The organism is Paenibacillus sp. MMO-58, from assembly GCF_037146255.1.
Classification (GTDB): domain Bacteria; phylum Bacillota; class Bacilli; order Paenibacillales; family Paenibacillaceae; genus Pristimantibacillus.
On sequence record NZ_JBBCVY010000011.1, the window covers coordinates 172,890 to 230,560 of the forward strand.

At 46.4% G+C, this 57,671-nt stretch carries 53 protein-coding genes (2 of these 53 cut by a window edge); 43 read left to right on the plus strand and 10 right to left on the minus strand.

The genetic code is table 11. From position 1 onward, the window contains the following. From WFJ73_RS26765 to WFJ73_RS26785, 5 genes are all read left to right on the plus strand, one after another. On the plus strand, positions 1-503 hold the 3' portion of the coding sequence (locus WFJ73_RS26765; protein WP_336775996.1) for a basic amino acid ABC transporter substrate-binding protein. Its footprint begins 337 nt before the window's first position; 503 of the gene's 840 nt are visible here — the last part of the coding sequence; its start codon lies beyond the left edge, outside the window; the stop codon is at positions 501-503. A gap of 69 nt (positions 504-572) precedes the next feature. Then, entirely contained in the window at positions 573-1,229 is a 657-nt protein-coding gene (locus tag WFJ73_RS26770; RefSeq protein WP_127499152.1) for an amino acid ABC transporter permease, read from the plus strand. Positions 1,230-1,240: 11 nt separating this feature from the next. Beyond that, positions 1,241-1,963, plus strand: coding sequence for an amino acid ABC transporter ATP-binding protein (locus WFJ73_RS26775; protein WP_336776055.1), 723 nt, complete (start codon positions 1,241-1,243; stop codon positions 1,961-1,963). Positions 1,964-2,037: 74 nt separating this feature from the next. Beyond that, a complete protein-coding gene (locus tag WFJ73_RS26780; protein ID WP_336775997.1) occupies positions 2,038-2,169 on the plus strand; it encodes a DUF4023 domain-containing protein in 132 nt (43 codons plus the stop codon). 158 nt (positions 2,170-2,327) lie between these two features. Then, entirely contained in the window at positions 2,328-3,371 is a 1,044-nt protein-coding gene (locus WFJ73_RS26785) for a cation diffusion facilitator family transporter (protein WP_336775998.1), read from the plus strand. Between the two features lie 488 nt (positions 3,372-3,859). On the opposite strand, the gene WFJ73_RS26790 is transcribed toward WFJ73_RS26785, so the two are convergent. From WFJ73_RS26790 to WFJ73_RS26815, 6 genes are all read right to left on the minus strand, one after another. Then, the gene (locus WFJ73_RS26790; protein WP_336775999.1) at positions 3,860-4,474 is read right to left on the minus strand and encodes a PH domain-containing protein; all 615 of its coding nucleotides are present in this window, start codon (positions 4,472-4,474) and stop codon (positions 3,860-3,862) included. Between the two features lie 89 nt (positions 4,475-4,563). Beyond that, entirely contained in the window at positions 4,564-5,784 is a 1,221-nt protein-coding gene (locus WFJ73_RS26795) for an MFS transporter (RefSeq protein WP_336776000.1), read from the minus strand. A gap of 202 nt (positions 5,785-5,986) precedes the next feature. Then, positions 5,987-6,793: an alpha/beta fold hydrolase gene (locus WFJ73_RS26800; RefSeq protein WP_336776001.1), complete on the minus strand. Its 807-nt coding sequence runs from the start codon at positions 6,791-6,793 to the stop codon at positions 5,987-5,989. 142 nt (positions 6,794-6,935) lie between these two features. Further along, complete coding sequence (locus WFJ73_RS26805) at positions 6,936-8,537, minus strand: sensor domain-containing diguanylate cyclase (protein ID WP_336776002.1); 1,602 nt, start codon at positions 8,535-8,537, stop codon at positions 6,936-6,938. Positions 8,538-8,729: 192 nt separating this feature from the next. Beyond that, positions 8,730-9,563: a carbohydrate ABC transporter permease gene (locus tag WFJ73_RS26810; RefSeq protein WP_336776003.1), complete on the minus strand. Its 834-nt coding sequence runs from the start codon at positions 9,561-9,563 to the stop codon at positions 8,730-8,732. Continuing rightward, positions 9,563-10,453, minus strand: coding sequence for a carbohydrate ABC transporter permease (locus WFJ73_RS26815; protein ID WP_336776004.1), 891 nt, complete (start codon positions 10,451-10,453; stop codon positions 9,563-9,565). Before WFJ73_RS26815 ends, WFJ73_RS26810 begins: the two co-directional genes overlap by 1 nt. A 193-nt stretch (positions 10,454-10,646) precedes the next feature. Between WFJ73_RS26815 and WFJ73_RS26820 the strand changes: the two genes are divergently transcribed. From WFJ73_RS26820 to WFJ73_RS26835, 4 genes are all read left to right on the plus strand, one after another. Next, a complete protein-coding gene (locus tag WFJ73_RS26820; RefSeq protein WP_442955995.1) occupies positions 10,647-12,497 on the plus strand; it encodes a histidine kinase in 1,851 nt (616 codons plus the stop codon). Next, positions 12,490-14,124: a response regulator gene (locus WFJ73_RS26825; protein ID WP_336776006.1), complete on the plus strand. Its 1,635-nt coding sequence runs from the start codon at positions 12,490-12,492 to the stop codon at positions 14,122-14,124. The genes WFJ73_RS26820 and WFJ73_RS26825 overlap by 8 nt, the downstream gene beginning before the upstream one ends. A gap of 176 nt (positions 14,125-14,300) precedes the next feature. After that, positions 14,301-15,617, plus strand: a complete 1,317-nt coding sequence (locus tag WFJ73_RS26830) for an ABC transporter substrate-binding protein (protein WP_336776007.1) — start codon at positions 14,301-14,303, stop codon at positions 15,615-15,617. 322 nt (positions 15,618-15,939) lie between these two features. Further along, the gene (locus WFJ73_RS26835) at positions 15,940-18,057 is read left to right on the plus strand and encodes a glycoside hydrolase family 36 protein (protein WP_336776008.1); all 2,118 of its coding nucleotides are present in this window, start codon (positions 15,940-15,942) and stop codon (positions 18,055-18,057) included. Positions 18,058-19,307: 1,250 nt separating this feature from the next. On the opposite strand, the gene WFJ73_RS26840 is transcribed toward WFJ73_RS26835, so the two are convergent. Both WFJ73_RS26840 and ytxJ read right to left on the minus strand, forming a co-directional pair. Beyond that, positions 19,308-19,991, minus strand: coding sequence for an HTH domain-containing protein (locus WFJ73_RS26840; RefSeq protein WP_336776009.1), 684 nt, complete (start codon positions 19,989-19,991; stop codon positions 19,308-19,310). 630 nt (positions 19,992-20,621) lie between these two features. Continuing rightward, positions 20,622-20,963, minus strand: a complete 342-nt coding sequence (ytxJ, locus tag WFJ73_RS26845) for a bacillithiol system redox-active protein YtxJ (RefSeq protein WP_336776010.1) — start codon at positions 20,961-20,963, stop codon at positions 20,622-20,624. A gap of 189 nt (positions 20,964-21,152) precedes the next feature. Here ytxJ and WFJ73_RS26850 point away from each other — a divergent pair, with 189 nt between their 5' ends. From WFJ73_RS26850 to WFJ73_RS26990, 29 genes are all read left to right on the plus strand, one after another. Beyond that, on the plus strand, positions 21,153-22,259 hold the full coding sequence (locus WFJ73_RS26850) for an ABC transporter ATP-binding protein (RefSeq protein ID WP_336776011.1): 1,107 nt from the start codon (positions 21,153-21,155) through the stop codon (positions 22,257-22,259). Then, positions 22,249-23,073, plus strand: a complete 825-nt coding sequence (locus WFJ73_RS26855; protein ID WP_336776012.1) for an ABC transporter permease — start codon at positions 22,249-22,251, stop codon at positions 23,071-23,073. Before WFJ73_RS26850 ends, WFJ73_RS26855 begins: the two co-directional genes overlap by 11 nt. Next, the gene (locus WFJ73_RS26860; protein WP_201007479.1) at positions 23,051-23,854 is read left to right on the plus strand and encodes an ABC transporter permease; all 804 of its coding nucleotides are present in this window, start codon (positions 23,051-23,053) and stop codon (positions 23,852-23,854) included. Before WFJ73_RS26855 ends, WFJ73_RS26860 begins: the two co-directional genes overlap by 23 nt. Continuing rightward, entirely contained in the window at positions 23,851-24,921 is a 1,071-nt protein-coding gene (locus tag WFJ73_RS26865) for an ABC transporter substrate-binding protein (RefSeq protein WP_336776013.1), read from the plus strand. Before WFJ73_RS26860 ends, WFJ73_RS26865 begins: the two co-directional genes overlap by 4 nt. A 516-nt stretch (positions 24,922-25,437) precedes the next feature. After that, the gene (locus WFJ73_RS26870; protein ID WP_336776014.1) at positions 25,438-27,576 is read left to right on the plus strand and encodes an S-layer homology domain-containing protein; all 2,139 of its coding nucleotides are present in this window, start codon (positions 25,438-25,440) and stop codon (positions 27,574-27,576) included. A 165-nt stretch (positions 27,577-27,741) separates the two neighbouring features. Next, the gene (locus WFJ73_RS26875; RefSeq protein ID WP_336776015.1) at positions 27,742-28,506 is read left to right on the plus strand and encodes a YveK family protein; all 765 of its coding nucleotides are present in this window, start codon (positions 27,742-27,744) and stop codon (positions 28,504-28,506) included. Continuing rightward, positions 28,487-29,179, plus strand: coding sequence for a CpsD/CapB family tyrosine-protein kinase (locus tag WFJ73_RS26880; RefSeq protein WP_336776016.1), 693 nt, complete (start codon positions 28,487-28,489; stop codon positions 29,177-29,179). Before WFJ73_RS26875 ends, WFJ73_RS26880 begins: the two co-directional genes overlap by 20 nt. Positions 29,180-29,463: 284 nt before the next feature. Further along, on the plus strand, positions 29,464-30,351 hold the full coding sequence (galU, locus tag WFJ73_RS26885; protein WP_336776017.1) for a UTP--glucose-1-phosphate uridylyltransferase GalU: 888 nt from the start codon (positions 29,464-29,466) through the stop codon (positions 30,349-30,351). Between the two features lie 18 nt (positions 30,352-30,369). Beyond that, positions 30,370-31,071: a sugar transferase gene (locus WFJ73_RS26890; RefSeq protein WP_336776018.1), complete on the plus strand. Its 702-nt coding sequence runs from the start codon at positions 30,370-30,372 to the stop codon at positions 31,069-31,071. A 19-nt stretch (positions 31,072-31,090) separates the two neighbouring features. Further along, a complete protein-coding gene (gene fcl / locus WFJ73_RS26895) occupies positions 31,091-32,029 on the plus strand; it encodes a GDP-L-fucose synthase (RefSeq protein WP_336776019.1) in 939 nt (312 codons plus the stop codon). A 33-nt stretch (positions 32,030-32,062) separates the two neighbouring features. Then, positions 32,063-33,148 carry a GDP-mannose 4,6-dehydratase gene (gene gmd / locus WFJ73_RS26900; protein ID WP_336776020.1) on the plus strand — a complete coding sequence of 362 codons (1,086 nt, stop codon included), beginning with the start codon at positions 32,063-32,065 and terminating at the stop codon, positions 33,146-33,148. A gap of 3 nt (positions 33,149-33,151) precedes the next feature. Continuing rightward, positions 33,152-34,411, plus strand: a complete 1,260-nt coding sequence (locus tag WFJ73_RS26905; RefSeq protein ID WP_336776021.1) for a glycosyltransferase family 4 protein — start codon at positions 33,152-33,154, stop codon at positions 34,409-34,411. Continuing rightward, on the plus strand, positions 34,371-35,009 hold the full coding sequence (locus tag WFJ73_RS26910) for an acyltransferase (RefSeq protein ID WP_336776022.1): 639 nt from the start codon (positions 34,371-34,373) through the stop codon (positions 35,007-35,009). The genes WFJ73_RS26905 and WFJ73_RS26910 overlap by 41 nt, the downstream gene beginning before the upstream one ends. Then, positions 35,006-36,094: a glycosyltransferase family 4 protein gene (locus tag WFJ73_RS26915; RefSeq protein WP_336776023.1), complete on the plus strand. Its 1,089-nt coding sequence runs from the start codon at positions 35,006-35,008 to the stop codon at positions 36,092-36,094. Before WFJ73_RS26910 ends, WFJ73_RS26915 begins: the two co-directional genes overlap by 4 nt. Positions 36,095-36,109: 15 nt before the next feature. After that, entirely contained in the window at positions 36,110-36,643 is a 534-nt protein-coding gene (locus tag WFJ73_RS26920) for an acyltransferase (protein ID WP_336776024.1), read from the plus strand. A gap of 30 nt (positions 36,644-36,673) precedes the next feature. After that, a complete protein-coding gene (locus WFJ73_RS26925; RefSeq protein ID WP_336776025.1) occupies positions 36,674-37,744 on the plus strand; it encodes a glycosyltransferase family 4 protein in 1,071 nt (356 codons plus the stop codon). Positions 37,745-37,768: 24 nt separating this feature from the next. Then, on the plus strand, positions 37,769-39,199 hold the full coding sequence (gene wzy, locus WFJ73_RS26930; protein ID WP_336776026.1) for an O-antigen polysaccharide polymerase Wzy: 1,431 nt from the start codon (positions 37,769-37,771) through the stop codon (positions 39,197-39,199). A gap of 25 nt (positions 39,200-39,224) precedes the next feature. Then, the gene (locus WFJ73_RS26935) at positions 39,225-40,280 is read left to right on the plus strand and encodes a glycosyltransferase family 2 protein (RefSeq protein WP_336776027.1); all 1,056 of its coding nucleotides are present in this window, start codon (positions 39,225-39,227) and stop codon (positions 40,278-40,280) included. Between the two features lie 13 nt (positions 40,281-40,293). Next, on the plus strand, positions 40,294-40,854 hold the full coding sequence (locus WFJ73_RS26940) for a serine O-acetyltransferase (RefSeq protein WP_336776028.1): 561 nt from the start codon (positions 40,294-40,296) through the stop codon (positions 40,852-40,854). Positions 40,855-40,866: 12 nt separating this feature from the next. Further along, a complete protein-coding gene (locus WFJ73_RS26945; protein ID WP_336776029.1) occupies positions 40,867-41,919 on the plus strand; it encodes a GDP-mannose 4,6-dehydratase in 1,053 nt (350 codons plus the stop codon). 34 nt (positions 41,920-41,953) lie between these two features. Next, on the plus strand, positions 41,954-43,036 hold the full coding sequence (locus WFJ73_RS26950) for a glycosyltransferase family A protein (RefSeq protein WP_336776030.1): 1,083 nt from the start codon (positions 41,954-41,956) through the stop codon (positions 43,034-43,036). Further along, positions 43,033-43,938: an alpha-1,2-fucosyltransferase gene (locus tag WFJ73_RS26955; protein ID WP_336776031.1), complete on the plus strand. Its 906-nt coding sequence runs from the start codon at positions 43,033-43,035 to the stop codon at positions 43,936-43,938. Before WFJ73_RS26950 ends, WFJ73_RS26955 begins: the two co-directional genes overlap by 4 nt. 20 nt (positions 43,939-43,958) lie before the next feature. Continuing rightward, complete coding sequence (locus tag WFJ73_RS26960) at positions 43,959-45,407, plus strand: oligosaccharide flippase family protein (RefSeq protein WP_336776032.1); 1,449 nt, start codon at positions 43,959-43,961, stop codon at positions 45,405-45,407. 35 nt (positions 45,408-45,442) lie between these two features. Then, the gene (locus WFJ73_RS26965) at positions 45,443-45,958 is read left to right on the plus strand and encodes an acyltransferase (protein WP_336776033.1); all 516 of its coding nucleotides are present in this window, start codon (positions 45,443-45,445) and stop codon (positions 45,956-45,958) included. Positions 45,959-45,998: 40 nt separating this feature from the next. Further along, the gene (locus WFJ73_RS26970) at positions 45,999-47,375 is read left to right on the plus strand and encodes a sugar phosphate nucleotidyltransferase (RefSeq protein WP_336776034.1); all 1,377 of its coding nucleotides are present in this window, start codon (positions 45,999-46,001) and stop codon (positions 47,373-47,375) included. Beyond that, positions 47,375-48,469: a hypothetical protein gene (locus WFJ73_RS26975; protein ID WP_336776035.1), complete on the plus strand. Its 1,095-nt coding sequence runs from the start codon at positions 47,375-47,377 to the stop codon at positions 48,467-48,469. Before WFJ73_RS26970 ends, WFJ73_RS26975 begins: the two co-directional genes overlap by 1 nt. A gap of 2 nt (positions 48,470-48,471) precedes the next feature. Further along, positions 48,472-49,809: a UDP-glucose dehydrogenase family protein gene (locus WFJ73_RS26980; RefSeq protein ID WP_336776036.1), complete on the plus strand. Its 1,338-nt coding sequence runs from the start codon at positions 48,472-48,474 to the stop codon at positions 49,807-49,809. 28 nt (positions 49,810-49,837) lie between these two features. Continuing rightward, positions 49,838-50,875 carry a hypothetical protein gene (locus tag WFJ73_RS26985; protein ID WP_336776037.1) on the plus strand — a complete coding sequence of 346 codons (1,038 nt, stop codon included), beginning with the start codon at positions 49,838-49,840 and terminating at the stop codon, positions 50,873-50,875. 20 nt (positions 50,876-50,895) lie between these two features. Beyond that, positions 50,896-51,837 (plus strand): stalk domain-containing protein, encoded by a 942-nt coding sequence (locus WFJ73_RS26990; protein ID WP_336776038.1) that lies wholly within the window; start codon positions 50,896-50,898, stop codon positions 51,835-51,837. 61 nt (positions 51,838-51,898) lie between these two features. Here the strand turns inward: WFJ73_RS26990 and WFJ73_RS26995 are convergent, their stop codons facing one another. After that, on the minus strand, positions 51,899-52,030 hold the full coding sequence (locus tag WFJ73_RS26995; protein ID WP_012772419.1) for a hypothetical protein: 132 nt from the start codon (positions 52,028-52,030) through the stop codon (positions 51,899-51,901). Positions 52,031-52,333: 303 nt separating this feature from the next. On the opposite strand from WFJ73_RS26995, the gene WFJ73_RS27000 reads away from it, so the two are divergent. Both WFJ73_RS27000 and WFJ73_RS27005 read left to right on the plus strand, forming a co-directional pair. Next, complete coding sequence (locus WFJ73_RS27000; RefSeq protein ID WP_336776039.1) at positions 52,334-52,873, plus strand: VanZ family protein; 540 nt, start codon at positions 52,334-52,336, stop codon at positions 52,871-52,873. A gap of 110 nt (positions 52,874-52,983) precedes the next feature. Continuing rightward, the gene (locus WFJ73_RS27005) at positions 52,984-54,429 is read left to right on the plus strand and encodes a nicotinate phosphoribosyltransferase (protein WP_336776040.1); all 1,446 of its coding nucleotides are present in this window, start codon (positions 52,984-52,986) and stop codon (positions 54,427-54,429) included. A gap of 44 nt (positions 54,430-54,473) precedes the next feature. On the opposite strand, the gene WFJ73_RS27010 is transcribed toward WFJ73_RS27005, so the two are convergent. Next, positions 54,474-55,355, minus strand: a complete 882-nt coding sequence (locus WFJ73_RS27010; RefSeq protein WP_336776041.1) for an AraC family transcriptional regulator — start codon at positions 55,353-55,355, stop codon at positions 54,474-54,476. Positions 55,356-55,538: 183 nt separating this feature from the next. Between WFJ73_RS27010 and WFJ73_RS27015 the strand changes: the two genes are divergently transcribed. The 3 genes from WFJ73_RS27015 to WFJ73_RS27025 all read left to right on the plus strand — a co-directional run. Further along, positions 55,539-56,933, plus strand: a complete 1,395-nt coding sequence (locus WFJ73_RS27015) for an MATE family efflux transporter (protein WP_336776042.1) — start codon at positions 55,539-55,541, stop codon at positions 56,931-56,933. Between the two features lie 28 nt (positions 56,934-56,961). Continuing rightward, on the plus strand, positions 56,962-57,450 hold the full coding sequence (gene infC / locus WFJ73_RS27020) for a translation initiation factor IF-3 (protein ID WP_336776043.1): 489 nt from the start codon (positions 56,962-56,964) through the stop codon (positions 57,448-57,450). A 163-nt stretch (positions 57,451-57,613) separates the two neighbouring features. Continuing rightward, positions 57,614-57,671: the start of an ABC transporter ATP-binding protein gene (locus WFJ73_RS27025; RefSeq protein WP_336776044.1), read on the plus strand. It continues 1,661 nt past the right edge of the window; only the first 58 of its 1,719 coding nucleotides appear in the window; the start codon lies at positions 57,614-57,616; its stop codon lies beyond the right edge, outside the window.

Genomic DNA, 57,671 nt, shown 5'->3' on the forward strand with positions numbered 1-57,671 from the left:
CCATAACGCCGGAGAGGGAAGAGTCGTATGACTACTCCATTCCTTACTTTGAATCTACCAATATGATTATGGTGAAGGAAGACAGCACGGTCGCAAGTGCGGCCGACCTGAAAGACAAGAAGGTGGCGGTTCAGGGCTCCACGACGGCGGATACGTTGATGTCAGGCATTATGGGCAACGACAATTCCGATCTGAAGCGGTTCGACAGCAATGCGGTAGCGATGCTCGAGCTTGATTCGGGCGGGGTGGATGCCGTTGTGGCCGATATCGCGATTGTCCGAGAATATATGAAGAACAATCCGGAGCGCAAGCTGAAGGCGATTATGGATACGGCGAGCTTTGGTTCGGAGTTTTACGGCATTTTGCTTCCGACAGGCAGCGAGCTGAAGGCGAAGCTGGATCCGGCGATCAAGGCGGTGCTCGAGAACGGCAAGTATACGGAGATTTATAAGAAATGGTTCGGGGAAGAGCCGAACGTCGACAATGTGCTAAACGCGAAGTAAGCAGCATAAGGCATGCGTAATGGGATCAAGTTGCGCATGCTTTTTTCTTACCTGGGGGAGGACGAGCGCATGCATTTTCGATTCGATATTATCGTCGACTATATTCCGTTATTGCTCAAAGGGGCAGCGCTGACGATTGGGATCTCCGCGCTGGCGATTGTGCTGGGCTCCATTCTGGGGCTGGCCGTCAGCTTCGGCAAAATGTCGTCCAGGTGGTATCTCAGCTGGCCGACGAGCGGTTATATTCATTTTTTTCGAGGTACGCCGTTATATGTGCAGATCCTGATCGTGCATTTTGGGCTTGTGCCCGCTTGTATTGGACATACCGATGCCATTGTTGCCGCGATTACCGCGCTTGCCTTGAACTCGGCCGCCTATACGGCGGAGATTTACCGGGCGGGCATCCAGTCGATTGATAAAGGCCAGACCGAAGCGGCGCAATCGCTAGGGATGACAAGCGGGCAGACGATGCGATTTATTATTCTGCCGCAGGCGGTGAGGCGGATGATTCCGGCCTTTGGCAATGAATTTGTCGTCCTGATCAAGGATTCCTCGCTGGTTGCCCTGATTGCCGCACCGGAATTAATGTACTGGAGCAATGTGATGCGCGGTCAATATTTGCGCGTGTGGGAGCCTTATCTGGCGGCCGCCTTTATTTATCTGATTCTGACCTACTCGCTCAGCAAACTGCTGGGCTGGATGGAGAAGAAAGGGGTGGCGGGATGACGGCGGGACCGATTATTGAAGTAACGGGAGTCCATAAGTCTTTTGGAGCGAATGCCGTCCTGAAGGATGTGTCCGTGCGGGTAGCGCCAGGAGAGGTTGTTGTTGTTATCGGTCCTTCCGGCTCGGGGAAGTCCACGCTGCTCCGCTGCCTGAATGGACTGGAGAGGCCGGAGGGCGGCGAGATCCGGATTGAGAACCGTTCCTTGCTTGATGCCGGATCAGCCATTACGGAGATCCGCTCGCGTATGGGGATGGTGTTCCAGCAGTTTAATCTGTTCCCTCATCTGAACGTGCTGCGCAATATTACGCTCGCTCCCGTGCAGGTGCGCAAGCAGGAGCCGGCTCATGCAGAGAAGCTTGCGCTGTCGCTGCTTGGCAAGGTGGGTCTTAGCGAGAAAGCGGGACAGTTCCCCGCCTCGTTGTCCGGCGGCCAGGCACAACGGGTTGCGATTGCAAGGGCGCTGGCGATGGAACCGCGCATTATGCTGTTCGACGAGCCTACTTCGGCGCTTGATCCGGAGATGGTCGGCGAGGTGCTCGCCGTTATGAAGGAGCTAGCGGCGGAAGGGATGACGATGGTCATCGTTACGCATGAGATGGGCTTTGCACGTGAGGTCGGGCATCGGGTGCTGTTCATGGAACAGGGCATGATTGTGGAAGAAGGGACGCCGCAGCAGCTGTTTGACGAGCCGCGGCAGGAGCGGACGAAAGCTTTTTTATCCAAGGTGCTGTAACAGTCGAACCACGGAGCGCATAAGGTGAATTCTCCGCGGATACCCTACTTAATGGCAAAGGAGGGGATTCGAACATGGAATCGACTAGCGAATTTGTGGCAAAGGTTCATGCCACGCAAGCCAAGCAGAAGAAAAACAAGGTTCATTATGGCAAAGGCAAGGCGTCCCAAAAGCTGCAAAATGTGCAGCATACGAACAATCCTTAGTCCAACGAACGATTCCGCCCGCATCGGTCACTCCGAGACCGGGCGGTTTGTGCGAAACGAAGCTGAAATGCTTATCCATGGATTGACAAAAGAATGCGGTTACGGCATCATAAACATATGAATAGTTGTTCATATATATAAAGTGAGGTGCCAGTCTTATGAGTCATGAACTTAACCATAACGATCAAGAAGGGGAGCATAAGCATTCGTATTCCGGTAAGGAGCACGCGGATAGCTGCAGCGGGGGACATGACCATGGCCATAGCCATGGTCATAGTCACGGGCATCATGGTCATGACCATGGGCATCACGGGCATCATCATCATTTTGATATGTCGGGCAACAAGACCGGATTATTTATTGCGTTAATTATTACCGCAGGCATTATGGTATTGGAGTTTGTCGGGGGACTGGTGACCAACAGCCTTGCGCTGTTGTCCGATTCGGGGCATATGCTGAGCGACGTGAGCGCCTTGGTGCTCAGCCTCGTGGCCGTATGGTTCGCGGCGCGTCCGGCTTCGGCGGTTCGTACGTTTGGTTTTCACCGATTTGAAATTTTGGCGGCTTTATTTAACGGCATTACGCTTGTCGTTATCTCCGTCTTTATTATTTGGGAAGCGATCGGCCGATTATTCGATCCGCCGACTGTAGCCAGCGGCTCGATGATGCTGATTGCGGCGATTGGCCTACTTGCCAACCTCGCCAGCGCCTGGGCTCTGCTTCGCAAAGGGGATGTCCATAACAACCTGAACGTCCGAAGCGCTTACCTTCATGTGCTGGGCGATGCGCTTGGCTCGGTGGGGGCGGTGCTCGCGGGGCTTCTGATCTACCTGTTCGATTGGAATATTGCCGATCCGATTATTTCGATGGTTGTTGCCCTGCTGATTGTAAAAAGCGCCTGGAGCGTGCTGAAGCATACCGTTCACATTCTGATGGAGGGCACTCCGGTGAATGTGGACGAGAAGGAGGTTCGCGCGGCGCTTGGGGAGATCGAAGGCGTCGTTGATGTGCATGACCTTCATATTTGGACGATTACTTCCGGCCTGGACTCCTTGAGCTGCCACTTGCAGGTGGCGGACGGAACGGACTGCCAGGGCGTGCTGCAAGCGGCGATTGGGCTGATCGAGGAGCGGTATGGCATCCAGCACTCCACGATTCAAGTGGAGAGCTCGCGCATCCGGCATTTGGAGCTGCGGGTTTAGCGGCAGCTCCAAGGTGCAGCGGTTAGCGATGCGAGCCATGTGCGGCGGCTAGGAGCAGTTGTTGCTTGAACTTTCAAGCTGCACTATGAAGAATGGAAGCACCGCCGTTCGCCCACGTTGCATGAAATGCAGGATAAAGATGAACATTGGCCCAGTAACCTGAACTATACTGCACGGAATGCATCATATTAATGATTTATAGCCCCAATCGGCTCGAATTGACGCAATATCCTGCATTCTGTGCAGCGTAACTCCTCTATCGGCCTGCAAATGTGCATATATACTGCAGATTGTGCAATGTATTTTCAGCAAGCCGGTAACGGCTGGAGAGGAATAGCGATTTATATACGGTGAGCTTCCTTTCCTAGCAGCATAGCCGTTTGACCTGACCAACGCTCTGTTCTGCCGGAGAGTAACATTCAAGCAAGAACACGCCCCGCCAAACGCAAGAACGCCGCCCTTCATGGGGCGGCGTTTTATTTTTAGCATTATAAATTGATATAACGATCGAAGATGGCGCCGAAGTCTTTGACTTTGTACTGCTTTTGCGCGCCCTCGAGCCAGTTGAATGCGGATTTGTTCAGCTTGTCGAACGTTTCCGCTACATCGTAGTCGCCTTTATGCGCATGGCTTAACGTCGAGGACGCCAGCTCGAGGCTTTGGCGGGCAAAGCTGAGGCTGATTTCGTTCTCGTGGTGGATCTCGGATATTTTGAACAGCGATTTATACAAGTCCTTCACTTGCTCGATATGTTTCTTATTCACGTCGATGGAGAACGGTACGGAGCCAATCGCGAATTTGATCTCAACGTCCAGATCGACGGTGCCGGCTGTCTCCAGCGCTACGTTGCTGATCTTATTCGTGGCGTACGGGTAACGGTGCAGCATCCGTTTCTTGCTGACCGCGCTGGTGCCGTCCAGATGAATAAGGGCAAAGTTCGTGAAGCAATACTCATCGGTTTTCGATTTGATCAGAAAATAAATCTTTTCGCCGTCTTCGTGCATGACGTAATCATCAGAATCCACCTTATCATAATTCTCCGGCCGGATTACCGACCCGATATCGCTGAGGCCGAGTATGTCGGCAGCTACTTTTCCGAACAATCTTACCATTCCTCTCCATAGGCAGATTCAATCACTCTACCATTATATATGCGGGATGGGTGAATATTTTAGATTATCCTTAACGTAGCTTAGGACTGCTCGGCGGCTGCTTTGGAAGCGGCCATTTTTTCCTCCATATGCTGTCTCTTTACCAGAATGGCGGCAATCATCAGCATAACGCCGTTAATAATAAACACCCATTTAATCGCGATAATGCCGCCTAGCACGCCCCCGATAACAGGTCCAAGCATGGTGGCGAACTGGGTAGCCGACTGGTTCAAGCTGAAGGCCCGTCCGCGGAAGCTTGTCTCCGTCGACTTCACGATCATCGCGTTAATAGCCGGGGTCACCCCGGCGAAGAACAGGCCGTATACGAAGCGCAGAATTCCGAACTCGGCAATATGCCCGACGAAGAACTGCAGGCAGTTGCCGATCCCTCCGCCAAGCAGGCCGATAAAGAGCACCTTGGAGAAGCCGATTTTTGAACCGAATTTCCCCCACTGCGGGGCGGCGATTAAGGTCGCAATCCCGACTGCCGAGAACACAATCCCGGATTGGAGCGAAGCATCCTGTTCATTCGTGCCTAACTGCAGTACATAGACGGTAAGCAGCGGCTCTAGAATCATAACCGAGAACATCGCAAGTCCGGACATGCCAAGGAGCGTCAGAAAAGCTTTATTATGCGAGGCATGCTTCAGGTCGTCCAAGACGGAGGAGCGCACGCCGGAGCGGTTGAATTTATGTTCCGTGGCGAAGAAGGTTGCGATAAGCGCAGCCACAAGCACGATACAGCCGGAGAAAACAAAAGATTCCCGGTTCCCGATATAATGGCTGACCGTACCGCCAATAAGCGGTCCCATAATGCCGCCCGTTGCGCCGGAGGTAGCCATGATGCCAAGGGCATATCCGGATTTTTCCTCGGGCGTATTCGTTGCGACAAGGGCGATAGCGGCTGGCACATAGCCGGCAAGCAGGCCTTGGAACACCCGCAGCACCAGGAACACATAAGGATCATGGATAAAGAAAGTAATGAAATAAAGTGCCGCTAAGCTGAAGCCCGAACGAATGAGCATCGGCTTGCGGCCATATTTGTCAGCTAGAGATCCCCAATAAGGCGCGATAAGCGCACTGGCCAGAAACGTAATGCCGAACGCGAATCCCGACCACATTTCCAGATGGCTATTCACTCCGAGATCATTGTGCAGGAACAGAGGAATGAACGGAATAGATACCGAATAGGCCGTGCTGCAAAAGAAAACACCAATCCATAAAACGATCAAATTGCGTTTCCACGAGTAAGGCTGGGTCATGTCAGTCACATCCTAAAGAGTACGTCAGAGTACGTTTTTTTCTTTTATTGTAAACCTATTTTTACAGAATCTCCATGTTCGGAGGGAAAAACAATACTTTTGTCCTTGCGGCAGCTTCGTTAACCTCATTAAATATGGCGCTTGTTCCAAAGGAAAAAGCCTCCGGATTAAAACAGGCGGAAGCTTAATTAACGATATAAAATTAATACCGCAAAGCCTCCAGCAGGCAGGCATTGAACAGGTCCAGCTCCTCGTAAAAAATCGCGTGCCCGCTGTTATCGAAACGGAGCAGGATGGAGTTCGGGATGGTTTCCTTCATTATAATGGCCAGCTCGAACGGACAAATCCGGTCATACACCCCGTGGAAAATGTACGTCGGCACCTTGATCCGTGCCAGATCGGCCTTCACATTCTCATCCCTTAACGTATATCCGCAGGCGATAATAGCCCGAGGCGACTGGTCTAGCTGCACGGAGTCTAACCATTGCCGGAAAGCCGGCGACGGTTCGTTATGGAAGAACAGCTTGCCGAATTCCTGCAGCATAAGCGGGCGGTCGCGGTACGCGAGACCGATGAGAGCATCCAGTCCTTCGGGCGGCATGCCCTGCGGGAAGCCGGGCTGCTTCGTAATATAAGGGGCGGCTGCGGCGAACAGGAGCAGCTTGCTGACTCCATGCCCGGCATGCCGCCCCATGTAGCGGACGGCTACCGCACCGCCCATCGAGAACGCGGCAAGGGTAAGCTCTTTGAAGCCAAGCGTATCGATAATGCAGCGCACGTCATCGGCCATTCGGTCCAGGCTGTAGCTTTCCCACGGGGAATCCGATTTGCCAAAGCCCCTGAGATCCATCCGGATGCAGCGGTAGCCGTACTTGGGCAGCTCGTTGATCTGGTACTCATACATACGGTGATCCAGCGGATAGCCGTGCACGAACAGGATCGGCTGCCCCACGCCAGTGTCCTCCACGTACAGACTAACGCCCGGCTCAACATCAATATAATAATTCAAGGCTTCCGTCTCCTTCTCTTAAAGTTAGTTGTAGTTAAGGTATGAGGAAGGGTGCAACGTTAGAAGAATGCGGGCCAATGCAGCGAAGGTTACCGGGCAAGCGAACAAAAAAGCTGCCCACCTGAAGGTGGACAGCCTGAGCTTAGATTCGCGCCATAATCATCAGGCTGCTGTGGGCAACCGTGCGGTTGCGGCCGTCGCGCTTGGCCTGATAGAGCGCCTGGTCGGCGTATTTGAACAGCTCGACGACCTCCTCCGCTGCATCGGGGAAGGTCGCAACCCCAAGCGACATCGTCACCGATTCGCCAATTGGCGTAACGGACTGCTCGATCCGCAGCCGGATGCGTTCCGCCACCTGAACGGCCTCAGCCTCGGTGGCATGAGGCAGCAGCATCGTAAACTCCTCGCCGCCGAACCGGCAGCAGTAATCGTCCGGCCCTTTCTCGCTTACCATAATGCTTGCCACAAACTTCAGTACCTCATCGCCCATCTGATGGCCATGCCGGTCATTGACGTTCTTGAAATGGTCGAGGTCCATAATAATGACCGAGAAGGGCGTGCCCTGCTGCTTCCATAGGGTTGTGATCGCGCCCATGGTCCGGCGGTTCGTCAGGCCGGTGAGCGCATCGGTATTCGCTTCGGCATGCAATTCTTCCTTCTGCGCGCGCAGCTTGTTGAAAGCCACGGCTACCGTATCGACAAGCTGGTTCGCCTCATAATTCCAGCTGACATCCGCCTGCAACGGCTTCAGCTTCTCGTCTCCGCCGGAGAGGCGGGAGGCGTACGTAGCCAGCCGGTTAAGCGGATGGGCCAGCTTGCGGGAGAGCCAGAAGGAGAGGATGACGAGCAGCAGCACGAACGGCGCCGAGAATTTCATCATCTCCTGGATGACATTTTCCGAGATATTCGTAATATGATCCTGCGGGGTTTGCGAGACGATCCCCCAGCCCGCGGCCGGAACCGGCGCAAAGCCCGCGAGGAAATTCTGGCCCTGCGAGTTAATGACGCGCTGTGCGCCGGTCATTCCCTTCATCAGCTTCTGAACAACCGGATTGCTGCTCACATTGTCCGAGATGCGGTCTTTGTCCGGATGATAAATCAGGTAGCCGGAGGAGTCTACCACATAGAAGTAGGAGCCGCTAGTGGTGCTCGCTTGAACGCCAAGAATATCGCGGAAAATATTCGCCTGCTGCAGGTAGATCGACCCGCCGACAAAACCTTTGTAATTGCCGTTACGGTCGAAGATCGGCGAGCTTACCATAACGATCAAGCGGTTTGTTATGGCATGGAACGGCTTCGAAATATACGGCTTCTTCAGCCGGAGCGATTCCGTCGTCGCTTCCGAGGTTGGCTTGCTGCCTATCAGATTCAGGTTATTGGGCGAGGTAGAGACAATAACGCCGTTCTTGTTCACAATCGTCAGCGAGTTGAAGTAAGGGCTTGTCCCCATGAAGAAATCCAGTTGGGACAAGACATTCTCATCGTTCAGCTCGGTATCAGAGAAGTAATTCGCGGTTACCTCGAGACTTTTCTGCATGGAGATAACAAGCGACTGCGTTGTTTTGCTTAAGTTCAGCGCAGCAATGCTGTTCAGCTCGATTGTATTATTGAAGAGCGATTTCCGCTCGGTATTATAGCCAATAATGGTGCTGATGAAGATTGTAATCAGAACAGACAGAATAACGACAAATGAAATGATAGAGGACAGCTTAAAACCTTTGCGCGGCCGGATCTTGTAGATCATAAATGGTAGGCAATGCTCCTTCCCAATTCTTACTAATCGATAGTGTATCACTTTTTGTCGAAAGTTACGATAATCGTTCTAAAAAAGAGCGATTCTGTCGAATCGCCAACTTTAACTGGCGATAGACGTAAAAAATGCCCACCCGGCCCGCCGCATGCAGGGATGCGAAGGATCAGATGGGCATTAACATCATTAACCTTTAACGGCGCCGGCTACAACGCCTTTAACGATATATTTTTGCAGGAAGATAAATACGACGATCGAAGGCAGAACGGCCATCACCATAGCGGTCATTGCGTATTGCCAGTCCGACGTATATTGGCCAACGAAGGTGTAAGCCGCAAGCGTCAGGGTCTTCGTATCCGGCGAGCCGTTAACCATAAGGAGCGGCAGCAGGAAGTCGTTCCACATCCACATTACGTCGATGATAATGATAGTTGTCGTTACCGATTTCAGCAGCGGGAAAATGACGCTGAAGAAGAGTCGGAAGCCGGAAGCGCCGTCGATCGTTGCGCTTTCGTCGATTTCTTTCGGGATCCCTTTTACGAAACCATGGTAGATGAACACGGCCAGCGGTGCGCCGAAGCCCCAGTACAGAAGGCCAAGTCCCCAAGTGCTCTCGGTAATATGAAGATCCTTCGACAGTTGAAGAACGGTAAGCATGATCGATTGGAACGGGATAAGCATAGGCATAATGCACAGCAGATACAATAATCCGCTCCATCTCGATTTGGTACGCGCCAGCTTATAGGCTGCAATCGAGGAGACGAATACGATCCCGATCAGACCTACGCCGGTAATGACGAAGTTGTTCAAGAACAGCTTCGGATAGTTGATAAAGGACCATACATGCGAGTAGTTGCCGAACGCCAGCTTGTGCGGCAGGGCAATAACGTCGGTCATTACCTCGCCAAAGCTCTTGAAGGAGTTGTTAATGGCAAGGAACAGCGGATATAGGAACAACAGAGAGAACAGCACCATAACAATTTCAAGAATGATGCGTCCGGCTTTGGATTGACGGTTCATTATGCCTCAACCTCCCTGCGTTTGAAGATCGTCAATTGAACAATAGTTACGATAAGAACGGCAACGAACAGGATCAGCGCTTTGGCCGTACCATAGCCGTACAGGTTGTTCTGGAACGTATCGCGGTAGATGTCATAAGCGATACTGTAAGTCGTGCCGCCAGGACCGCCGCCGGTCAGCGACAGAATAACGTCGAATACTTTGATCGAGTTCGTCAGCGCCATAAAGACCGAGATCGTAATGGAAGGCGCAAGCAGCGGCAATGTAATGTTGAAGAAGCGGCGGATTGGGCCGGCTCCGTCTACGGTAGCTGCTTCCTTCAGATCATCCGGAACGGATTGCAAACCTGCGATATAGATAACGAGGTAGAAGCCGACCGACTGCCAGATGGATACGAGCAGGATAGAGATAAACGCAAGCCCCGGTTCACCCAGCCAACTGAGCTTGAAGATGCCCCAGCCTGTGCTTGCGCCAAGCGATTCGAAGCCTTGCATGAAGATGAATTTCCAGATGAAGCCTACGATTACAAGGCTCAGGATGTACGGGATGAAGAACGCCGCACGCAGCCAAGTTGTCGATTTAAGCTTCATATCGAGTACCAGCGCGAGCAAGATAGCAAGCACGTTCACCAGTACGATATACAGAACCGCGTATTTAATCGTGAACCATGCCGATTGGGTAAAGTTCGTGTCATGCAGGAAAATTTGCTTGAAGTTATCAAGTCCGATAAATTTAGGATGCTTGGAGATCCCGTTCCATTTGGTCAGGGAATAGCGAATCGTCATCGCGAACGGAATGTAGAAGGCGATCGCGATACAGATGAGAACCGGCAGCGTGAACAGCCCGAACTCGATCTTATCGCTCACTTTTCTCCCCATTTTCTTAAACATATTTGCACCTCTTCTCGATGTCGTCAGTTGTCGCCTCGTCTGTCTTGTTGTCGTTAGCCGACTATACATCAGTACCTTATTCGATATACTGTGTATTATAATTGCGCCTTAAGGCAGCCAAAATGGATATATGAAATCTGTTAGGGGTAAAAAGGTGAACTGTACGTCAGACGCCTTGGGCATGGGGGAGTGGATGGTTATCGCAAATCGGATCGCAAAAAGCTGGAACGCCTTGACCGAGCGTGTGTCCAGCCGATTGGTGAACAAGCTTATTTTGCTTTTTACGACGATCATTATTCTGGTTGTAGGGTCATTGACCTTCATCTCGTACAAGATGCTGCAGCGGGAAGCGCTAAATAATAGCATTGCCAGCACATCGAACAATCTGCTCCTCGTTAACAAGAACCTGGAGGATTACCTCGCGGGGATGGAGCAGCTGTCGCTGCCGCAAATTAACTATGACGAGCTGGCTTTTGCCATAACGCACGCGTCTTCGGATTATGCATCCAAAATGTACGTGGAGGATTACCTCCGCAACATGTACTTCTCCCGCAGCAATGAGGATCTAGAAGCGATCTATTTGTATTTCGTCAGGAGCGGCACGTACTACACGATTGCCAAGGAGAACTTCGATATCAAGATTCGGTCGGGCCAGGCGAATAACATTCCGACGATGTCCTGGTACAAGCAGGCGATGGACAGCGGAACGAATCAGGCGTATCAATCCTTCCTTCTGTCGAATGAAGAACGGGGCTACGATATGGACACGAGCCGCAGCTTTATGGCGTATCACAGGGTTCTCCGCTCGATCTCGACCAGGGCGCCGCAGGCGGTGGTTTCCTTCTATTACAACAAAAGCACGATCAACAAAATCATGAAGGACATTCCCGAGGACAAAGGCCAGCATCTGTTCTTCCTAAGCCCGGACAATGTGCCGTTCGCGCTGGATAACCGAACATTCTATCAATCGATGGAGGGGAGCGGCCTGATGAAGCAGATGATGACGGACGGAACGGGAGCCAACGGTCTTACCTGGAAATCGCCGGAGAATAACAAGTACCTGGTGGTTTATAACGTAGGTGCGCAGGAAGGCTGGAAATTAGTGAAGCCGATGCCTTATAAAGAGCTGTATGCGGCCGCTAAGACAACCCGTAACTTGAATTTTATGATCGGTCTATTATTCCTGCTGCTTGCGGTTGTGCTGATCACGTATTTCTCCAATGCGGTCACGAAGCCGCTCAAGCTGCTGTCACAGCAGATGAAGCGCTTTAGTACGGGGGATTTCGAGGCTTCCACCGAGGTGGTCGGCCGGGATGAGCTGGCGTATCTTTCCCGTCAATTCAATCAGATGGTCAGCCAGACGAATGAGCTCATTAACGAGCGTTACAAGATGAAGCTGGTGGAGAAAAATGCGATCTTGAAAGCATTGGAAGCGGAGATTAATCCGCATTTCCTCTATAACGCGCTGCAAGCCATCTCGACTAAGGCTCTGAAGGCGGAACGCTTCGATATTGCGGATATGGTGGACGCGCTGGCGCTTACGCTCAGGTATTGCATCAGCGGCAAGGATATGGTCCGCGCGAGCGAGGAGCTGCTGCATATCGAACGGTACATGTCGCTGCAGAAGGCGCGGTTCGGAGGCAGGCTGCAGCTGGTTATCGACTGGGATCCGGATCTGAAGGAGCTGGAGCTTCCGAAGCTGTCGCTTCAAACCTTAGTGGAAAATGCGATTAAGCATGGTGTCGAGATGGTCTCCGCCCCCGTCACCATTCGGATTAACGCAAGAGCTGCTGGCGGACATGCCTTTATTATCGTGAGCGACAACGGGCCGGGCTTTACCCCGGGCCGGCTGAAAGAGGTGCTTCAATCCTTCGAGGCCGATTGGAATGAACCAACGGAAGAAGAGAGAAGCGTAGGGCTGGTTAACCTGAATACGCGGCTGAAGCTGCTGTACGGAACAAGCTCGCAGCTGGTGATCCGGACGAGTCCGTCCGGCACGGAAATGGAAATGCTAATACCGCGGGGAGGCGGGCAACATGTATAAAGTTCTTATTATTGATGACGAAGAACCGCTTCGCGAGGCCATTCGGATTCTTGGCGATTGGAAAGGGCTTGGAGTAAGCGAGGTGCTGGAGGCCACGGACGGTAAGATGGGCCTTGAGATGATAGCCAATCATTCGGTTGATCTGGTCATGGTGGATATGAAGATGCCGGGGATGAGCGGCGCGGAGCTGCTGCAGGCGCTGGAGCAGGATTACCCGGATCTGCCGGCCATCGTCATTAGCGGCTATAACGATTTTGAATATACCCGGCAAGCCATTCGCTCCAAGGTTGTCGATTATTTGCTTAAGCCGATTAACCGGCTGGACCTGAATGCCGCGCTGCGCAAGGCAGTTGATCTGCTGGAAGCGCGCCGCGTACGGGAGAGCGAGTTCATCAATCGCAATATCACCCTCAATATGTCCCTGCCCAAGCTGAAGGAAAAAATGTATCTGTCCATTATCGACCGCAGCTTCCGCAGCCAGACGAACGAGGCTTTCCTTCCGCTGATCGGCGCGGATGATCCGGACAACCGGTTTGCCGTCGTTGTGCTCAGAATGCTGAACATGGAGAAGGTGCGCAAGGCCCGGTTCCACTCGGACGTGGACCTGCTTCATTTTGCCGTGGGGAATATGCTGAACGAGATTGCGGGCGAGTACTTTCAGGCGTTCAGCTTCGCCAGCCCCAAGATGGACCGCGAGCTTATCGTTATCTTGACGATGAAGGGTGCGTACCAGGAGGATATCGCGTACCGTTCGCTGCACCAAATGAACAAAGCGCTGGCGGCGCTTCAAGATTTGCTTGGCATCGTGGCTGTAGCCGGGATCGGCACGCCATGCGAGAGCATTATGGAGATTGCCTCCTCTTACGAGACGGCCAAAGCGGCGATTAACGGGATTGACCTGCTGAAGCTCAAAGGTTATCTCGTTGCCAATACCGTAACCAAATCCAAGAATGAAGGCTATCCCGTTACGGGCCGGATGCAGATGTTCCGGGCTGCGCTGGAGTCGGGCAATACGGCCGGCGCGAAATCGGTCCTCTCCGAGGAGCTCCGCAAATGGGGCGGCGCGGATTTGTTTACCCTCGGAGATGCCGATCAATCGCTGGCCCGGTTTATTATTATGATGAACGATCTCTCGCTTGATCTCGGCGTGCCTAGAGAGAAGCTGCCTTTAATGGAGGAGCATCCGGTTCGCTTCATGGGCTTGTCCGATGATTTCTCGAGCTATGAGCAGTTCAGCCGGCTGCTTGAGGATTCGCTTCACTTTTATTTGGAGCAGCTGCGCCTGACCCAGTCCGCGAACCGTCCCTTCGAGATTGGAGATATTAAAGCCTACATCGACAATCGGTATTATGAGGACATTAAAATATCGATGTTCGCTGATAAATATTTTCTGAGCAGGGAATACATAATGAAGCTGTTCAAGCAGCAGTTCGGATGCGGGATCCATGAGTACGTGCAGCGTATTCGAATGGACAAGGCGAAGGAGCTTCTTGATGATCCAAGCCTGAAGATACAGGATATTTCCGAGATGCTTGGCTACAAGGACAAGAACTATTTCAGTAAAGCATTCCGGAATTATTTCTCCATTTCACCGACGGAGTATCGAACCGCTCGCAAGGAAGGATAAAAAGTGAACTAGCGCAATACTCCGCTTTTTTACCCTTAACTAGTCACTTATGTGCATTTTTATCCCGATCCGTATTCATTATGATAAACGTGTGCATAAGGTCAGCGATAGAGCAGCCCGACAATCTTGGGCGGGAAGTCAGAATGCTGGCAACTATGAGAAATGGGGGCGTTACAATGTTCAAAAGAATTGCTTCGGTGTCGCTCAGCCTTGCGCTGGTCGGCGGCATGCTCGCTGCATGCGGCGGCAACAATGGCAACGATACAGCTAATAACGGTGGCACGGCCAATAATGGCGCGGCGGCTTCCGACAAACCGGTAACGATTAACATGTTCACAGCTTCTCCGGAGTACACGGATGCGTTCAACGCGTACATCGCCGAGTACAAAAAAGTGAAGCCAAACGTAACGATTAACCTTGAAATTATGCAAGCCGATTACAATACAGTTTTGAAATCCAAAATCGCTTCGGGCAGCACGCCTGACGTATTCCAGACGACGGCTGGCGGCGACATCGATACCTTCGCTGAGTACAGTGCGGATCTGACTAACGAGCCTCTTGCGGCTGCGATGACAGACGGCGTTAGAGCGAACATGACTTCTTCGGACGGCAAAGTATTGGGTCTTCCGGTTAAAGGCAACCTGATGACGCTGATCTACAATAAGAAGCTTCTGACGGATGCCGGCATCGCCGAGCCTCCTAAGACAATCGCAGAGCTGAACGACGATATCGCGAAGCTTGAAGCGAAGAAAATCACACCATTCGCTAACGCTTATAAAGAGTGGTGGGTATGGAAGCACATCTTCCAACACTATGTAAACGCAGCTGCTGAAGATGCGGGTATCGCACCAAAAGAACTGGTACAGCAATTCATCGACGGCAAAACAACGTTCAACGATCATCCGGTTCTGAAGGACAACTTCTTCAACTTCATCGACTTGACTGTTAAGCATGGCACAGACAAGCCGCTTGAGCGCGACAGCAACGCGGAAGTAAGCGACTTTGCGCAAGGCAAAGCGGCGTTCATGACGGGTAAAGGCGCATGGGATGAGGAAGCGATCAAGAAAATCAGCCCGGACATCCAAATCGGCATCGCTGGCTACCCTGTAAGCGACAAGCCTGAGCAAGCGCAAATCGTAACAGGCGCGGACCAAGCGCTTCGCATCAACAAAGATTCCAAAGTAGCCCGTGAAGCAATCGACTTCTTCAACTGGCTGTACACTTCGGATTACGGCAAACAATGGTTCTCTAACGTAGCGAAGGTAATTCCGCCAATCAAGGACGCTCCGCTTCCTGACCTGGATATGCCTAAGCAAATGGAAGAGATCCTGAAAACGCAAAAATCCGGCGACCTGTCAGTTAACTACTCGCTCGATACGTTCCATCAGAAATTCGGCGAAATCATGCAGGCTTACATCGGCGGCAGCAAGAAGAAAGATCAAGCCATCAACGAAATCCAGACTGCATGGCAGCAATTCGGGTCGGCCGAATAAGCTACTTTAACGAGGGGCTGTCCCAGAAGCCAATGGCTGATGGGACAGTCTTTTTTTCATGGTTGGTGCCGATCAAGTAAGGGCTATCTGCGGGAGGTAACGGGAGTAACGGGGCGTAACGAAACGAGGTAACGTTATTTGGGCCTTTTGAGCGAATCCGTAAGTTTAACGAAACTAGGTAACGTTATTTGGCCTATTTTTGCAGAATAAGCATGGTTTGATGGTAAATAGCGTGTCTGAGTTTCGTTAGATTTGAATAAGCAGCAAATTTAGCGAAACAAGAATATGAGGTTTCGTTAGAAACGGAAAGGCGGTAATGGAGATGGAGAAGCTGGCTACGGCGGCGGGGATCAACAAGGTAGAAGAGAATGGCCTGCATTTGGTGTATGAGGTGCGGGAGAACGGGGATGTGCTGCTGCTTCATTTTGGCGCGCAGCCTTGGGCGGAAGAGTCGATTGCGGCTAAGCAAAAAGACGGCTTCCGCCTGATGGAGCTCCAACTAACCGGCGAGGACCGGGCGGAATATCACGGCCGTACGCACCGCGCTTCGCAGCCGGGACTGCGGATGGTGTATGACGGGTTATCCGATGGCCGGAATGAGTTCGGACGGAAGCTGGTGCTAGGGCTGAAGGATCCGGTTACCGGCGTATCCGCTCTATGGAATGTACAGTTCTATGACGGCGTAGCGGTTGCACGCTGCTGGACGGAGCTTGTGAACGGCGGCAGTGAGGAAGTTGGCGTAGAGTACGTATCTTCCTTCGCTCTAACCGGCTTTGATAAAGACGGCGAAGGCGACCGCGATGACAAGGTAACGTTGACCCTTGCGCATAACGCATGGCAAAGCGAGCTGCAATGGCGGACGTATACGCTGCCGGAGCTAGGCATGTCGCATCTGATCGACCGCGGCTCGAAGCGTCTGGGGTTCAGCAACACCGGCTCTTGGTCGGCGGCTGAGCTTATTCCGATGGCGATTATGTCGAACACGGCTTCGGGCGAAAGCCTGTTCTGGCAGATCGAGCATAACGGCTCTTGGCATTGGGAGCTGACCGACCAGGTGGATCGTCTTACGCTCCTGATCAGCGGACCAACCGAGCATGACAATCACTGGTGGCTGAAGCTGGCCCCAGGCGAGACATTCGTATCGGTGCCGGTTGCAATTGGCGCCGTAGAGGGCGGAGTCGAGGAAGCGGCTGAACAGTTGACCGTGTACCGCCGCCGGATTCGCCGCGAGAATGACGATAACAAGCTGCTGCGCGTTATCTTTAATGATTACATGAACTGCCTGTGGGGTTCGCCGACCACCGAAAAGCTGCTTCCGCTTATTGATGCGGCAGCCGATGTAGGCTGCGAATACTTCTGTATCGATGCGGGCTGGTACGCGCCGGGCGAATGGTGGGATGGCGTAGGGCAGTGGCTGCCGTCGGAAGAGCGCTTCCCGGAAGGGATCAAATACGTGCTGGATTATATCCGCAGCAAAGGCATGATTCCTGGCTTGTGGCTTGAGCTTGAGGTTATGGGCATCAACTCGCCGAAGCTGGCGGATACCGATGACAGCTGGTTCTTCATGCGTCACGGGAAGCGGGTGAAGGACCGCAGCCGCTACCAGTTGGATTACCGTAGTCCCGCAGTTATCGCCCATGCGGATGAGGTCATCCGCCGCTTGGTCGAGGACTACGGCGTAGGCTACATTAAGATGGACTACAACATTAATGCGGGCGTAGGTACGGAGACGGACGCGGATAGCGTAGGCGATGGTCTGCTCCAGCATAACCGTGCTTATCTGGCCTGGCTGGACGGCGTGTTTGCGCGTTATCCGGAGCTTGTGATCGAGAACTGCTCCAGCGGCGGCATGCGGATGGACTATTCGATGCTGAGCCGGTACAGCATTCAATCGACCAGCGACCAGGAAGATTACGTCAAATACGCGTCGATCGCGGCGGGTGCGCCTGCCGTACTGACACCGGAGCAGGCGGCCGTATGGTCGTATCCGCTTCGCGAAGGCGACGATGAGGAAGTTATCTTTAACATGGTTAACGCGCTGCTGCTTCGCGTACACCAGTCCGGCCATTTGGCCGAGCTAAGCCCGCGCCGCCGCGAGTTGGTGAAGGAAGCGCTGGATTATTACAAAACGATCCGCGGAGATATCCGCGAAGCGCTGCCGGTATGGCCGCTTGGCCTGCCGGCGCATGGCGACGACTGGCTGTCGCTGGGCTTGCGCCGCGGCGACAAGCTTTACCTCGCCGTATGGCACATTGGCGGCGAGTCGAGCGAGCTTGCTTTGCCGCTGCCGGAGCTTGGCGGCAAGCCGCTTGCTGCGCGCTGCGCGTACCCGGCAGCCGCAGGCGACACCGGCTGCAGCTGGGACGCCGCAGCAGCTGAGCTGCGCGTGACGCTGCCAAGCCCGCGCACCGCGCGCTTGTTCGAGCTGACGCTGGGCTAAGCCCTGCCAGCTGGGTTTAAAGATTAGGCCACGGGCTATTCCCGTGGCCTTTTGCACGTTCAATAGCTAGTTAGTTGAAGTGCCGCCTTGCGCCTACGTTGCACGGAAGGCAGCATAATGGCGTGTAGCTGCCAAGTAACCAGTTACTTATAGAGCCGCCTTGCGCTTACGTTGCACGGAATGCAGCATAATGGCGTGTAGCTGCCAAGTAACCAGTTACTTATAGAGCCGCCTTGCGCCTACATTGCACGAAATGCAGCATAATGGCGCTCTTAAGCACAGTGGTCCCTAATATCCTGTACAGAGTGCAGGATATTAGCGAAATTTAGACCAAATAGGCTCAAATCAACGTAATATCCTGTATTCCGTGCAACATAATGTGCCCAACCTACTCGTAATGGTCGAATATGCTGCATTTCATGCAACGTATCCCAACCGCCCCGCGCCTACGTTGCACGAAATGCAGCATAATGGGGCATCCGCGCCAAGCAGCTAATTAGTTGAAGCACCACCGTTCGCCTACGTTGCACGAAATGCAGCATAATGGCGCTCTTAAGCACAGTGGTCGCTAATATCCTGTACAGAGTGCAGGATATTAGCGAAATTTGGACCAAATAAGCTCAAATCAACGCAATATCCTGCATTCCGTGCAACATAATGTGCCCAACCTACTCGTAATGGTCGAATATGCTGCATTTCATGCAACGTATCCCAACCACCCCGCACCTACATTGCACGAGATGCAGCATAATGGGGCATCCGCGCCAAGTAGCCAGTTAGTTGAAGCACCACCGTTCACCTACGTTGCACGAAATGCAGCATAATGGCACTCTTAAGCACAGTGGTCGCTAATATCGATGTACAGAGTGCAGGATATTAGCGAAATTTGGACCAAATAAGCTCAAATCAACGCAATATCCTGCATTCCGTGCAACAAAATGTGCCTAACCTACTCGTAATGGTCGAATATGCTGCATTTCATGCAACGTATCCCAACCACCCCGCACCTACATTGCACGAAATGCAGCATACAGGCGCAACGCAGCCGAGTAACCCGAGATATCCTGCATTCTATGCAGGATATCTCGCTCAGCTACCCTGCATTGGGGCTCGGGCAGCATATCCCAATAGGCCAGCCATTGGGGAGAGGAGGAGGGAATGCCGCAATAGGGTGCGTCCCCGCCCAGTAGTAAGTTAGTTTGAAGTACCCTCAATCCATACCTGCTTTAGGTGACGAGGAATCGGTGCGGTTACAGATGCTCAATAGCACGGTCGTTCAGCTCGTAATATCGAATCTGGACTCCACGCTCGATCGGATTCAGCATTCCTTTTGCAGATAGCGACTGCAGTCTTTTGCGTGCGGTGCGGAAGCTGATTCGGAAATGATCGGACAAATCCTTGGGACTAACACGTCCTCCCGCGTGAAAAGCAAACCGAAGAATGTCTCTCTCAGCCGATAGGATGAATAGGCTCCCGACGTTGTGCCGGCCTCGAATCATATGCGTACCGAGAACATGCTTCAGCAGCATGATGCATATCTCCGGACGGTTCTGCACATCGTCGAAGGAGAAGTGAATCATCTTCCACCCCATCCCTGTGAGGAATGTATCTCGATTCAAGGAGTAACTGAATTTCTCACGGTCCATATCTTTCACATGGCTTTGGAAGCCGTCGCACTCGATAGCAAACATGCCTTGTGGGGGTAAATAAGCGAAGTCTATGAATTGCGATTTGCGATTCCAATCATAAACCTCATATTCGGGATGCAAATGCTCGAAGCTGCCGAATAGCGGCCACCACACGTTCTGCAGGAACAGCTTCTCGGCGAAGTTATGCCCTCTGGCCAACCTCCCCCTACGCTCTCCCGATCTTCCTTCCATATGAGTCTCAATAAACCGCCGATGCGCTTCCTCATACTCCTCGTTAACCGTCATACTCCTAACCTCCCCGAAAAATAAAAAAAGAACGCCCCCATACTGCCAATAATGGCTTGGGACGTTCTTCGTCTGAGGTTTAGTGTAGCATAGCTTTTTTGGTAAAAAAAGTCTCATCCTGTGGCTTACAGGATATACTGCCCAAAATGCAGGATATAAGCCCATTTTAGGCATGCTGGGTGAGTTATCCTGCACAGAATGCAGCATATAGCCTCAATTTGCACTTTTCGGGGCTGTATTTCTCCGATATCCTGCATTCCGTGCAGGATATATCGAGCTACTGGGCTGCGTTGCGCCATTATGATGCATTTCGTGCAACGTAGGCGGAGGCATTCAACTAACACTAGCTACTTGGAGGTTACCCGCTGTATGATGCATTTCGTGCAACGTATGCGTATAGTGGCACTCAACTAACACTAGCTACTTGGAGGTTACCCGCTCTATGATGCATCTCGTGCTACGGAGGCAGATGGCGGTATGGCCGCCCCGAAGGGTGACCGAAGCCGTTTTCCCGCCTCATGAAGCGGGTATTGACTAGAACCAGGCAATTATAGCCAACCTAATAAAAAACAGCAGTGCAATCCCCCGAAGGGAATCGACACTGCTGCAGGCTAACGCTCACAACGAATCCTAGTCCAATACCGCTGTAATATGCTCTTTCGTGATGGACCAGTGGGACGCGGACCATACTTTCGCTTTTTTCTCGAGGAAGATGATTTGCGGCGATTCGTGCTTCACCGATGTGTCTTCCGCGATTTGCAGCGATACAGGGCGGGACTCGATCACTTTAACAAGTACATAATCAGCATCTTCGCGCGGGTTGCCCTTCAAATATTCATTGAACTCGCGGTACGCATTCGCGCTTACCGGGCAAGTTGTGCTGTGTTTGAAAATAACGGTTGGACGGTCGCTCGAAGCCTCGAACGTTTCGTTCCAGCCTTCCATAGAATCAATCTCACGGTACTGTGCCATAGGATTATACACTCCTTTTTATTGTAAATAGGTTTTTGATAGATACTTATTTCTGTATTATACCCCCGGATAAGCAAAAAGTCATGCGCGCACAAGCAAGCTTCATGTATAATCAAATGCTGAAAGCAATCGTTAGGAACCTAAACCATTAACTATGTTTACCTCCGGGTATGAAGGAGTGCAGCCATCATGTCGGATCAAACGATCATCCGATTCGAGCAAGTGACGAAGCAATACGACGATCAGACGACCGTCTTAAGCGAAGTCAGCTTCGAGATTGAAAGAGGCAAGTTCTATACGCTGCTTGGCCCGTCGGGCTGCGGCAAAACCACGATCCTTCGGCTGATCGCCGGGTTCATCGAACCGTCCAAGGGTCAGATTTATTTCAACGGCAAGGTTATTAACCGGATTCCGCCGAACGAACGCCAAGTGAACACCGTCTTCCAGGACTACGCGCTGTTCCCTCATCTTAATGTGTTCGAAAATGTCGCTTTTGGCCTTCGCATCAAGAAGCTGAAGAATGCGGCCATCACGGCCAAGGTAAAAGAAGCGCTCCGCTTCGTCAACCTGGAAGGCTACGAGACGCGCAATATCAGCGAGATGTCCGGCGGCCAGCGCCAACGCGTTGCGATTGCTCGCGCTATCGTGAACGAGCCGGAGGTTATCCTGCTGGACGAGCCTCTGTCCGCGCTGGACCTGAAGCTCCGCACCGAGATGCAATACGAGCTGCGCGAGCTGCAGCGCCGTCTTGGCATTACGTTTATCTTCGTCACGCATGACCAGGAAGAGGCTCTTGCGATGTCCGACGAGATCTTTGTCCTGAACCAGGGCAAGATCGAGCAGAGCGGCACGCCTAACGATATTTACGATGAGCCGATTAACCGGTTCGTGGCCGATTTTATCGGGGAATCCAACATTGTGGCCGGCCGCATGAAGCAGGACTTCGAAGTCGAGTTCGCGGGCCGTACGTTCGAATGCGTCGACCAAGGTCTGAATCCGAACGAGCCGGTGGAGATCGTGATTCGTCCGGAGGACCTCGAAATTACGACAACCGAGCTAGGCAAGCTGCAGGTGCGCGTCGATTCCCAGCTGTTCCGCGGCGTTCACTACGAGATCTCCTGCTACGATGAAGCGGGCAACGAATGGCTTGTCCACTCCACGAAAAAAGCAGCCGTAGGCGAACAGATCGGCCTGTACTTTGATCCGGAAGCGATTCACGTCATGCGCTTCGGCGAGACGGAGGAAGAATTCGATAAGCGTCTGGACGCGTACAGCGAGGGTCAAGATGAGAACTAATACGCGTAATTTCTATCTCATTCCGTATCTCCTGTGGATCGCGCTATTCGTTATCACGCCAATCGTGCTTGTCGTGTACTATTCCTTTTTCGACGTAGAAGGGAACTTCACGTTCGGCAATTACGAGAAGTTTTTCACGCCGGTCTATATGAAGATGACGCTCAGCTCGTTCTGGTACGCTTTTCTGATCACCGCGTTCTCGCTTCTAGTTGCTTATCCGGCAGCCTACTTGCTGACGCGAACCAAGCATAAGCAGCTATGGCTGCTGCTGATTATCCTTCCAAGCTGGATTAACCTGCTGCTCAAGGCGTATGCGTTCCTTGGCCTCTTCGGCACCTACGGCGCGGTTAACGGCATGCTGAAGTTCATCGGCATCGGTACGCAGCAAATTTTGTTCACCGACTTCAGCTTTATCTTTGTCTCGGTCTATATTTTTATCCCGTTTATGATCCTGCCGATCTTTAACTCCCTGGAGGAGATGAATCCTTCGCTGGTGTTCGCGGCACGGGATCTTGGGGCATCGCCTTGGACGGCGTTCCGCCGGGTTATCTTCCCGCTGACGCTGAGTGGCGTGAAGTCCGGCTGTCAGGCCGTCTTTATCCCTGCGCTGTCGCTCTTTATGATTACGCGGCTTATCGCGGGCAACCGGGTGATTACGCTCGGTACGGCGATTGAGCAGCATTTTCTCGTGACCCAGGACTGGGGCATGGGCGCTACGATCGCGGTGTTCCTCATTATCGCGATGGCGATTATTATGCTGTTAACGGGCAGCAGAAAGAGAGGGCTGCAGAATGAAAACCGCAAAGCTGTCTAATGTGTATCTGATCGCCGTATTTATCATCCTGTACGCGCCGATCTTCTATCTGATCTTCTATTCGTTCAACAGCGGCGGAGCGATGCGCAACTTCGAAGGCTTTACGCTAGAGTGGTACCAGGAGGTCTTCGCGGATACGCGGCTCCTTATTATCGTGCTGAACACGTTTGTGATCGCGCTGCTGTCGTCGGCCATCTCGGTTATTTTCGGCATTGCGGGCGCGCTTGCCATTCACTATGTAAGAAGACGCCAGCCGAAGAACGCGCTGCTGTCGCTCAACAACGTGCTGATCGTCAGCCCGGATGTCATTATCGGCGCTTCGTTCTTAATCATGTTTACCATTATCGGCATTAAGCTTGGCTTCGTGTCCGTTCTGCTGTCGCATATCGCCTTTAGCGTTCCAATCGTCGTTATTATGATCCTGCCTAGGCTGCAGGAGATGAGCTCCACGCTGATCGACGCGGCCCGCGACCTTGGGGCAAGCAGCTGGCATGTGCTGACGCGCGTTATTATTCCGTTTATCAAGCCGGGCATCTTTGCCGGATTCTTTATGGCGTTAACGTACTCGCTGGACGACTTCGCGGTGACCTTCTTCGTAACGGGCAACGGCTTCTCCACCTTGTCGGTCGAGATCTACTCGCGGGCCCGCCAAGGGATTGCGCTCTCCATCAATGCGCTGTCGACCCTGATCTTCCTGTTCACCATTCTGCTGGTTATCGGCTACTACTTCATCAATCAGCGGAATAGCCGGACTTCGGCACGATCGGAGGGACGGGGATGAAATCTTTAGTTCAGACATTTATCGCCGTACTGATCGTTTCCTTCGGCCTGATGTACCTGACCTCCTACCTCAATTCGAGCGCGGGCTACACGGGCAAGGATACGCTGACGATCTACAACTGGGGCGATTACATCGATCCGGAGCTGCTGGATGAATTCCAGAAGGAGACCGGCATCAAGGTGATTTACCAGACTTTTGATTCGAACGAAGCCATGATGACCAAGATCGAGCAGGGGGGCACGACGTTCGACGTCAGTATCCCTTCGGAATATGCGATTGACAAGATGAAGGAGGAAAATCTTCTCATCCCGCTCGACAAGAGCAAGCTGCCGAATCTGAAATACATCGATCCCAGCTTCCTTAACCTGAGCTTTGATCCGGATAACCAATACTCGATTCCTTACTTCTGGGGAACGGTTGGCATTGTCTATAATCCCGATCTGACCGACCTCAAGTTCCATAGCTGGAATGACCTGTGGGATCCAAGCTTGAAAAATCAGATCCTGCTGCTCGACGGTGCACGCGAGGTTATCGGGATGGGGCTGAATAGCCTTCATTACTCGCTGAACGATACGAATGAAGAGCATCTGCAGGCGGCGAAGGCGAAGCTTAGCACGCTCACTCCGAACGTGAAGGCGATTGTGGGCGACGAGATTAAGCTGCTGCTCGCGAACGAAGAGGCGGCGGTGGGGCTTGTATGGTCCGGCGACGCATCGGAGATCATGAGCGAGAACGAGAAGCTCGACTACGTTGTGCCGGAGGAAGGCTCAAACCTGTGGTTCGATAACATGGTTATTCCGAAGACGGCGAAGAACATCGATGGAGCGCACAAGTTCATCAACTTCATGCTCGATCCGGAGCATGCGGCGCAGAATGCCGAGTATGTCGGCTACTCCACGCCTAACGCCAAGGCGCTTGAATATTTGCCGGAGGAAATCTCGGGCGACAAGCGCTTCTACCCAGGCAAAGAGCTGACGGAAAAGCTTGAAGTCTATAAGAATCTCGGTAAAAAAATGCTCGTACACTATAACGAGTTATTTCTAGAATTCAAGATGCATCGAAAGTAAAGTTTTACATTTATTGTCATAACCGTGTTATCGACCGATGAGAGTCTCTTGGAATAGGACCTCTGCGGGCAGATGGCACGGTTTTTATTTTGTCGAATGGGAGGAGGAAATTCAATTTCCAGCGTTAAATATCGACTGAAAACGCTACCATAATGGGAAAATATCCCGTGAAACTAGGTCGATAAGATCATTTTTTGTCGAAAACTAGGAAATATTGCGAAAGTGCTGATTCCCCAGTTCTATTCTGCTATAATGGGCATCAAGTATTTTCCTAGGTACATTTTAACAATAGGCAACAGATAGGCACAGATTTCCCGAGGATCCCTATGGCGGAATGGACCATTACTGGAATCCAATTAACAGAAATGGATAACGAATTGGCAATCAACTAGAGGTAGAGCGCTCGATCTAGTCGGTGTGTCACGTTATTACGTGTCTATAAATACCAATTTATGGTATAGGAAGTAGAGAAGTTACATACTGTCACACTATTAAACTACGAGGTGAATGTAAGAAATGACGATTAAAAAGAAGCTTATCGTATCCACAATCGCAGCAAGCATGGCGGCAACAGCATTCGCGGGAATTCCGCTGAGCAACAAAGGACTGGCAGAAAAACTAGGATTTAATAATACGGCTTACGCGGCTGCGGCATTCCCAAGCACGGGTATCGTCGATTATGCGAACAAACTTCGCGCGGCGCTTGTGGCAACAAGTGGTCTGAAGGCTGTACAAGATTTGCGTACAGCGATCCAAGCTCTGAGCAAGGATGATCTGAAATCTATTGCAAGCCCGATTACAAGCAAAGTAACAACGAAGCTTGGTACATCCTTCGATGAGAATGCGCTTGCTGATCTCGTTTCCGATGTGATCTCGATTACTTACGATCCGAACCTGACTGAATTAGAAAGAATCCGTAATACCGATGAATACCGTGCGGTTCTGGCTCAACTGGCTGTAGGCGCTGGTTTCACTCCACAGCAAGTAGATGACGTAACCGTCGACCAAGTGGCCCAGTATTTCTTCACTCTGCAAGAAAAGTTAGCCGGAATCCTGAAGAACCTGCCTACTGAACAGCTAATTGCGGCACTGAATGATCCTGTTAAGAGAGATGCTCTCATTCAACAAGCTCTCGAAGCTTTGTCCGCTGAGAAGCTGGTTGTTCAAAACATCTTTGATGCTTACGGCATTACGACGGCCGACCTGAAAAGCGTTGTATCGAACGCTCAAGGAAAAGTAGATAGCACAGTGGTTCTTAAAGCTGCTACAGCTCTGTATGGCGCTTACCTGAAAATGAACGAAACGACTTCCCCTGGCGGTGGCGGCGTTATCGGCGGCGGAGATACAGGTACAGGTACGGTTGAGATTCCGAAAGCTGTTACGGATCTCATCGACGACATCAAGAAAAAGCTTGCAAATGCAACAGATGCTGAGAAAGCAGCTATCCTTGCGGCAGCGGTTCAACAAGCAACTGCGCTCGTAACAAAGCTGTCGACCTTTGATCTGTCCGGCGACGTGAAAGTAACGAACGGTCAAGCTGCCGTTCAAGTCAGTGGTTCGTCCGTATTGTCCGCTATCGCGGGTATCGGCGAGATCCTGAAGAACGTGAAAGCACTGGCTCCTGGCGTTACGGTTCCGGCACCTGTTCTGAACCTTAACCTGGGCAATGTTGCGCAAAACGATGTGAAGATCGGCCTGAACAATGCCGTTATCCAAGAAGCAATCAAAGCAGGCCTTGGCGGAATCAACCTGACGGTTAACGGCCTGAGCGCAGTTCTTCCGGTTGGCGGACAGTTCAATGGTGCAGTTGACTTCAACATCAACAAATCGAAAGCTGATTCCTCGACAACTGGCGAATTGAAAGCCGCTTCCGATGTATACAGCTTTGGTCTGACGATTGGCGGTCAATCGGTTACTTCGTTCGCGCAGCCCGTTACGGTTGCTATTCCGCTTGGTAACGTTGACGGCGTGGACAAAGAGCTTCTGTCCCTCGCGAAGATCGTTGACGGAAAGCTTATTTTCCAAGGCGGTACGGTTCAAGGCAACCTGATTGTTGAGCATCGCGATACGTTCTCCCAATATGTAGTTGTTGAGAACAAAGTAAGCTTCACGGACATCGCTTCCGTAGAGTCGTGGGCTGGCCGTGCAATTGAAGTAATCGCAGCGAAAGGCGCAATCGAAGGCAAGAAAGCCGGCGTATTTGCTCCAAAAGATAACGTAACGCGCGCAGAGTTCGCGAAAATGCTGACTCGCGCTCTTGATATCGATAACAGCTCTGCAAAAGAAGATTTTGCAGACGTGAAGGATACGGACTGGTCCGCACCTTATATCGGTGCAGCGGCTAAGCTTGGCATTATCCAAGGCCGTTCGGCTACCAAGTTCGACCCTAACGCTCAAATCACTCGTGCAGAGATGGCAACAATGATCGCTCGCGCACTGAAAGTAACGAAAGGTGCTCAAGACGTAACTGACGTGACTGCAGCACTGGCAAGCTTCAAGGATGCTAGCTCGATCAGCGCTTCCTTGAAAGCTGGCGTAGCGTTCGCTTCCAAGAACGGTATCGTAATCGGCAACAATGGCAAGTTCTCGCCTAATGCTTCCGCAACACGCGCAGAAGCTGCGGTTATGATCTACCGTGCAGTAAACTTTAAGTAATAAATAGGACTTAAGACCTTCCTCTCAGATGCAGCAGTTGGGAGGAAGGTATTTTTTCGCGAAATTATAGAAAAAGTTGGTTTCTTTACAAAATTTGTCTACAAAGATTAGGACTAACGTATTACAATCATCATAGGCAACTAGGCAATCAGGAGGAGGCTAATAGTGTCCGAGGAACTAGATTTAAGAGAGTACTTCCTTATCGTGAGGAAGAGATTGTTGCTTATCGTTATTTTTGTATTGGTATGTACTGTTGCATCGGGTGTGTACACCAAGATGTTCAAGGATCCCATCTATGAGGCATCAACCAAAATCGTCGTGAACCGCACGAATGAGTCGCTAGCCGTGGGAGCACTGGACATCAACGCCATTAATTCCAACATCAAGATGATCGAAACCTATAAAGAAGTCATTAAGACGCCTGCTATTCTTGGCAAGGTTGCAGAGAAGTACCCGCAGTTGGGCCTATCGGTGAAGGAACTGACGAAGATGATTAAAGTCAGCTCCGTGAACGATACACAGGTTATGACACTAGCGGTACAGGACGTATCGTACCAACAGGCGGCAAAGGTTGTTAATGCAATTTCCCTTGTGTTCCAACAAGAGATCCCAAACATCTTCCAGGTCGAGAACGTATCCATCCTGAATGAAGCACCGCTGGATGACCAGCCTGCACCGGTATCGCCGAATGTGACGCTGAACATTATTATCGCTTTTGTTGTGTCCCTTATGATCGCAGTTGGCATTGCTTTCCTGCTGGAATACATGGATGACACGATCAAGACGGAAGCCGATGTAGAGCGTTATCTGGGTCAGCCAACTTTGGCTATGGTTGCAAGAGTGGAAGCAAGCGAATTCCAGACCGGATCTTCACGGGCAGAGAACAGACAGAAGGCAGGAGGGCTGGAGAATGTCACAATCGGAGAATAGACGCCGCCTGATTAGCGTCGCCAACCCGCGTTCGCCGGTATCGGAGACGTATCGTACGCTTCGGACGAATATCGAATTCGCTGCCATCGATTCTGCCTTACAGGTCATTATGGTATCCTCTGCAGGACCAGGTGAAGGGAAATCTACCACCATTGCCAATCTGGCCGTAACGTTCAGCCAATCGGATCGCAAGGTTGTCCTGATTGATGCCGATATGCGTAAGCCAACGGCTCATAAGACGTTCCAGATCTCGAACCGGTTCGGCTTATCGTCCGTCATCTCGCAGCAGAGCACCTTGCAAGAGGTTATTCAAACGACGGATGTTCCGAATCTGGACGTGATTACAGCTGGACCGATTCCTCCGAATCCGGCAGAGATGCTGGCGTCGAAACGGATGACGGCCCTGCTCGATGAGCTCCGCACGATGTACGACATCGTCCTGGTGGACACGCCGCCGCTGCTCGCTGTAACGGATGCGCAGATTGTGGCTACGAAGAGTGACGGGGTTGTCCTTGTTGTTGATCAAGGCCGGGTGAAGCGCCAGTTCGCGCAGAAGGCGATTCAGAATCTGCAGAATGTCAATGCCCGCATTCTTGGCGTTGTGCTGAATAATGTGAAGCGCCGGTCGAATGAAGAGGCTTACTACTACTACTATAGTGCTGATGTGAAGTAGGGAGAGCGGCTACAACCACCGCTCAAGGTCAAGTCTGCTGCACCTTTATCACTGCAGGCACTCGATCACGCTGTGGGTTTAGTAACAAACCTTAGGCATTATTGCCAAGGGTGTGATGTGAGGAGGGGTTAAATGCCCCTATTTTAAATAACTAAATGTTCGAGCTATGTTTTTCTGCTGAAGGAAGACATAGCTCGTATATTTATACCCACCATTTATCCAATATCCACCACATACATAGACAAAATAGAGAGAGAAAAGAAAGAAAAGAGAGGGAACAAAACATGACGAAAGTGAAAAAGGCTATTATTCCGGCCGCAGGCCTCGGAACTAGGTTCCTGCCCGCGACCAAAGCCATGCCGAAGGAAATGCTTCCGATTGTAGACAAACCCACGATTCAGTACATCGTGGAAGAAGCTGTTGCCTCGGGAATCGAGGACATTATTATCGTCACCGGCAAGGGCAAACGCGCAATCGAAGACCATTTCGACAGCGCCTTTGAGCTTGAGCACAATCTGATGGAGAAGGGCAAGCTTAAGCTGCTGGATGAAGTACAGAAGTCTTCCAGGGTGGATATTCATTATATCCGCCAGAAGGAAGCTAAGGGTCTGGGGCATGCCGTATGGTGTGCGCGTAACTTTATCGGAGACGAACCGTTTGCCGTGCTTCTTGGGGATGACATTGTCGACTCCGAGGTTCCATGTACACGGCAGCTGATGGACCAGTTCGAACAAACGGGCCGGTCGGTTATTGGCGTGAAGCCAGTTCCAATGAATGAGACAGAGCGTTATGGCATCGTGGAATACAGCGAGAAGAACGGGTTGTTAAGTCTGGTTGACCGTTTTATCGAGAAACCGGCTCCAGGTACAACTGAGTCAAATCTTGCTATTATGGGCCGTTATGTACTTACCCCAGATATTTTCAAGTTCCTGTCCAAGCAGGAGAAGGGCGCCGGCGGTGAGATTCAATTGACAGATGCGATCCAGAAGCTGAATGAATCCCAAGGCGTATATGCCTATGAATTTGAAGGCAGACGCTTCGATGTGGGCGAGAAGCTGGGTTTTATTACAACAACGCTAGATTATGCCCTGCGGAATGAATCGCTTAAAGGACCATTGCTGGAAGCCATGAAGGAAATTTTAGAGCGCGAGCTTATCCATAAAACCAATTAAACGGGGGGAGACAACAACATGGCGTTATCGCCTCTTCGGAAAGAATCCGAGATGACTATAGACAGCCATTTATCTATTGCTCAACGTGTTCAAGCCAAGACAAGAAGCACGAAGCGCACTTATCTGATGATCAAGCGCATGATGGATCTGGTTGGCGCGGCTTGCGGGATCCTACTATTATCCCCGCTGCTGCTCGTAATTACCCTGTTGATTAAGCTGGAGAATCCGAAAGCACCGGTGTTCTTCTATCAGACACGGGTGGGCATTAATGAAAAGACATTCCGGATGTACAAATTCCGGTCCATGGTCCCGAACGCCGAGGACTTATTGAAGGACCTCTTACATAAGAATGAGATAGAAGGTGCCATGTTCAAGATGAAACATGACCCGAGAATAACAACTATTGGAAGATTTATCCGACGGACCAGTATAGACGAGCTTCCTCAATTGTGGAATGTCGTTCGCGGCGAGATGTCGCTGGTTGGTCCGCGCCCGCCTCTCCCAAGAGAGGTTGCTGAATATAGCAGCTATGATAAACTCCGCCTTCGCGTTAAGCCAGGCTGTACCGGACTGTGGCAGGTAAGCGGCCGGAATGAACTGAGCTTCAAGGAAATGGTGGAGCTGGATCTTGAGTATATAGAGAAACGAAATGTGTTATTTGATCTGCAGATTATCGCTAAGACTGCTAAAGCGATGGTTGGATCTGATGACGCGTACTAGGAGAAGGAGTGAATAGGGAGTGGAATTGAATTCGAAGATTTTTGTAGCAGGACACAGAGGGCTGGTAGGCTCTGCTATTCTAAGAGCTCTCGAAGAGAAGGGTTATACCAATCTGGTCTATCGCACCCGTACTGAACTCGATCTGCTCGACAGAGATCGGGTTCTTTCTTTCTTCGAGGAAGAAGGCATTGAGTATGTATTCCTGGCGGCTGCCAAGGTTGGTGGCATTGTCGCTAACAATGAGTATCCGGCAGATTTCATCCGCGACAATATTATGATTCAGACGAATGTTATTGATGCCGCATACCGCAACAAGGTGAAGAAGCTGCTATTCCTGGGCTCAACTTGTATCTATCCGAAGTTCGCGCCTCAGCCGATGAAGGAAGAATACTTGCTGACAGGTGTTCTTGAGCCTACAAACGAGCCTTATGCTATAGCGAAGATTGCTGGCATTACAATGTGCCAATCCTACAACCGTCAATACGGAACGAAATACATATCGGTTATGCCAACCAATATGTATGGACCTAACGATAACTTTGATCTTAAGACCTCGCATGTGCTTCCTGCACTTATTCGCAAGTTCCATGAAGCGAAGGTGAATCAATCTTCTGAGGTTGAAGTATGGGGAACGGGAACACCTCGCAGAGAATTCCTCCACTCCGATGATCTGGCCGATGCTTGTCTCTTCTTGATGAATACCTACGAAGAGAACGAGATCGTGAATATCGGTGTTGGTGAAGATATCAGCATTAAGGAATTGGCTTATTTGATAAAAGACGTAGTAGGCTACGAAGGCGAAGTTGTATTTAATACCTCCGCTCCGGACGGTACGCCACGTAAGCTTGTAGACGTCACGAAGATTAACGGACTGGGCTGGAAAGCAATGATTCCTCTGGAAGAGGGAATTAGAGCGGTTTACGAAACCTTTCAGAATGAATATCTGGTACGGCAATAATATTACAAAGAGAGATTAGAGGGAGTGGAAACGATGGCAAAGCGCGCATTAATTACAGGTGTAACAGGACAAGACGGTTCCTATTTGGCAGAGCTTTTATTGGAGAAAGGTTACGAGGTTCACGGTGTTATTCGTCGCAGCTCCTCTTATAACCAAGAACGTCTGGAAGATCTTCTTACAGAAGAAGAGGCAAGATCTATTCTTAACAACCAGAACTTCCATCTTCATTACGGCGATGTTACCGATATTACACGCTTAATCGGTGAGATCCAGCCAGATGAGATTTATAACCTCGCTGCACAATCGCATGTACGCGTATCCTTCGATATGCCTGGCTATACGTTAGACGTTGACGGTAAAGGAACGCTGAATATCCTTGAAGCAGTCAAATTCCTTGGCCTTACAGAGAAGACTCGCGTATACCAAGCCTCCACTTCCGAACTTTACGGCAAAGTTCAAGAAGTCCCTCAGAAAGAGACAACTCCTTTCTATCCTCGCTCTCCTTATGGCGTTGCGAAGATTTATGGCTTCTGGATTACGAAGAACTATCGTGAATCCTATAATATGTTCGCGGTTAACGGCATTCTTTTCAATCACGAATCCGAACGCCGCGGCGAGACATTTGTTACCCGGAAGATTACGCTTGCCGCAGCGCGTATTGCGCAAGGCAAGCAACAGAAGCTTATGCTTGGTAACCTGGATTCCCTCCGTGACTGGGGTTATGCCAAGGATTACGTAGAATGCATGTGGCTGATCCTTCAGCACGACAAGCCAGAGGACTTTGTTATTGCTACAGGTGAAATGCACTCGGTACGTGAATTTGTGGAGCTGGCCTTTAAGCATGTAGGCATACAGATCGAATGGCAAGGTAACGGAGTAGAAGAGAAGGGCATTAACAAGAAGACAGGCGAAGTGATTGTTGAAGTAGACCCTACCTTCTTCAGACCGGCCGAAGTAGAACAACTGCTTGGCGATCCAACTAAAGCCAGAACATTATTGGGCTGGAATCCTACTAAGACTTCCTTCGAGGAGCTTGTAAGCGTAATGGTGAAATACGACATGGCCAAAGTAAGCTCCGAAGAAGGCAGCAGAAAGATGTTCGATGGGGTGCTAGTGTAGAGCATGACAACCGAACCGAGTTCAAAGAAGAAGCTGCTTATCTATGCTCATTATTATCACCCGGACGTCGCATCAACCGGCCAGATCCTCAAGGAACTGGCCGAAGGGATGCTTGATTCCTTTGATATAACGGTTATTTGCGTTGTTCCTTCTTATACAGGTAGCGTAGCTACGGAGTATAAAACCAAGATGTTCTACTATGAAGAGATTAACGGTGTAAAGGTGCTGCGAATCCGCGTACCGGAATTCAGCAAGAACAATAAGATGAGCCGAATCAAGAACATTTTGGCTTACTTTGTTGGGGCCATGCTGGCTACTTTCAAGGTGGGTAAGATGGATTATGTGTATTCCATCTCGCAGCCGCCTGTCCTTGGCGGACTTATTGGGGTATGGGGAAAGTGGATGAAGCGGGCCAAGTACATCTACAACATCCAGGACTTCAATCCAGAGCAGACGATGGCTGTCGGATACAGCAAGAACAAGCTGATTCTGAATGCCATGTTGTGGTTCGATAAATTCAGCTGCAAATGCTCGGATAAAGTCATTGTAGTTGGTCGTGATATGGTTGAGACCGTAAAACACCGATTTAAAGGTAAGAAGGTTCCGAATCATTCCTTCATTAATAACTGGATCGACGAGAAGGAGATTTATCCTTTGCCGTCTGACCATGAACATGTTGTTGCCTTTAAGAGAAAGTATGGCCTAGAAAATAAATTCGTTTTCATGTATTCCGGCAATATTGGTCTGTACTATGACCTCGAGAACATGATGCCTGTCATCAAGGAGTTCAGGGAACGGGACGATGTCGTATTTGCCTTCATCGGTGAGGGTTCTGTTCTGAAGGACTTGGTTGCTTATAAAGAAGAGCATGAGCTTAACAATGTAACCTTTATTCCTTATCAGAAGAAGTCGGATCTGATCTATAGTCTTAATGCCGGCGATGTGCACTGGTGTATTAATGCGAAAGGTATTAAGGGAGTATCCGTTCCAAGCAAGCTGTACGGGATTATGGCAGCTGGGAAGCCGATATTGGGTGTCCTCGAACAAGGTTCCGAAGCTCGACTTATTATTGAAGAAACGAAGTGCGGCTATGTAACGGAACCATCAAACTATGGTGAAGTTGAAGCTATTATTGAGAAGTTCATAAGCGAGAAAGACACCAATATTCCTGCTGATATGAGCAAGCGTGGAAGGGCCTTCTTGGTTAAGAATCTGACGAAGGATGTATCAATTAGTAAATATATTCAAGAAATCAGTATTTAACGAAGCTGAGGTTATTCATATGAATAGTAATTGGTTTAAGATTTTAATGAAAGCAACCAAGGTTAGATACGGGAAGAAATTATTGTTGAAGGGCATGCCGGTAATCTTCAACAAGTCCGGTGCGGAGCTTATAATCGGCGATAATGTAACGATTAATTCGTCATTCCTATCTAACCTGGTTGGCTTGTACCAGCGGACGATTATTGTAACACGCACAGCAGATGCAAAGATTAGAATCGGTCATAATGTTGGAATTTCCGGAGCTACGATATACGCACGCAAAAGCATTCAAATAGGTGATAACACATTAATTGGTGGTAATACAAAGATAATTGACAATGACTTTCATCCGATTGACCCGATTGTGAGGAGAATTACTCCTAATGAACATATGGGTGTTCGGCCGATTGCAATTGGAGAAAACGTATTTATTGGGTGCAACTGTTTAATTTTAAAAGGTGCAAAAATAGGCGATAACGCAGTAATTGGTGCAGGAAGTGTAGTTAGTGGAGAGATCCCGGCTAATTGTGTAGCTGCTGGTAACCCTGTTAGAGTGATTCGTCACTTAGACATGAATGAAGTGAAGGTAACTCTATGATAAAGAAAAAAGTTTGTTTTATAGCGCAGTTTCCTCCGCCCATTCATGGTTTATCAAAAGCAGTAGATACATTATATAATTCCTATCTAAGCGACGAGTTTGAATTCGAAAGAATCAATATCACAAATAACAAGAATTTTTTCGGTAATCTTTATTTAATATGGAAGAGTAATGCAAGTTTGTTTTATTTTACAATAAGTCAGACTAAAGCAGGTAATATTCGCGATTTAATTATTCTCTTCCTTTTAAAGCTTCAAAGGAAAAAATGTTTGGTTCATTTGCATGGTGGTAACTATCGTAAACTGATTGATAATGAGTTGAAAAGCTGGCAACGAAAGATTAACTTCAGCATAATCAAAAAATTAGAGGGTGTAATTGTCCTCGGTCCATCATTAAGATCTATATTTCAGGGTATGATTAATGAAGAAAAAATTCACCTAGTTCCCAATTGTGTGGATGATGAGTTTTTAATGTCAGAAAATCAATACAAAGAGAAAATAGTAGCTTTAGAAAATAAGGAAGTACTTGATATTCTTTATTTAAGTAACTTTATTAAAAGTAAAGGTTATCCAGAAGTTCTGGAAATGGCAAAGTTGGAAAAAGAAAGGGTTATTAGTGGTGAGATTAAGAGATATCATTTTAATTTCGCCGGTGAGTTTTTTACGGACAGTGATCTAGAGTATTTTGAGAATTACATAAAAAATAATGATCTTCAGAGTTTTGTTACATATTACGGTGTAGTTAGTGGACAGTCAAAGAAAGAGTTGCTAGAAAAGTGCGATATATTTGTCCTCCTTACCAGGTACCCAAATGAGGGTCAGCCCATATCCATTTTGGAGGCAATGGGTAATGCTATGGTAATTGTGACTACAGATCACGCTGGTATACCCGATATAGTGGAGAACGAAATAAACGGAATTGTGACGTATAACTCTTCAGTTAAAGAGGTATTTAATAAAATACTAGAGATGGACCCGCATAAGCATTGCTCTATCTCCAAAAATAATCGTGAGATGGTAAAAACATTTTTTGTGCAATCATGTTATTTGAGTAATATGGAAAGAATATTTAAAAGTATTAAATAAAATCGGAGTGCTGAGATGAAAATTATATTTCGAGTGTTTATTATTTTAGAAAAAAAACTTTTCAGCTATCTAAATCCTATTAATGTACGGCTTTATATGAAATGGTATAATGCTTTTCTGCGTAAAAGAGGAGTACAAATAGTACCCTACCATGGTCAAGGTTATATAGATCCGTCAGCATATTTCGACAGTAGTGATTATAGGTTAATAAGTATCGGGGATAATGTGACAATATCTAAGGAAGTAATGTTATTAACTCATGATTATTCAATATATAATGGTTTAAATGCGATCGGCCAGAATCCAAATGACAAGAGGTATCGTTTTCTTAAAAAAATTTCGATAGGTAGCAATACATTTATTGGAGCAAGGAGCTTCATACTTCCAGGAACTACAATAGGAAGTAATGTTATTATTGGAGCAGCTTCAGTAGTTAAAGGGAATATTTCTGATAATACAGTATGGGCGGGTAACCCAGCTAAAAAGATAATGTCTATTGAAGATTTTGCTAGTAGGCACATAAATAAAAATGATTACTTTGAAGTTTAAATATTTATATCATAGGAGTGGATTACCTAGATGAAAATTGTTTTGCTTATTGGAGGGATGGTTTATGGTGGCGCAGAGCGAGTGATGGCTAACCTAGCAAATTATTTGTGTAGAAATAATGAAGTTACTTTAATTTCGTTACATGAACATCCTTGTGAGTACGAGTTAGATGTTAAAATTAAGTTTATTAACGGAGTTAATCAGCGTAATCCAATGTATACCGCAATTAGGCTTAGAAAACTAATAACTAAAAATATTCGTGCAGATATAGTTCTATCCTTTTTAACACACATTAATATACTTACAATTGGTTCTTTAGTAGCAAGTAAAGTTCCAGTTGTAGTTTCTGAACGTAATGATCCCAACTTCGAACCAAAACAAATACATCGGAAGTTATTAAGGTCAATGCTTTATCCTTTTGCTTCAGGATATGTGTTTCAAACATTAGGAGCACAACAATATTTTTCGAAAAAAATAATAAAAAAATCAACTGTAATTGCCAATCCATTATTTAATATCAATCCCCCAATTGCTGATGAGAGTATGAAAAAAAATGAGATAGTTGCTGTCGGTAGATTAACAGAACAGAAAAATTACAACTTACTAATAGATGCCTTTAAAATAATCCATAAAAAATTCCCCGATTATACTGTAAAAATCTTCGGGGATGGAGAGCTTAGAGAAGAATTAGAAAGAAAGATTAATGATCTAGAATTAAATGATAAAGTATTCCTGATGGGAACAAGTTCAACAATATTAGAAGATATAAGAACAAGTAAAATTTTTGTGATGACATCGAATCATGAAGGTATGCCAAATGCATTAATGGAAGCGTTGAGTGTGGGACTTTGTTGTATTAGTACAGATTGTCCATGTGGAGGGCCTGGAGAACTAATTCAAGATAAAGAGAATGGTTTGTTAATTCAAGTAAAAGATCTCGATAGTCTAGTAAATGCTCTTACAAGCGTTATTAAAAGTGATACGCTTAGAGTAAAAATGTCTAATAATGCTATTCAAATTAAAAATCATTTGAATCCAAACGTAATTTATGAGAAATGGGATAGCTATTTAAATTCAATAGCAGTAAACATAAAAAGATAAAGTAAAGCGAAGTGATGTATCGAAATGGTAATAAAAAAGAGCACGTTTTTTATTAGTTTAATGAATCTAATTGTTTTGGTAATGTTAATTTATTATATGATTAGCAATTGGTCGAGAGAAGCAGCACCTAGCAATTGGGCAATAGAAATATCCATTATTGTTCTTTGTGTGATCATATACCAAGAAATTTTAATGTTTGTTAGAGGAATTACATATAGAGATTTCATGTTTTGGTTTATTAGTTTCCAATATATTTTTTTGTTCGGAAGAATATTCATTAAAGCAACGGGTATTGATGCCCATATAATGTGGGAATTATTTAGATACTATTCAGATTTGAGCAGTTATAAGACGGCACTTTATTTGTTAACATATTCTCAAGCTATATTTACTGGAATGGCAATGATTACAATAAATAGAACTCAATCAGCAGCTTTATTAGAGAAGAAAAACAGAAAATATGACGCCAATAAAATGTACTTTATTGGAATGAATATTCTAATACTAACTGCACCAATTAAGCTGTATTGTAATGTAATGTTGATTATGGCACAAAAGGCAGGTTCTTATACAGGTGTTTCTAGTGTTAATGGTTTTATTAGTGCATTATCATGGATGCCTATTGTTGGTTTTGTTATCTTAATTTGTTCTAATAGAATTTCAAAAAAGAAAGTCAAGTTAATGATAGCTTTATTTTTAGTTTATGAAGTATTTTATATGGTTGCTTCTGGTGATAGGCGTCAAGAGATTATTGGAATTTTAACAATAACGCTCTGTTATGTTCAACATTATAAATATCGAATGAAGATTAAATCAGCATTTGCATTTATTATAGTAGGGCTTTTTGTTTTAAATTTCTTGGCAACAATTCGTACGGGGAGAATTGATGGTTTTAATTCTATCTCCAACTTTTTATATACATTTATAAAAGTAGGAGAAAACAATGTGATTGTTGAAACACTTGGTGAGTTTGGAATAACCTTCTTTACTATAAATAGTGCTGTACAATACTATCCGGATCAATTTTCTTATGTTCTAGGTTTGGGTTATTTAGCAGGTATTCTAATAATAATACCAGGTTTATCAACTATGCTATTCCCCGATATTATCTATAACGGAAATATTGTTGATAAATTATATTATTACGATGGTCGTCCTCTGGGAGGAAGTATAGCTCAAGACTTTTATGCGAACTTTGGAGTTTATGGAGTAGTAGCTGCTGTAGTATTTGGGATTGTGCTTTCTAAATTAATTGCTAGAAAATCAAATCCAGCGCAAATTGATACTGCAAGACACTATATATTTTTCTTTATTTGCCTTAACTATATTAGAGCTGGCTTTTATGAAGTAAGTAGGCCTATAGCCTATGCCTTAATTCTAATATTTTTGTTTGGATTAATTTACAAAGCTCCGCAGTTCTTAGTAAATAGAGGTGCTCTAAAAGAAGGCATATAAGTTAAAAGTCGGTGGTGGAATTATTATGGATGCAAAAATAAAATATAGTATTTTAGTCCCTGCATATAATGTAGGCAATTATATCAATGAGTGTATTCAGTCTGTCCTTGAGTCGATTAAAGACTATGCAGCCGCTGAGATTGTAATTATCGATGATGGCTCAACAGATAAAACAAAAGATGTGTGTTTAGAAATAGCAAGTAAAGACCCTCGAATTCGATTCAAACAACAAGAGAATAAAGGTCTAATACTAACCAGACGAAACTTATTAAGAATCGCTAATGGAGAATACATAATATTTTTAGATTCTGATGACAAATGGAGTAAGAATTTTTTTCCAACTATAGATTCTACAATTGATCTGTATAAGCCAGATGTAATTATGTTTTCTTATTCAAGATTTAATGAAAATGGTTCATTATTACCAATAAAAAAACCACTATATGACGTTTCCCAAATGTTTGATATGCATATGAAAACAGAAATAATTTTAAAAATTGTTTCTACACATCATGATAATAATATCTGGAGCAAAGTAATAAAAAAAGAGATTATCGATGTAGAAACAGACTATGAACCGTATAAAAATATACAAATGGGTGAGGATTTACTTCAGTTAATGCCTGTCTTGTGCAATGCCAAAAATATATACTTTTTAACTGACGCATTGTATGAATATAGACAGAATTTGCATAGTATGACGTACAGTTATAAACCTGATTACCTTCAAAACTTCAGGGATGTAAGATGGAATGTATATAGAAGTTTAAAGACACTGAATCTTAGTGATAAAGATTTAAGTGCTTTTTTTTTACATTATATAAATTCAATTCTATTCTATTTATTACAAAGCTCCTACTACATAAAGAATAATAAAGTTAGATTAGAATTATATTCAGAATTTAAAAGCGATAAACTGTTGTCTATAGCTCAAGATGCAATAAAGCCGGTTATGTTATCAAAACGGCTACGAATTCTATTAATGATTACAAAAAAACAATACATATATAACCTAGCAATTTTAAAAGTACTCTTTGGAGTAAAGACAATATATCTTAGATTGAGAAAAAGTAAAAAGTAAAGGAGAAGTTATCTTGTCTTTAGAATATAAGCAACTTAAAGAGCGAATTGAGATAGAATCTCAACTTTATATAAAGAGAGGAAAACTTAACCTATTAAAAGCTAGGATAATGCGAACTGAAGAGTATTTTATTGTTCAGTTCTTAAGGTGCTTAAGAAAAATCGAATATTATGATAAGAGAAACGGATTATTAAATAGGATAAAAGTAAAGTGGAACTATAGAAAAAAAAATAAGCTGGGACTTATATTGGGTTTTTATATTGCACCGCATACTGTTGGTACTAATGTATATATAGCTCACGCAGGAAGTATATTGATAAACGGCAATTCAAAAGTAGGGGATAATTGTATATTTCATGGTGAAAACTGCATAGGAAACGATTCGAAAGAACTTTCAAAAGCACCAGTTATAGGGAGCGGCGTAGACATTGGTGTTGGTGCGAAAATTATAGGAGATATCTATATTGCTGATGGAATTTTTATCGGAGCAAATGCTGTTGTAACAAAGTCATTTCTAGAGCCAGGTATTACGATTGCAGGAGTACCTGCAAAAAAAATCTCAAATTCTATTTAGGGAGGCACTATAATGAGTGCTTTAATAAAAAACAACAAAATTTTACAAGGTACAATATTAATTACCGGTGTAGCAGGATTTATTGGGTCTTATCTAGCTGAAAGATTATTTGAAAGTATTACAGATATAAGAATTATTGGTATTGATAATATGAATGATTACTATGATGTCTCACTCAAAGAAGAAAGATTACAAAGTCTGATAACAAATAAAAATTTCACATTTGTTCGTGGTTCTATTTCAGATTCCCATTTAGTAAACTCAGTTTTTAAAGAATATACACCTAATATAGTAGTGAACCTCGCTGCACAGGCTGGTGTAAGATATAGTATTATAAATCCTAATTCTTACATAGAGGCTAACCTGGTAGGCTTTGTCAATATTCTTGAGGCATGTCGACATAGTTATGACAACGATAAAAAAGGTGTGGAACATCTAATTTATGCATCTTCTTCTTCTGTATATGGATCAAATCGAAAAGTTCCTTACTCAACTGAGGATAAGGTCGATAATCCTGTAAGTCTATATGCTGCAACGAAAAAATCAAATGAATTGCTAGCATATAGCTACAGTAACTTATATGGAATTCCGGTTACCGGTCTACGCTTTTTTACTGTATACGGACCAAAAGGCAGACCAGACATGGCGTATTTTAGCTTTACTAAAAAAATGATTGAAAGAGAAAAAATCCAAATATTCAATAATGGTGATATGTATCGTGATTTCACATATATCGATGATATTATTACTGGAATTGTAGCGATAATGCAAAAGAAACCTGATATTAATAGTGATGGTGTTGCCTATAAATTATATAATATTGGTAACAATAAACCAGAATCTTTAATGCATTTTGTAGAAGTGCTTGAACAAGAGCTTAAACGTGAAGGACTAATTGATGATCCAGTAGAAAAAGAGTTTTTACCAATGCAGCCTGGTGATGTGTATCAAACTTATGCAAATATTGATGATTTAATTAAAGATTTTAATTTTAAACCAACGACGACAATTGAAGAGGGGCTACAACAGTTTATTAAATGGTATAAACAATACTATATTAAGTAAGCAAAGTGATGCTATTTAAAAGGTTGTGTTATATATGTTTAATGAGTTGATTAGCATTATTTTACCTGTATATAATGCTGAGAAATATGTTAGTAAATGTATAAATTCTTTAATTAATCAAACTTATAAGAATATAGAACTTATTATTATTGATGATGGTTCAACTGATAATAGTACTGCTAAATGTAATTACTATTTAATGAAAGATAGCAGAATTCAACTTATTAATATTAATAATTCTGGAGTCTCAAATGCTCGTAATGTAGGTATTAAGAACAGTCGTGGCAGCTGGATAATGTTTGTTGATGCTGACGATTGGTTAGAGCCTGATGCAGTAGAAAAAGTTTGTGAATATGTTTTGGATAAGGATGAATGCGATTTAATTCAATTTAACTGTAATGAAGTTAATGAAACTGGACGGTTAGTTAATAAAAAAGAAGGAGTTGTTAATTTAAAAACTCTTAGTGGATTAGAATTGAAAAATTACTATAAAAGAATATTCATACCTAGTGGAGATTTAGAGAGTTTGGAGGTATTTGGTTTTACGCGTCCGGTATGGGGAAAACTCTTTAATGGTAAAATTGTTAGAAATAACAATATTCTATTTAATCATGATCTAAAAATTGGCGAGGATATGTTGTTTAATCTTGAATATTTTAGTCACTGCAAAAGAATTATATTGATGCCTCATTATTTATACAATTATAGGGTTTTATCAAGTTCAGCTGAACATGGGTATATGCAACATGCAATTGACCAATATTCTTTATTAATGAAGTTTATATATATCATAACTAAACAGAGTCGAGATGCCAAAGATATTGATAATGCCTATAGGCTATTTATAATAAGATCAACATTATTAGCACTAACTAGAGGTCCATTTCATAGTAAAAGTGGATTCTCGTTTAAGGATCGTAGATTACAACTAAACAAACTATTACAAATTGAACCAGTAAAAGCGATGAAAAATTGTGAACTAAATACTCTAATGAGTAAAAAAGAGAACATTGTTTTCTTCGCGTTAAAAGAAGAAAAGTTGCTAGTGTTAAACGTTTTATTAGATTTTAAATATTTTATAAACAGGCTAAGGAAAAGTAGAGGAAAAACAATATGATAGTTTTAAGAATTGAAAACAAGGCAGGATTAGGGAATCAATTGTTTATGTTTGCCATGGCATATGATCTTTCCATTAAAAGTAATAAAAAAATTGTTATCTACTCGTTAATGGAGGGAACTGAAAATAGAAGCTTTCAACTTGATAAGCTAATGATTGATGATAAAAGAGTCCTAAAATCTATTAGATTTGATAATAGCCATAGTGGTTTTAGTGGAAGGATTAATAAAATAAAGAGAAGAGTATTTGAGTTATTTTTCTGGAGGATGCCCTTTATTTATAAAATCTTCGAAAATAATTATGACGAATGCAGGTTCTATAAAGGTCCATTTCCTAAAGATAAGAAAGTTTATTTACTGAATGGTTTTTTTGAGAGTTATAAGTATTTTGACGATTCCCGAGCATCACTTATAAAACAATTTATACCAAAGGCCTCACCACCTGATGATGTTTTAAGCTGTCTTAAAATAATGAAGGGGAAAGAAACTGTTGCTTTACATATTAGACGTGGTGATTTTGTTAAGTTAAACCGTGCTATAGCAATGACGTATTATTATAATGCAATCAATTATATTAAGAGAGTATATCCCAACATAATATTAGTATTGTTTACATTAGATCAAGAAGTAAAAGATGAGTTAGTGCAGGTATATAATAATATTTTAATTGTAGACTTGAATTGTTTGGATAAGGACTTTTGGGAATGGTATATAATGACTCAGTGTAAACATAATATTACTTCAAATAGTACATTTTCATGGTGGGCAGCCTATATTAATAATAATCCACACAAAATTGTGATTGCGCCTGATAAACTAACATATAAAAAGGTTGAGAGCGAGGCTGTTGCAGAGCAGTATGATAGCTTCTTTCTCGATGAGTGGGTAAAGTTGAGCGATTGAAAATCTGAGGTGTTTACGATATGCAGAAAAAATCGATTACAAAGAATTATATTTATAATCTTTCATATCAGATATTAATCACGTTGCTTCCGCTAATTACTGCGCCTTATATTTCTAGAGTTTTAGGTCCAGAGGGAGTAGGTATATATAGCTATACTAGTTCAATGGCCTCGTATTTCATAATTATTAGTGTAATTGGTACAAATGTTTATGGGCAACAGATAATTGCCCAATTTCAAGATAATCATACAAGAAGGTCTCAATTGTTTTGGAGTGTTCTTCAGATCCGTATTATTTGTAGTTTGATTAGTATAATTTCTTATTTGTTAATAATTATTAATATTGACACTAATAAATCAATTCTTTTAATGTTTACAATTAGCATCATAGCAAATATTTTTGATATTTCGTGGTTTTTTCAGGGCATTGAGGAATTTAAGAATGTTGTGATTAGAAATTTTATTTTTAAATTGTCAATAACATTTTCTATTTTTATTTTTGTTAAAGATAAAAATGATCTTACATTGTACGTTTTATTATCTGTATTAGCTATTTTTGTTGGAAACTTATCATTTTGGTTGAATATAAAAAAGTACATATCTACATATTATTTCGATAGAGCCGAACTGTTTGAACATTTTAAACAGACCATTGTTTTTTTTGTACCTCAGGTTGCAATTCAGTTATATTCTGTTAGTGATAGAATTATGATTGGGCTTATAACAAAATCAAGTGAAGAAAACGGTTATTTTGATCAAAGTTATAAAATTATTAATATTGCTATTACTGTAATCACTTCACTAAATGTTGTAATGAGATCGAGAATAAGCTACTTATTCGCTAAACACGAAAACTTAAAAATTAAAGAGCATCTATCAACAGCTATATCCTTTTTATGTATTCTAGCCTTCCCTATGATGTTTGGCATTCTGGCGTGTGCTTCCGATTTTGTGCCTTTATTTTTTGGTCCTGGTTATGAAGAATGTATCTTTCTTATAAGATTGTTTGTACCTATGATATTTTTAATATGTTTTGATAGTTTGTTAGGAATTCAATATTTAACTCCTATTGGAAAACAAAAGAGTTGTAATAAAGTTTTGATAACTGCAGCGATAATTAATGTAGTAATTAACGCTTCACTAATACCGTTTTATAGAAGTTCAGGAGCCATTATCGCTTCAATTGTATCGGAGGCCTTCGTAGTTATTTGTTATATGAGCCTCTCTAAAGAAATCATAACAATTCCTAGTTTATTAAGGTTATCCTATAAATATATTGGTGCATCCCTAGTTATGTTTATTAGTGTAAAAAGTATAACTCTCTTCTCGCTAGGACATCTTGCAACTATTCTTATACAAGTAATTATAGGAATATTAACTTACTTACTTTTGCTTATTTTGTTAAGGGATCAGTTTGTACTGTCTATTATAAACAGGTTTAAATTTAAACGAGTTAAAATGATAACTTAATTATATTTCGCTTTCTACAGAAGGGGTGGAATTGTATGAGAAAAATAATATCTAAGATTAGAGTTCTATTCGCAAACAACCAAGAGTTTATTAAAGAATTGAGAAAGCAAGGTGTGAAAATTGGTGAAGGATGTGTTATTGATAAATCAGCAATCTTTGGTTCGGAGCCTTATTTAATTAGTATTGGGAACAAGGTTAGAATAACTCACGGCGTTAAGTTTATTACACATGATGGTGGTCTATGGGTATTAAGAAATCTTGGATTGCTTCCGGAAAGCGCCGATCGTTTTGGCCGAATAGAGGTGGGCAATAATTGTAATATTGGATGGAATGCAATAATAATGCCTGGAGTTATAATTGGGGATAATTGTGTAATCGGGTGTGGAGCGATTGTCACGAAAAGTATTCCAGATAATTCAATAGTTGCTGGTGTACCGGCACGAGTCATTGAATCAATTGAGGAGTATTGTAACAAAAATAAAACTAGATATGTACCAACTAAGCATTTATCAGACGAAGAAAAGAAATTATATTTATCCGAAGTTCTATAGCTAATTCTATTAAAAAATGATATTGAAGGAGTATTGTACTATGAAGTTAGTTCTCCTTTCTGGCGGTTCCGGAAAACGTCTCTGGCCATTATCGAATGATGCTCGGTCAAAGCAGTTCCTGAAAGTTCTTGAGAACGAAGATCAAGAGCTCGTTTCCATGGTGCAGCGGGTGTGGGGGCAAATCAGTGACAATGGTTTAGCTGATTCCAGTTATATCGCAACGGGCAAAGCTCAGATCGAGATGATGCATAATCAGATTGGACCGTCCGTACCGCTAATTATTGAACCTGAACGTAGAGATACGTTCCCGGCCATTGCTTTAACCGCCTCATATTTATATTCTGTCGCCAATGTTGATTTAGACGAAGTTATAGCAATATTACCAGTGGATCCTTATGTAGAGGGCCACTTTTTTTATGCCGTAAAACAGTTAGAGGCTACCATTCAACAGACTCAGGCTGATTTAGCTCTAATCGGGGTTAAGCCTACATACCCTTCGGCTAAATACGGCTATATTATTCCTGAACGTGAACAAGAGCTGTCTGATGGTATTTTAAAAGTTAGCCACTTCCAAGAAAAACCTACTGAAGAGGCAGCTGTAGGATTAATTGAGCAGCATGCGCTATGGAACTGTGGCGTGTTTTCCTTCAAGCTAGGTTACCTTATTAATATTCTTGAGGAGAAGGGATATTCGATTCAATATGAGCAGCTTGTTGAGCAGTATCATGAACTGCCGAAGATCAGCTTCGATTATGAAGTCGTTGAGAAAACCAAGAACATTGTTGTAGTACCCTATGATGGTTACTGGAAGGACCTTGGTACGTGGAATACATTAACGGAAGAAATGGGACAGAGCCAGATTGGCAGAGGAACGATCAGTGAGGACTGTGTAAATACTCATCTGGTTAACGAGCTTGAGATTCCGGTTACTGTACTTGGAGTATCCAATGTTGTGGTAGCTGCTAGTCCTGACGGTATCCTTGTGACAGATAAGAGTGCAAGTCCCCGGATTAAAGACTTTATTAATTATGATCAAGGCCCTATGTTCGAGGAGAGAGAATGGGGCTGGGTCAGAATACTGGACGATGAGCGTTACGAGGACGGTCGTACAGTAATAACGAAGCGTGTGGCAGTTAAATCAGGTAGGAATTTTAGTTATCTCATGCACTTAAACCGCGAAGAAGTATGGACGGTTGTAAAGGGTGAAGGGGAGTTCGTACAGAACGGCGTGCCAATGAAAGTAAAAGCCGGTAATGTGCTGCATATTCCAATGAAGACTTTGCATAGTCTTAAGGCAATTACCGATATGGAGATGATTGTTGTCCATAGCGGATATTCGGATGAAGATAAGGTGATGGAGCTGTATTCTACCTGGTCAGAGATGTCCGAACACTGCCTTAATATTTCGATGAGATAATGAACACGAAATCGATCGCTTATTACATTTCCGATTATGGTTATGGCCACGCTACAAGAAGTATTGCTGTCATTCGTGCTTTGCTTCAAGTTGCAGATCAGCCTTATAAACTTGTTCTATGTTCTTCAGACAAGGTATTAGCCTTTATGCAGGCTTCCCTTTCCGACTATCAAGAGGTCATTCAGTATCGCCGGTGCATCTCGGACGTGGGCTATGTTCTTCAGCCAGACAGCATTGAACCTGACATAGTGGCTTTTGCAGCAAAGTATCACAAATATATGGAGAACTTGCCTTATGAGGCGGCAAGGGAGGCGGATTTTCTTCAAACGACTGGGGTTAATCTCGTGATCTCAGATATTTCTCCTATTGCCTTTGCAGCTGCGAGACAGGCTGGAATACCCTCGGTAGGAATATCTAATTTTACATGGTATACGGCTTATCTGGAAATGATCGATCATTCTGCTCTGCAACCATTATTTGATGTCTATGCTACAATGGATTATTTTGTTCGTTTGGAAGGTGCTGTTGAACCGGATTGGGGGCAACGAGGAACTCTTCAAGTGGATTTCTTCAGCAGGGAAGTGGATCAGCAGGAAGTAAGTCGTATTTTGCAGATCATTAATCCTGGCAGGCAGAAGAGAGTCGTCTATTTCGGTATTGGAATGAGTATAAAAGTACAAGATTTGGCTGCGTTGAAGCTGTGGGAGGATGATGCTTGCCTCTTTATTGTGTCAAGCAACATGAAGGTGGAGCATAAGAATATTGTAGCTATTCCGGCTTCCTATACGGAGTCGCAAAATTATGTTGCAGCATCGGATCTTGTTATTAGTAAGCCGGGTTGGAGTACGGTTGGAGAAGCGGTGGCGCTTCGAAAGTCATTACTCCTGCTTCATCGAAGCAAGATGAAAGAAGATAAGAATACTATTCAGGCTCTACAAGATTGTCACCCCTATCGAATGATTGAGTGGGGGCAGTTAATGGCAGACAACATGCAAGACTTTATAGATAGAGAGCATTTCTTTGAAGATACTCGGCGACGTATTGGTGCAGTTCATATTGCTGAATATCTCAAACAAATTGTAGGGAGTGAGTGAGGATGAAGCTGGCGGTAATTGGTACCGGGTATGTTGGCTTAGTCTCTGGGGTATGTTTCTCTGAACTGGGCAATGAAGTTATTTGCGTAGACAATGCCACATCAAAGATTGAGTTATTAAATAATGGTGAAGTTCCTATTCATGAGCCTGGTCTTAAGGAACTGATCGCAAGCAACACGGAAGCGGGGCGATTGTCCTTCACAACGGATTTGGCTGCTGCCGTGAATGCTTCTGAAATTATTATTATTGCTGTAGGCACGCCATCCTTGCCAGATGGCAAGGCGAACCTGGCTTATATTGAGCAAGCGGCAGAGGAAATTGGCCGTGCTATTAATGGATATAAGGTTGTCGTTGTGAAAAGTACGGTGCCGGTAGGAACAAATGAGAAGGTTGCAGCTATCATTCGAAATTATGCGACGGAATCCTTTGATTTTGCTTCTGTTCCTGAATTCCTGCGAGAAGGAACAGCTGTTAAAGACACATTGAATCCGGATCGAATTATTATCGGGACGGAAAGTGAACGCGCAGCAGAGATGCTTACTGCGCTGCATCGTCCATTAACGGATCAGATTACCATTACCGATGTGCGCAGCTCGGAAATGATTAAGTATGCCTCGAATGCCTTCTTGGCTACAAAAATCTCCTTCATTAATGAGATCGCTAATATCTGTGAAAAGGTAGGGGCGGATGTGGAGGAAGTAGCGAAGGGAATGGGGATGGATCGGCGTATCGGCTCTTCTTTCCTGAAGGCGGGTATAGGGTATGGCGGATCCTGCTTCCCGAAGGATACGCAAGCTCTCATTCAGATCGCGGGACAGATGGATTATGATTTCAAGCTGTTGAAGTCCGTAGTTGAAGTGAACCGGGATCAACGTTTTAATGTCATTCGGAAGCTGGATGAACTGCTGGGAGACGTTACGGGAAGAACGATTGGAATCTGGGGATTGGCTTTCAAACCGGAAACAGATGATGTTCGTGACGCCCCAGCCTTTGAGATTATGGAGACATTATTGGAGCGGGGAGCTTTGGTTAAAGCCTATGATCCTATTGCATCGAGTAACTTCGAAAAAGCCTTTGACCGTTCTGAGGTGGAATACTGTACTTCTGCCCAAGAAGCTGCTGAAGGTGCGGATGCTCTGTGTATTCTAACGGAGTGGAAAGAGTTTATTAACATTCCGTTGTCGGATATTCAGAAGTGGTTAAAAACGCCCAACCTCATTGACGGCCGGAATATTTATCGGGAAGAAGATTTGGAGGAGACTCCTTTCGCCTACTACTCCATTGGAAGACCTAAGATGAATAATGGAGTGAAGGAGACCAATCCTATTCTTTCTTTCTAGATTATTATTAATGTAGATAGGAGACATCATGGAACCGCCACGTAAGCAAAAACCAAAAAAGAAGCTAAAGCCTTGGATGAAGTGGGTAACCGGTACCGCTTCATTTTTTGTTGTTGTCGGATTGATCTTTATAGGAGTCACTTATTATTATATTAAATCCATTGATATTAAGGATATTGCATCCCGGCACAACACTGATATAGCAGACGGCACTGGTGAGGAGAAATCAGAGCCTAAGAAGCTGCCAGCTATTATTGAGAAGCCAGTCGAGAAAGCTAGTCAGCTAATTGGCGGTGAAAAAATCGACAGTGCGGATGCCCTTGATGTTGCTGCTATTCTCCTGAACTCGGGTCTTAGCCTGAAGCAGATTTCTTATCTTCAAGGTAACGCTACAACGGATTTATCGGTTGAGGAGAAGCAGAAAATCCGAGATTTATTATTAACTAAACTCTCTGATGAAGATATAAAGCTATTGCGTTCAATTACAAAACAGTATGGTGTTGCACTTAATATCCTTAATCCAGATTATCCAATAGAGTGGGTTGGAGAACGAGATCCTCAAAAGATGAGAGAGAATTATGATGCTTGGATGAAAATGCAACAGCAACCCGAAGGTTCAACTAAAGTCACAAATACCGGAACCAAATCAACTGATAAGCCTGCCGATACCAGCAAACCAACAGAGCCTGAGAAAACACCAGCACCAGAGCTTTCTACGGATTTGAAGAAAGCCAAGCAATCCATTGACTCCAAAACGGAGTCGCAATTGGCTTCACTTTCAGGAACCTGTAAGGCTAAAAGTAACACTATTGTGCAACAGATCGTCGGTAGTGCAGATGGGGTTACGGTAGAAGATCTCCAAAATAAATATCTAGGTAAAGTTATGGAGGCCGAGGGCTCTTGTGATGCGCAGTTCCAGGGCATCGTGAGTCAAGCGGCCTCTAGTTATGCTGACGCAGGAATTGATAGTGGTGCAATGCCGGATTGGAATGCGAAGTATGAAGCAATTAAGCAAAGTGTACGAGCATCCGCGATTAGCGCTATTGCCACAGCTATTAAATCATAATAAATAAGAGGAGAATCCAAATGATGAAAAGTTTACGTCATTACACACTCATGCTGTTAATTGTTGCTTTATGTACCGTTCTGCCACTGACAGCCGGTGCTGCATCCAGCTCGGTTACCGTTAAGACGCAGGTCGTTAACCTGAAGTTCGATGGACAGTCACTTGCCTTACCGGATGGACAATACGCGTTCATGTATCAAGACCGTACTTATATTCCGGTTCGCTTCATCTCTTACGCGCTGCAGAAGTCGGTGAAGTGGGATCAGAAGACTTCTAAAGTAACGGTAGCCGAACCAACTGCAACGGAGAAGGAAGCCCTTGCGAAGCTGCTTGCTGGTGCAGTTACTGGCGGTGCACAACCTGCTACTAGTAAGAGCATCACCATTAAGCCGGTTCAAGCTACGCTTGTATTTGATGGACAAGCCAAAGCTCTTCCTACAGGTCAGTCACTCTATTCGATCAACAACAGCATCTATGTTCCGCTGCGCTTCATGTCTGAAGCCGTAGGAACGGATATTAAGTGGGATCAGAAGACTAACAGCATTACAGGAGAATCTGCGGCATACAAAGCGGCACAAGCTGGCGGGAATAATGGTACGGGTACTAACCCTGGAGCCGGTACGGGTGGCGGCACAGATCCGGTAGAGCCTGCCAACCCTACAAAAGCATCTATTGAAGCTGCTGCTACAGCTAAGCTGAATGCTCTTGAAGCGAACTGCGCAGCAACTTTACAGGCTATGATTAATCCGTATTTGACTGGCGATGCTGCTACGAAAGAGAAGATTAAACAAGAAGCCAATAAAGCCGTTGATCAATGCACGGCGGACTTCAATAAAATTGTGGCAGATACGACGGCGGAGCTTACAAAATACGGCTACAGCCTAGAAATTATTGATGCTTTTAAAGCTCAATTCGAAAAGGATCTTAAACAAGGTATGGATATTGTCAAAGGATTAGCGTAAGAATGCAAGACACCCCCGGCAGCTTAGCTGCCGGGGGTGTCTTTGTTATTTATGCAAGAAGTTATCTGAATAGCCGAGAGCGTTTGTTGTTTCGGTATTTGTACCAGTAGTCGCCGTTCTCGTCTTTAAATACTCGTATGCCTACCATCTTGAAGGGTGTCCAAATCTCGGAGAACATCAAATAGCCAGCCATTCTCTAACCTCCTAAAATGAATGATCACACAAATGGCCGTTTTCAAGGACATTCGTGATAGTTCATGCTTCGTAAGCATGGGCCTAATAGATATCTAACATTTTTCATATATTTGTATAATACCAAAGAATGGATGTTAAAAACAAGAGTTTATAGGACTTTTTACTCAAATTTACATTACCTTAGTCTTGTTTTTGTTGGGCATATCAGTAGATTTCCATTTCCTTCATGAATCTGATACAATAACTGACCAGAGATAGATAAAGGGTGGAACGGATTGTGTCGAAGGAGTGTTGAAGAAAAATGTTAAAAAAGGATAGAAGAAATTCTATAATATGGTTTTTTGTCGTATTTTGTTGGATTTTTTTCATATTTACATTATCGTCTGAATCTTATAATCAGCAGTCAATTAAACCTACGTTAAATAAATGGGTCACCAAGGAAGAACTGGCTCAGAAGCTGCCGGATACCTCCATTACGTATCATGGCAGCACGGTTGTGGCCAAAAAAGACCCGTACGGCTTCGTGGAGTTCTTCTTCCGCAAAGGGGCGCACTTGTTCATGTACGCCGTGTTATGCGTATCGCTGTACATGTTCATCCGCAATCTGATGGCACGCAGGCAGATGGTGCTGCCGGTCATTATGGCGCTCATCCTGACGGGCGGGATTGCGGCGCTCGATGAGACGAATCAGCTGAGCAAGGTTGGGCGAACGGGGAATCCGACGGATGTGATCGTGGATTTGACCGGCGGATGTATTGGCCTCATCATCTGCATTTCGATTAATTATTGGCTTGAACGAAGACGCCGGCGGCCGGAATACCGGTTCGTCCGGAAGTTCTAAGGCAGGCAGAAATAGCGGCAGCCTTTCGCTGATGTGGCGGAAGGCTGTTGTTTTTGCTTATTATGGATATGCTGTGAGTAAGATCAACTAGAGAGGTGTGTCGAAGAGTAGTGGACGGTGCTAATAACTTAACGCTTCATACGGATAAATATCAGATTAATATGATGTACGCTCATTGGATAAATGGCACGGACGGGGAAGGCGCCGTATTCGAAGCTTTCTTCCGCAAGCTGCCGTTCGGCAACGGTTATGCGGTATTCGCCGGGCTGGAGAGAATCGTGGAATTCATCCGTCATCTGAAGTTTGGGGAAGAGGAGCTCGCCTACCTGGCGAAGCAGGAAGAGAATTATGATCCGGGCTTCCTGGAGGTGCTGCGGCAGTTCCGCTTCAAGGGAACGGTGCATGCGGTGGAAGAAGGCTCGCTGGTGTTCCCGAATGAACCGATCGTTCGGGTAGAGGGCACGATCTTCGAGACGCAGCTGGTGGAGACGGCGCTGCTGAACTTTATGAATTACCAGACCTTGATTGCGACGAAAGCTTCGCGGATCAAGCAAGTCGCATCGGGAGATATTCTGCTGGAGTTCGGGACGCGCCGGGCGCAGGAGGCGGATGCGGCGGTATGGGGAGCACGCGCGGCTTACATTGCCGGCTTCCATGCTACATCTAATATGCATGCCGGGATGATGTTCGGCATCCCGACAAAGGGAACGCATGCCCATTCCTGGGTACAGGGGCATGAATCCGAGGAGGAAGCCTTCCTGGCCTATGCGAAGGCTTTGCCTGACGGCGTTACGCTGCTCGTGGATACTTACGACACGCTGAGAAGCGGGGTACCCAATGCGATTAAGACAGCCCGCTATCTGGAGAGCATTGGTAAGCGGCTTGGCGGCATCCGGCTCGACAGCGGCGACTTAGCGTATCTGTCCAAGGAAGCGCGGAAGATGCTGGATGCGGCAGGACTGCAGGATGCGAAGATCGTGGCATCGAACGATCTCGACGAGACGTTGATCTTCAACCTGAAGGCGCAAGGCGCCAAGATTGATACATGGGGCGTTGGCACGCAGCTCATTACGGCTGCCGATCAGCCGTCGCTTGGCGGCGTATACAAGCTGACCGCCCGCAAGCGTGACGGGCAATACATACCGGTGATTAAGATCTCAGGCAACCCCGAGAAGGTGTCCGCTCCGGGCAAGAAGGACGTATACCGGATTATGAACAAGTCCACGGGACTTGCCGAAGCGGATTATATGACGCTGCATGAGGAGACGGATATTTTGAATGGCGAGCGGATCAGGCTGTTCGATCCGGTTCATCCGTACATTCAGCGCTACATTAGCGACTATGAAGCGGTACCTCTGCTGAAGCCGATCGTGGTGGATGGGGAGATCGTATACAAGCTTCCGCTTCTGGAAGAGATCCGCAGCTTCCATGAGCATCAGCTCAGCCTCTTCCGGCCGGAGATCCTCCGCAAGCTGAATCCGGATCTGTATCCGGTTCATCTAAGCGAGCAGGCTTGGCAGCTGAAGACGGATCTGATCAAGGCGCATCAGCAGTAGAGAGCTACTGAACTAACCGCCGCCAGCGCTTCAGCTGTATGGCATCAGCCATGCGAGAAGCGCTGGCGGTATTTGCGCGGCGATATGCCTTCGTACTTGGCGAAGCAAGAGGTGAAGTAGGCCGCGGAGTTGAAGCCGACCTCTTCGGCCACCCTTGCGATCGTATAGTTCGTCTGCAGAAGCAGCAGCTTCGACTGCTGAATGCGGAAGCGCAGCAGGAAGTCGAACGGCGAGCAGCCGAATTCTTTTTGCATGCATCTGGCGATATAGACGGGGTGGAAGTTGATGCTCTCGCCAAGCTGCTGTGCCTTAATATCCTCGCGGTAATGCTTCCTTAAATATGAGGCGGCCAGCTCCGCGCATTGGGAGGTTGGCGTCGTGCCTTGCATCTCGATGGAGGCGGACAGCTGCTCGAAAATTTCCTGGAACAACACCTGCTGCTTCCAGCTGACGCTGCCCAGATGGTTGCCGTGGCCGAGCTCCATCAACTGCTGGATCTGCTCGACGATCTTGGCGGGCTGAAGCAGCTTCGTGTATTGCGGTACCTGCTTAATGAAGGTTTGCGTAGTGAAAATTTGGGGATTTAAGCCATGTGGCTCCCTGCCTTGAATAATCCGCGGAGCATATTCCTCCGAAGCTGCCCACCGTCCTGTTGTCTGGAAGTGAAGCCAGTAATAGGCGGAGGGCTCTTCGCATTCCTTTGTCGCGTAATGATGATTGTCAGGCCCCAGAATTAAAGCCTCCCCAGCCCGTACCTCAAACGTGGAATCGCCCTCCCCCATAAAGAGACGGCCCTCCGTCACGACAAGCAGATCGAATACGCCGATCCGGTATCTGCTGGGATGCTTGAACCCGGCGGGGCTCTTCGTATAGCCCGATGCAATGTAGTGCGGAAGCGGCGGAACGGTAAAATGAAACAGGGTCATGTCGGCACCTTTTTATACCCCTTACGGAGGTTTGAATTTTGAAAGTTTCGGTTGTAAAACTGATACATTATCCGAAGTATAGCATCTATAATATGAAATTGCATGACTATTATAGTGGCGTATTGGAGTTGCCGTTTACTTAAACATCGGCTGCAGCATGTGTACGCTCGGGAGGATTATAAAATGCAAAAGCGTGAACATCACAAGTTTTCGCTATGGATGCTTGCATGGCCGATATTTATTGAGTTATTCCTGCAATTTCTGTTAGGGGCAGCCGATACGCTGCAGGTAAGCAAGATTTCGGATAATGCGGTTGCCGTCGTGGGCTTCTCGACGCAGCTGTTCAGCGCCTTGATGACGCTGTTCATGACGGTAGCGAGCGGGGCGGGTATTCTGATCGCGCAGCGGATCGGCATGAGGAAGAATGAGGATGCCCGGACGATTGCGATTATGGCGGTCAAAGTCAGCGCGATTATAGGTCTTGGAATCAGCGTGCTGCTGTATCTGTTCCCGGGGCCGATCGCTTCCGCGCTTCATCTGCCGGATGAGTTGTTGCCGCTGGCCAAGACGTATATTTCGATTGTAGGCGGCGGGATGGTGCTTGTGGCCATTATGGCGGCGCTGAGCAATGCGATCCGCAATACGGGCAATACGAAAGGCCCGATGTATACGGCCATTGGCATGAATATCGTGCATGTCGGGATGAACTACGCTTTTATTTTCGGCAAATTCGGATTTCCGCAGTGGGGACTGAGAGGGGTAGCGATCTCGACGGACATCAGCCGCCTGCTTGCGGTTATTGTTCTCCTGATCATGTTCCTTGGCGCCTTCGAACGCCAGATTTCGCTTCGCGACTTCAAGCTGTTCGACAGCAAGCTGTTCAAGGAGATTCTGAAGATTGGCTGGCCGCTTGGCATTAACATGTCCTGCTGGGTCTTCTCCCAGCTTCTTATCTATACGTATATCGCGCAGCTTGGATCGGTGGAGCTGTCGGCGCGTACGTATATGAATACATTGGAGTCGTTCTGCTTCATGCTTGGTTATTCGCTTGCGCTTGCGCTTCAGATTCAGATCGCGCATCTGTTCGGGGCCGGGAAGGTGCAGGAGGCTTACAAGAACTCCTACCGTGCGCTGTGGATCGGGCTTGCCATCGTAACGGTGAACGCGCTGGTGCTGTATTTGATTGGAGGTACGATTCTCAAGATCTTCACGGACGATCCGGAGATTATCGCGATGGGCGTTTCCCTGCTTGGAATGAACCTGCTATTGCAGCCGGGCAAAATGCTCAACATGGGCATCGGTAACGCGCTGAACGCAGTTGGCGACACCCGTTACGTGATGTGGACCTCGATTACTTCGATGACCTTGATCGCGACTATCCTTTCTTATATATTTGGGATAACGCTGGGATGGGGACTCGTTGGCATCTATGCGTGTATGATTATGGACGAATACATCCGCGGCATATGGGTGCTTAGACGGTGGAGACAGAAGAAGTTCATGACGACGGGCCAGGAGAAGCCGGCTGCCATCTCGCCTAACGGCGCGGGAGGCACGGGCGCTACGTTAGAGGCCTAACAGACAGTAGACGGGGGTTATACGATTTATGTTAATTATGAATGAGAAAATAAAAGCAGCCGAGGTACGCCTCACCGGTCTAGACGGTGAATCGCTTGGCATCATGTCGCGCGAAGAAGCGCTTCAGATGGCGAAGCAGCTGAAGGTGGATCTCGTCTGCGAATCGCTGATGAGCAGTCCGCCTCCGTGCAAGCTGATCGTGCGCGGCGGCGCCAAGCAGCAGGCGAGCCAGCAGAAGCGGGCGGAGAAGGTGAAGGATCAGCCCGCGAAGGTGAAAGAGCTGCGGCTTAGCGTGGATATCGAGCAGCATGATTACGATACGAAGCTGCGGCAGGCTTCGAAGCTGCTGGAATCCGGCAACGCGGTCCAACTGGTTATCCGCATTCAGGGCAAAGAGGGAGCTCGGGCGAAGGAGCTGCTGGAGCAGCTGCTGAAGGATCTGAAGCCATACGGCACGAAGTTGACCGGCATTCAGCTTAGCGGCAAGCAAGCGGCGGTTCAAGTGAACCCCAATTAATTGACAGTCATGCCCATCCCATATATGATAATGATTATCAACTAGTAGAAACATAGGCTGCTTCGTCAATAAGAGGAGCAGCCTATGTTTTCGCGGTGAAATAGAAGCCTGGTAGATGACACATCTCGTATATGCTTATTTTTTTTCGAAAAAGGAGATCCAGATGCTTAAGAAGTTTTTTGCGTACTACCGGCCTTATCGTAAGTTGTTCCTGCTCGACT

Excerpts from the sequence above, each read along its gene's own strand:
- WFJ73_RS26770 (WP_127499152.1), top strand. The coding sequence starts at position 573 with ATGCATTTTCGATTCGATATTATCGTCGACTATATTCCGTTATTGCTC.
- WFJ73_RS26780 (WP_336775997.1), top strand. The coding sequence starts at position 2,038 with ATGGAATCGACTAGCGAATTTGTGGCAAAGGTTCATGCCACGCAAGCC.
- WFJ73_RS26785 (WP_336775998.1), top strand. The coding sequence starts at position 2,328 with ATGAGTCATGAACTTAACCATAACGATCAAGAAGGGGAGCATAAGCAT.
- WFJ73_RS26795 (WP_336776000.1), bottom strand. The coding sequence starts at position 5,784 with ATGACCCAGCCTTACTCGTGGAAACGCAATTTGATCGTTTTATGGATT.
- WFJ73_RS26805 (WP_336776002.1), bottom strand. The coding sequence starts at position 8,537 with ATGATCTACAAGATCCGGCCGCGCAAAGGTTTTAAGCTGTCCTCTATC.
- WFJ73_RS26810 (WP_336776003.1), bottom strand. The coding sequence starts at position 9,563 with ATGAACCGTCAATCCAAAGCCGGACGCATCATTCTTGAAATTGTTATG.
- WFJ73_RS26815 (WP_336776004.1), bottom strand. The coding sequence starts at position 10,453 with ATGTTTAAGAAAATGGGGAGAAAAGTGAGCGATAAGATCGAGTTCGGG.
- WFJ73_RS26820 (WP_442955995.1), top strand. The coding sequence starts at position 10,647 with ATGGTTATCGCAAATCGGATCGCAAAAAGCTGGAACGCCTTGACCGAG.
- WFJ73_RS26825 (WP_336776006.1), top strand. The coding sequence starts at position 12,490 with ATGTATAAAGTTCTTATTATTGATGACGAAGAACCGCTTCGCGAGGCC.
- WFJ73_RS26830 (WP_336776007.1), top strand. The coding sequence starts at position 14,301 with ATGTTCAAAAGAATTGCTTCGGTGTCGCTCAGCCTTGCGCTGGTCGGC.
- WFJ73_RS26835 (WP_336776008.1), top strand. The coding sequence starts at position 15,940 with ATGGAGAAGCTGGCTACGGCGGCGGGGATCAACAAGGTAGAAGAGAAT.
- WFJ73_RS26840 (WP_336776009.1), bottom strand. The coding sequence starts at position 19,991 with ATGACGGTTAACGAGGAGTATGAGGAAGCGCATCGGCGGTTTATTGAG.
- ytxJ (WP_336776010.1), bottom strand. The coding sequence starts at position 20,963 with ATGGCACAGTACCGTGAGATTGATTCTATGGAAGGCTGGAACGAAACG.
- WFJ73_RS26850 (WP_336776011.1), top strand. The coding sequence starts at position 21,153 with ATGTCGGATCAAACGATCATCCGATTCGAGCAAGTGACGAAGCAATAC.
- WFJ73_RS26855 (WP_336776012.1), top strand. The coding sequence starts at position 22,249 with ATGAGAACTAATACGCGTAATTTCTATCTCATTCCGTATCTCCTGTGG.
- WFJ73_RS26860 (WP_201007479.1), top strand. The coding sequence starts at position 23,051 with ATGAAAACCGCAAAGCTGTCTAATGTGTATCTGATCGCCGTATTTATC.
- WFJ73_RS26865 (WP_336776013.1), top strand. The coding sequence starts at position 23,851 with ATGAAATCTTTAGTTCAGACATTTATCGCCGTACTGATCGTTTCCTTC.
- WFJ73_RS26870 (WP_336776014.1), top strand. The coding sequence starts at position 25,438 with ATGACGATTAAAAAGAAGCTTATCGTATCCACAATCGCAGCAAGCATG.
- WFJ73_RS26880 (WP_336776016.1), top strand. The coding sequence starts at position 28,487 with ATGTCACAATCGGAGAATAGACGCCGCCTGATTAGCGTCGCCAACCCG.
- galU (WP_336776017.1), top strand. The coding sequence starts at position 29,464 with ATGACGAAAGTGAAAAAGGCTATTATTCCGGCCGCAGGCCTCGGAACT.
- WFJ73_RS26890 (WP_336776018.1), top strand. The coding sequence starts at position 30,370 with ATGGCGTTATCGCCTCTTCGGAAAGAATCCGAGATGACTATAGACAGC.
- gmd (WP_336776020.1), top strand. The coding sequence starts at position 32,063 with ATGGCAAAGCGCGCATTAATTACAGGTGTAACAGGACAAGACGGTTCC.
- WFJ73_RS26905 (WP_336776021.1), top strand. The coding sequence starts at position 33,152 with ATGACAACCGAACCGAGTTCAAAGAAGAAGCTGCTTATCTATGCTCAT.
- WFJ73_RS26910 (WP_336776022.1), top strand. The coding sequence starts at position 34,371 with ATGTATCAATTAGTAAATATATTCAAGAAATCAGTATTTAACGAAGCT.
- WFJ73_RS26915 (WP_336776023.1), top strand. The coding sequence starts at position 35,006 with ATGATAAAGAAAAAAGTTTGTTTTATAGCGCAGTTTCCTCCGCCCATT.
- WFJ73_RS26920 (WP_336776024.1), top strand. The coding sequence starts at position 36,110 with ATGAAAATTATATTTCGAGTGTTTATTATTTTAGAAAAAAAACTTTTC.
- WFJ73_RS26925 (WP_336776025.1), top strand. The coding sequence starts at position 36,674 with ATGAAAATTGTTTTGCTTATTGGAGGGATGGTTTATGGTGGCGCAGAG.
- wzy (WP_336776026.1), top strand. The coding sequence starts at position 37,769 with ATGGTAATAAAAAAGAGCACGTTTTTTATTAGTTTAATGAATCTAATT.
- WFJ73_RS26935 (WP_336776027.1), top strand. The coding sequence starts at position 39,225 with ATGGATGCAAAAATAAAATATAGTATTTTAGTCCCTGCATATAATGTA.
- WFJ73_RS26945 (WP_336776029.1), top strand. The coding sequence starts at position 40,867 with ATGAGTGCTTTAATAAAAAACAACAAAATTTTACAAGGTACAATATTA.
- WFJ73_RS26950 (WP_336776030.1), top strand. The coding sequence starts at position 41,954 with ATGTTTAATGAGTTGATTAGCATTATTTTACCTGTATATAATGCTGAG.
- WFJ73_RS26955 (WP_336776031.1), top strand. The coding sequence starts at position 43,033 with ATGATAGTTTTAAGAATTGAAAACAAGGCAGGATTAGGGAATCAATTG.
- WFJ73_RS26960 (WP_336776032.1), top strand. The coding sequence starts at position 43,959 with ATGCAGAAAAAATCGATTACAAAGAATTATATTTATAATCTTTCATAT.
- WFJ73_RS26965 (WP_336776033.1), top strand. The coding sequence starts at position 45,443 with ATGAGAAAAATAATATCTAAGATTAGAGTTCTATTCGCAAACAACCAA.
- WFJ73_RS26970 (WP_336776034.1), top strand. The coding sequence starts at position 45,999 with ATGAAGTTAGTTCTCCTTTCTGGCGGTTCCGGAAAACGTCTCTGGCCA.
- WFJ73_RS26975 (WP_336776035.1), top strand. The coding sequence starts at position 47,375 with ATGAACACGAAATCGATCGCTTATTACATTTCCGATTATGGTTATGGC.
- WFJ73_RS26980 (WP_336776036.1), top strand. The coding sequence starts at position 48,472 with ATGAAGCTGGCGGTAATTGGTACCGGGTATGTTGGCTTAGTCTCTGGG.
- WFJ73_RS26985 (WP_336776037.1), top strand. The coding sequence starts at position 49,838 with ATGGAACCGCCACGTAAGCAAAAACCAAAAAAGAAGCTAAAGCCTTGG.
- WFJ73_RS26990 (WP_336776038.1), top strand. The coding sequence starts at position 50,896 with ATGATGAAAAGTTTACGTCATTACACACTCATGCTGTTAATTGTTGCT.
- WFJ73_RS26995 (WP_012772419.1), bottom strand. The coding sequence starts at position 52,030 with ATGGCTGGCTATTTGATGTTCTCCGAGATTTGGACACCCTTCAAGATG.
- WFJ73_RS27000 (WP_336776039.1), top strand. The coding sequence starts at position 52,334 with ATGTTAAAAAAGGATAGAAGAAATTCTATAATATGGTTTTTTGTCGTA.
- WFJ73_RS27010 (WP_336776041.1), bottom strand. The coding sequence starts at position 55,355 with ATGACCCTGTTTCATTTTACCGTTCCGCCGCTTCCGCACTACATTGCA.
- WFJ73_RS27015 (WP_336776042.1), top strand. The coding sequence starts at position 55,539 with ATGCAAAAGCGTGAACATCACAAGTTTTCGCTATGGATGCTTGCATGG.
- infC (WP_336776043.1), top strand. The coding sequence starts at position 56,962 with ATGTTAATTATGAATGAGAAAATAAAAGCAGCCGAGGTACGCCTCACC.